Source organism: Frankia sp. Cppng1_Ct_nod (assembly GCF_920656135.1).
Lineage (GTDB): Bacteria > Actinomycetota > Actinomycetes > Frankiales > Frankiaceae > Protofrankia > Protofrankia meridionalis.
In genome coordinates, this window is sequence record NZ_CAKKTK010000016.1 from 1 (window position 1) to 57,671 (window position 57,671).

Annotated in this window: 48 protein-coding genes, 1 tRNA gene and 1 pseudogene (1 of these 50 running past the window's edge); 34 read left to right on the plus strand and 16 right to left on the minus strand. The window is 67.9% G+C overall.

All coding sequences use genetic code 11. From position 1 onward, the window contains the following. The 5 genes from NBW77_RS07125 to NBW77_RS07145 form a co-directional block, all read left to right on the plus strand. Positions 1-1,363: protein kinase domain-containing protein (locus NBW77_RS07125; RefSeq protein WP_502799448.1), on the plus strand; the 1,363-nt coding region annotated here is incomplete at its 5' end. A gap of 224 nt (positions 1,364-1,587) precedes the next feature. Beyond that, a complete protein-coding gene (locus tag NBW77_RS07130) occupies positions 1,588-1,917 on the plus strand; it encodes a hypothetical protein (protein ID WP_131749119.1) in 330 nt (109 codons plus the stop codon). Between the two features lie 77 nt (positions 1,918-1,994). Next, a complete protein-coding gene (locus tag NBW77_RS07135; RefSeq protein WP_242606121.1) occupies positions 1,995-2,522 on the plus strand; it encodes a potassium channel family protein in 528 nt (175 codons plus the stop codon). 46 nt (positions 2,523-2,568) lie between these two features. Beyond that, positions 2,569-3,522: a TQO small subunit DoxD gene (locus NBW77_RS07140; RefSeq protein WP_131749123.1), complete on the plus strand. Its 954-nt coding sequence runs from the start codon at positions 2,569-2,571 to the stop codon at positions 3,520-3,522. Between the two features lie 188 nt (positions 3,523-3,710). Then, on the plus strand, positions 3,711-5,150 hold the full coding sequence (locus NBW77_RS07145; protein WP_207387211.1) for an NERD domain-containing protein: 1,440 nt from the start codon (positions 3,711-3,713) through the stop codon (positions 5,148-5,150). 214 nt (positions 5,151-5,364) lie between these two features. Here the strand turns inward: NBW77_RS07145 and NBW77_RS07150 are convergent, their stop codons facing one another. Further along, positions 5,365-6,195 carry a glycosyltransferase family 2 protein gene (locus NBW77_RS07150; protein ID WP_207387212.1) on the minus strand — a complete coding sequence of 277 codons (831 nt, stop codon included), beginning with the start codon at positions 6,193-6,195 and terminating at the stop codon, positions 5,365-5,367. Here NBW77_RS07150 and NBW77_RS07155 point away from each other — a divergent pair. Then, on the plus strand, positions 6,171-8,126 hold the full coding sequence (locus tag NBW77_RS07155; protein WP_250279473.1) for a helicase-related protein: 1,956 nt from the start codon (positions 6,171-6,173) through the stop codon (positions 8,124-8,126). The two genes, NBW77_RS07150 and NBW77_RS07155, sit on opposite strands and share 25 nt — an antisense overlap. On the opposite strand, the gene NBW77_RS07160 is transcribed toward NBW77_RS07155, so the two are convergent. The 3 genes from NBW77_RS07160 to NBW77_RS07170 form a co-directional block, all read right to left on the minus strand. Then, on the minus strand, positions 8,119-8,442 hold the full coding sequence (locus tag NBW77_RS07160) for a DUF1232 domain-containing protein (RefSeq protein ID WP_131749125.1): 324 nt from the start codon (positions 8,440-8,442) through the stop codon (positions 8,119-8,121). The genes NBW77_RS07155 and NBW77_RS07160 overlap by 8 nt on opposite strands. A 138-nt stretch (positions 8,443-8,580) precedes the next feature. After that, positions 8,581-8,657 (minus strand) — tRNA-Pro (locus NBW77_RS07165). A gap of 149 nt (positions 8,658-8,806) precedes the next feature. Next, on the minus strand, positions 8,807-9,745 hold the full coding sequence (locus NBW77_RS07170; protein WP_502799451.1) for a metallophosphoesterase: 939 nt from the start codon (positions 9,743-9,745) through the stop codon (positions 8,807-8,809). A gap of 159 nt (positions 9,746-9,904) precedes the next feature. On the opposite strand from NBW77_RS07170, the gene NBW77_RS07175 reads away from it, so the two are divergent. Continuing rightward, positions 9,905-10,357, plus strand: a complete 453-nt coding sequence (locus NBW77_RS07175) for a GatB/YqeY domain-containing protein (protein WP_131749127.1) — start codon at positions 9,905-9,907, stop codon at positions 10,355-10,357. On the opposite strand, the gene NBW77_RS07180 is transcribed toward NBW77_RS07175, so the two are convergent. Further along, positions 10,354-12,735, minus strand: a complete 2,382-nt coding sequence (locus NBW77_RS07180; protein ID WP_131749215.1) for a transglycosylase domain-containing protein — start codon at positions 12,733-12,735, stop codon at positions 10,354-10,356. The genes NBW77_RS07175 and NBW77_RS07180 overlap by 4 nt on opposite strands. 449 nt (positions 12,736-13,184) lie before the next feature. Here NBW77_RS07180 and NBW77_RS07185 point away from each other — a divergent pair, with 449 nt between their 5' ends. Next, positions 13,185-13,541: a WhiB family transcriptional regulator gene (locus tag NBW77_RS07185; protein ID WP_131749129.1), complete on the plus strand. Its 357-nt coding sequence runs from the start codon at positions 13,185-13,187 to the stop codon at positions 13,539-13,541. Positions 13,542-13,918: 377 nt separating this feature from the next. Here NBW77_RS07185 and bagB read toward each other — a convergent pair whose 3' ends face one another. Together bagB and bagA are read right to left on the minus strand one after the other, a co-directional pair. After that, positions 13,919-15,130 (minus strand): ArsA family ATPase, encoded by a 1,212-nt coding sequence (gene bagB / locus NBW77_RS07190; protein WP_131749131.1) that lies wholly within the window; start codon positions 15,128-15,130, stop codon positions 13,919-13,921. Next, entirely contained in the window at positions 15,127-16,149 is a 1,023-nt protein-coding gene (bagA, locus tag NBW77_RS07195) for an ATPase BagA (protein ID WP_175324780.1), read from the minus strand. The genes bagB and bagA overlap by 4 nt, the downstream gene beginning before the upstream one ends. Before the next feature lie 157 nt (positions 16,150-16,306). On the opposite strand from bagA, the gene sp36 reads away from it, so the two are divergent. From sp36 to NBW77_RS07220, 5 genes are all read left to right on the plus strand, one after another. Further along, on the plus strand, positions 16,307-16,468 hold the full coding sequence (sp36, locus tag NBW77_RS07200; protein ID WP_131749135.1) for a Sp36 family protein: 162 nt from the start codon (positions 16,307-16,309) through the stop codon (positions 16,466-16,468). A 3-nt stretch (positions 16,469-16,471) separates the two neighbouring features. Beyond that, complete coding sequence (locus NBW77_RS07205) at positions 16,472-17,014, plus strand: RidA family protein (RefSeq protein WP_250279474.1); 543 nt, start codon at positions 16,472-16,474, stop codon at positions 17,012-17,014. Between the two features lie 10 nt (positions 17,015-17,024). Further along, positions 17,025-17,957, plus strand: a complete 933-nt coding sequence (locus NBW77_RS07210; RefSeq protein ID WP_131749137.1) for an NUDIX hydrolase — start codon at positions 17,025-17,027, stop codon at positions 17,955-17,957. Further along, positions 17,954-18,778: an MBL fold metallo-hydrolase gene (locus tag NBW77_RS07215; protein ID WP_131749139.1), complete on the plus strand. Its 825-nt coding sequence runs from the start codon at positions 17,954-17,956 to the stop codon at positions 18,776-18,778. The genes NBW77_RS07210 and NBW77_RS07215 overlap by 4 nt, the downstream gene beginning before the upstream one ends. A gap of 261 nt (positions 18,779-19,039) precedes the next feature. Further along, positions 19,040-22,789 (plus strand): tetratricopeptide repeat protein, encoded by a 3,750-nt coding sequence (locus tag NBW77_RS07220; protein WP_250279475.1) that lies wholly within the window; start codon positions 19,040-19,042, stop codon positions 22,787-22,789. Positions 22,790-22,874: 85 nt separating this feature from the next. Here the strand turns inward: NBW77_RS07220 and NBW77_RS07225 are convergent, their stop codons facing one another. Both NBW77_RS07225 and NBW77_RS07230 read right to left on the minus strand, forming a co-directional pair. Further along, positions 22,875-23,456, minus strand: a complete 582-nt coding sequence (locus NBW77_RS07225) for a Crp/Fnr family transcriptional regulator (RefSeq protein ID WP_284346895.1) — start codon at positions 23,454-23,456, stop codon at positions 22,875-22,877. A gap of 331 nt (positions 23,457-23,787) precedes the next feature. Next, positions 23,788-24,024, minus strand: a complete 237-nt coding sequence (locus NBW77_RS07230) for a hypothetical protein (RefSeq protein WP_131749223.1) — start codon at positions 24,022-24,024, stop codon at positions 23,788-23,790. A gap of 125 nt (positions 24,025-24,149) precedes the next feature. Here NBW77_RS07230 and nth point away from each other — a divergent pair, with 125 nt between their 5' ends. Genes nth through NBW77_RS07250 form a run of 4 tightly spaced genes read left to right on the plus strand, consistent with a single transcriptional unit; the run spans position 24,150 to position 27,398 of the window. Next, positions 24,150-24,881, plus strand: a complete 732-nt coding sequence (nth, locus tag NBW77_RS07235) for an endonuclease III (protein WP_502799449.1) — start codon at positions 24,150-24,152, stop codon at positions 24,879-24,881. Then, positions 24,878-25,672, plus strand: coding sequence for an NUDIX hydrolase (locus tag NBW77_RS07240; RefSeq protein WP_502799450.1), 795 nt, complete (start codon positions 24,878-24,880; stop codon positions 25,670-25,672). The genes nth and NBW77_RS07240 overlap by 4 nt, the downstream gene beginning before the upstream one ends. Then, positions 25,672-26,193: a cupredoxin domain-containing protein gene (locus NBW77_RS07245; protein ID WP_250279476.1), complete on the plus strand. Its 522-nt coding sequence runs from the start codon at positions 25,672-25,674 to the stop codon at positions 26,191-26,193. The genes NBW77_RS07240 and NBW77_RS07245 overlap by 1 nt, the downstream gene beginning before the upstream one ends. 20 nt (positions 26,194-26,213) lie before the next feature. Next, the gene (locus NBW77_RS07250; RefSeq protein WP_131749143.1) at positions 26,214-27,398 is read left to right on the plus strand and encodes a MarP family serine protease; all 1,185 of its coding nucleotides are present in this window, start codon (positions 26,214-26,216) and stop codon (positions 27,396-27,398) included. Positions 27,399-27,423: 25 nt separating this feature from the next. Here NBW77_RS07250 and NBW77_RS07255 read toward each other — a convergent pair whose 3' ends face one another. Both NBW77_RS07255 and NBW77_RS07260 read right to left on the minus strand, forming a co-directional pair. Continuing rightward, positions 27,424-28,338, minus strand: a complete 915-nt coding sequence (locus tag NBW77_RS07255) for an alpha/beta fold hydrolase (protein WP_131749145.1) — start codon at positions 28,336-28,338, stop codon at positions 27,424-27,426. A 104-nt stretch (positions 28,339-28,442) separates the two neighbouring features. Further along, complete coding sequence (locus NBW77_RS07260; RefSeq protein ID WP_131749229.1) at positions 28,443-28,913, minus strand: phage holin family protein; 471 nt, start codon at positions 28,911-28,913, stop codon at positions 28,443-28,445. A gap of 540 nt (positions 28,914-29,453) precedes the next feature. On the opposite strand from NBW77_RS07260, the gene NBW77_RS07265 reads away from it, so the two are divergent. The 8 genes and pseudogenes from NBW77_RS07265 to NBW77_RS22325 all read left to right on the plus strand — a co-directional run. Next, on the plus strand, positions 29,454-30,338 hold the full coding sequence (locus NBW77_RS07265; RefSeq protein WP_131749147.1) for a Fic family protein: 885 nt from the start codon (positions 29,454-29,456) through the stop codon (positions 30,336-30,338). Positions 30,339-30,706: 368 nt separating this feature from the next. Then, positions 30,707-31,825: a septum site-determining protein Ssd gene (gene ssd, locus NBW77_RS07270; RefSeq protein WP_131749149.1), complete on the plus strand. Its 1,119-nt coding sequence runs from the start codon at positions 30,707-30,709 to the stop codon at positions 31,823-31,825. Further along, positions 31,822-33,234, plus strand: a complete 1,413-nt coding sequence (locus NBW77_RS07275; protein WP_242606128.1) for a TadA family conjugal transfer-associated ATPase — start codon at positions 31,822-31,824, stop codon at positions 33,232-33,234. Before ssd ends, NBW77_RS07275 begins: the two co-directional genes overlap by 4 nt. Beyond that, positions 33,228-34,172 carry a type II secretion system F family protein gene (locus tag NBW77_RS07280; protein ID WP_131749151.1) on the plus strand — a complete coding sequence of 315 codons (945 nt, stop codon included), beginning with the start codon at positions 33,228-33,230 and terminating at the stop codon, positions 34,170-34,172. Before NBW77_RS07275 ends, NBW77_RS07280 begins: the two co-directional genes overlap by 7 nt. After that, on the plus strand, positions 34,169-35,206 hold the full coding sequence (locus tag NBW77_RS07285) for a type II secretion system F family protein (RefSeq protein ID WP_131749153.1): 1,038 nt from the start codon (positions 34,169-34,171) through the stop codon (positions 35,204-35,206). Before NBW77_RS07280 ends, NBW77_RS07285 begins: the two co-directional genes overlap by 4 nt. Positions 35,207-35,394: 188 nt before the next feature. Beyond that, positions 35,395-35,673, plus strand: a complete 279-nt coding sequence (locus NBW77_RS22745) for a DUF4244 domain-containing protein (protein WP_131749232.1) — start codon at positions 35,395-35,397, stop codon at positions 35,671-35,673. 44 nt (positions 35,674-35,717) lie between these two features. Further along, positions 35,718-36,125 carry a TadE family type IV pilus minor pilin gene (locus tag NBW77_RS07295; RefSeq protein ID WP_165486333.1) on the plus strand — a complete coding sequence of 136 codons (408 nt, stop codon included), beginning with the start codon at positions 35,718-35,720 and terminating at the stop codon, positions 36,123-36,125. Continuing rightward, positions 36,122-36,487: pseudogene (locus tag NBW77_RS22325) on the plus strand (Rv3654c family TadE-like protein); the annotation flags it as partial. The gene NBW77_RS07295 and the pseudogene NBW77_RS22325, both read left to right, overlap by 4 nt. Before the next feature lie 69 nt (positions 36,488-36,556). On the opposite strand, the gene NBW77_RS07300 reads toward NBW77_RS22325, so the two are convergent. Continuing rightward, positions 36,557-38,899, minus strand: coding sequence for a DEAD/DEAH box helicase (locus NBW77_RS07300; protein WP_207387213.1), 2,343 nt, complete (start codon positions 38,897-38,899; stop codon positions 36,557-36,559). Between the two features lie 310 nt (positions 38,900-39,209). Between NBW77_RS07300 and NBW77_RS07305 the strand changes: the two genes are divergently transcribed. The 7 genes from NBW77_RS07305 to NBW77_RS07335 all read left to right on the plus strand — a co-directional run bounded on the left by NBW77_RS07305 (position 39,210) and on the right by NBW77_RS07335 (position 51,671). Continuing rightward, entirely contained in the window at positions 39,210-39,551 is a 342-nt protein-coding gene (locus tag NBW77_RS07305; protein WP_131749159.1) for an anti-sigma factor antagonist, read from the plus strand. A 37-nt stretch (positions 39,552-39,588) separates the two neighbouring features. After that, positions 39,589-40,101 (plus strand): ATP-binding protein, encoded by a 513-nt coding sequence (locus NBW77_RS07310; RefSeq protein WP_131749161.1) that lies wholly within the window; start codon positions 39,589-39,591, stop codon positions 40,099-40,101. A gap of 485 nt (positions 40,102-40,586) precedes the next feature. Next, positions 40,587-42,947, plus strand: a complete 2,361-nt coding sequence (locus NBW77_RS07315) for a sodium-translocating pyrophosphatase (RefSeq protein ID WP_131749165.1) — start codon at positions 40,587-40,589, stop codon at positions 42,945-42,947. A 642-nt stretch (positions 42,948-43,589) separates the two neighbouring features. Beyond that, the gene (topA, locus tag NBW77_RS07320) at positions 43,590-46,622 is read left to right on the plus strand and encodes a type I DNA topoisomerase (RefSeq protein ID WP_250279477.1); all 3,033 of its coding nucleotides are present in this window, start codon (positions 43,590-43,592) and stop codon (positions 46,620-46,622) included. Positions 46,623-46,635: 13 nt separating this feature from the next. After that, a complete protein-coding gene (gene tmk, locus NBW77_RS07325; RefSeq protein ID WP_131749167.1) occupies positions 46,636-49,083 on the plus strand; it encodes a dTMP kinase in 2,448 nt (815 codons plus the stop codon). Between the two features lie 53 nt (positions 49,084-49,136). Next, positions 49,137-50,372 carry a DNA polymerase III subunit delta' gene (locus tag NBW77_RS07330; RefSeq protein WP_131749169.1) on the plus strand — a complete coding sequence of 412 codons (1,236 nt, stop codon included), beginning with the start codon at positions 49,137-49,139 and terminating at the stop codon, positions 50,370-50,372. Positions 50,373-50,666: 294 nt separating this feature from the next. Next, positions 50,667-51,671 (plus strand): beta-ketoacyl-ACP synthase III, encoded by a 1,005-nt coding sequence (locus NBW77_RS07335; RefSeq protein ID WP_131749171.1) that lies wholly within the window; start codon positions 50,667-50,669, stop codon positions 51,669-51,671. Between the two features lie 71 nt (positions 51,672-51,742). Here the strand turns inward: NBW77_RS07335 and NBW77_RS07340 are convergent, their stop codons facing one another. Then, a complete protein-coding gene (locus NBW77_RS07340; RefSeq protein ID WP_250279478.1) occupies positions 51,743-53,236 on the minus strand; it encodes an MFS transporter in 1,494 nt (497 codons plus the stop codon). A 271-nt stretch (positions 53,237-53,507) separates the two neighbouring features. On the opposite strand from NBW77_RS07340, the gene NBW77_RS07345 reads away from it, so the two are divergent. Continuing rightward, entirely contained in the window at positions 53,508-54,128 is a 621-nt protein-coding gene (locus NBW77_RS07345) for a TetR family transcriptional regulator (RefSeq protein WP_165486334.1), read from the plus strand. Positions 54,129-54,617: 489 nt separating this feature from the next. Then, positions 54,618-55,625, plus strand: coding sequence for a glycoside hydrolase family 26 protein (locus NBW77_RS07350; RefSeq protein ID WP_349816977.1), 1,008 nt, complete (start codon positions 54,618-54,620; stop codon positions 55,623-55,625). A 6-nt stretch (positions 55,626-55,631) separates the two neighbouring features. Here NBW77_RS07350 and NBW77_RS07355 read toward each other — a convergent pair whose 3' ends face one another. From NBW77_RS07355 to NBW77_RS07365, 3 genes are all read right to left on the minus strand, one after another. After that, a complete protein-coding gene (locus NBW77_RS07355; RefSeq protein ID WP_131749175.1) occupies positions 55,632-56,267 on the minus strand; it encodes a TIGR03085 family metal-binding protein in 636 nt (211 codons plus the stop codon). A gap of 152 nt (positions 56,268-56,419) precedes the next feature. After that, positions 56,420-57,286: a hemerythrin domain-containing protein gene (locus tag NBW77_RS07360; protein ID WP_131749177.1), complete on the minus strand. Its 867-nt coding sequence runs from the start codon at positions 57,284-57,286 to the stop codon at positions 56,420-56,422. 168 nt (positions 57,287-57,454) lie between these two features. Next, on the minus strand, positions 57,455-57,671 hold the final stretch of the coding sequence (locus tag NBW77_RS07365; protein ID WP_250279479.1) for a DUF4139 domain-containing protein. It continues 239 nt past the right edge of the window; the window shows 217 of its 456 coding nt (coding positions 240-456); its start codon lies beyond the right edge, outside the window; its stop codon occupies positions 57,455-57,457.

The following is a 57,671-nucleotide window of genomic DNA, read 5'->3' on the forward strand; positions in this document are numbered from 1 at the left end:
TCATGTCCTCGACACAACCGAGCACACCCAGACCGGCCATATCATCGGGACCATCGCCTGGATGGCACCCGAACAGCTCCGCGGCGAGCGGGCCGGACCAGCCGCCGACATCTTCTCCTGGGCGATGTGCGTCGTGTTCGCCGCGACCGGACGCCACCCGTTCGCAGCCGACACCCCGACCGCATCGGCCGTCCGCATGCTGCGGGAAGAACCCGACCTCAGTGAGCTACCGGACGGTCTGGCACCGCTGACCCTGCGGGCCCTCGACCGGGATCCGGGTAGAAGGCCCACCGCGGTCAAACTGGTCACCGGCATCGTCGGCAACTATGTGGACAGCGCTGATCTGGCAGACCAGGTCACCCGGCGCGTGCTGGTCACCTCCCTGCCCCTGCCGACCCCGGCTCCTGCGGCTGTTCACGGAATCAACCTGCCGGCGAACCGTTCCGAAGCCGGTCAGGTGGATGCCGCGACCGGTCCCCCCGGTGCTGTCGGGAATGCGTCCCAGCGCCGGTCCCAACGCCCGTCCCAACGCCGCAGCACCGTACGGCGCTGGCAGCTGGCGCTGGTCACCGTTGTCGCGGGGATCGCGCTCGGCATCACCGCCGGACTGGTCGTCGCCGTCGCCCTGCACATCGCCCCCGCTGACAGCGGGGACCTTCACGACGCCATCTCGACACCGGCCGGCATACCCCTTCCCAGCGGAAGCCGGATAGTCCCGACCGTTGCCGGGTTGTGGACGTCCGGTCCGCCCGCGGATTCAGACGGGCTGGCACTCTCGCAGCCGCAGAGAGTCGTCGACGGGTCGTCAACGAGCGCGTTGCGGCCACCGACGGCCCAGCCGGCTCAACCTCCGCCGGCCGCCACGAACATGGCGCGATCATCACCGATAGGGCCGACGACCTCCACGCAGCCCGAGCCCACCCGCGCGACCGAACCGCCACCCGCCACAAGCCCGGCAGGGGCACCGACCAGACAGCCAACAACTTCGACACAACCACAGCCCACCCGGGTGACGGAAGCACCCACCGGGCCCGCCACCACCCCGGCGAAGCCACCGCCCAGCTCGCCGGCCGCATCGTCGTCCAAGCCAACCGCGGCGCAGACGTCCACCACGCAGTCGGTGGCATCGCCCGCCGGGGTTGCGACCGTCGCGATGTCGTCCAGGCCGAGACCGAGATCATCCGCACGGTCGGGGCCATCCGGGTCATCTGGCTCCGTATCGTCAGGACCAGCCGGGTCGGCCGAATTAGGTGGATCCGCCGTATCCGTCAGCAGTACGCGCCACGGCACCAAGACCGTCCGCTGTTCAGCTCGCGGGCAGGCTCGCACCGGCTGTCGAGACCAGACACCGAAGTGGCTATGATTTTCTGCGCCCGGGTATGTCGAATGTGTCGCTTCACCTGAAACGGGTGATGACCCTGCACCGGGAAATCCGGGACGCTACATGGGGAGTTGCCGACAACCTGCCGGTGGCCCTCCTCTACCAGAGGTAGCCAGGCACACACGCCGGCTCGTCCTTGCCGCTCTGGCCCGGACCCGTCCCCGCTGCTGGCGCGGCCCCACCACCCCCGGACACGGGAGGACCTGGTGACAGAATCCGTCCCTTACCCGGACCCGACCATCGGCGATCGCAAAACGGGCCACCCCCGGATGGATCTTCTCAACCGCCCCGGCTGGAACATCGCCGCTGCTCGAGCCTGCGCGCATCCGCTCCTGGCGCCGCTTGCCCACCGGTGGGCACATTCTCAGGCGAGGGCAGGCCAGGCACGCGCAGTCGCCTACACCGTTCCCCCCGCAGCCCGGGAACTGCGTGTCGTCGCCGCATCGCCACCCACCCCGGGTAAAGCACTGGTCGTTACCGGTACCGCGCCGGGCATGGCGCTCCCCGGGTCGACGGCGGTCCGCCCCCTGCCATGACCTCAACGGGCTCGCGGGGCCTCGCAACCCAAAGGCCGCGCCACGAAGCCCCCCAGCCGCCGCGGCGACGTCGGCTGATGCTGCGGTCCCTGCTGCGCTCGCTACTGACCGCGACAGCACTGGTCGTCCTGTACTACCTGCTTCCACTGGACCGGAAGATCGACCCCGCCACCGGCGTCGCGTTGGCTTTCGGCCTGCTCGCGTTCGTCGGCGTCATCTGCCTGCAGGTCTGGCAGATCACCCGTTCCAGTTACCCACGGCTACGGGCCTTGGAAACCCTGATCGTGTCCCCCCCTCTACTCATACTGATCTTCGCGGTGGCGTACTTCACGCTTGCCCACGGGGATGCCGAGGCCTTCACCCAGCCGTTGACCCGCACCGATGCGCTTTACTTCACGATCACCGTGTTCACCACGGTCGGTTTCGGTGACATCGCGCCCCGGACCGAGACGGCCCGAATCATCGCCATGATTCAGATGATCGGCGACGTCGTCGTCGTCGGCGTGATTGCGCGGATCATCCTCAGTGCGGTCACGGCCGGGCTGCGCCGCAGGTCCACCGAACAGACACCGTCCGACCGAGAGTCCGTTGACGGCGACCAGTGACCTGTTGGCGTACCAGCGCGGGTAACCTACACCGACCGTGAAGAGCATGCACCGCGCCATCGGCCGCAGTTGGCAGGCCCGGCTCGCCGAACCGGGCTGGCTGCTGCTTCCACTGCGGGTGTTCCTCGGAATCACCTTCACCTTCGCCGGACTCCAGAAGCTGGCCGACCCGGCCTACCTCGACCCGGCATCGCCGACCTCGGTCCAGCGCCAGCTCATGGTTTTCGTGCACACCAGCCCGATCAGAACACTGCTCAGCCCGTTCCAGCCGCACCCGGGCATGGTTGGCATCCTGATCGCGCTGGGTGAGATCGCTGTCGGCACCGGGACCCTGCTCGGGCTGTGGGCCCGGCTCGCCGCGGTCGGTGGCGCCCTGCTCTCCCTGACGTTCCTGCTCACCGTCAGTTGGCACACATGGCCGTACTACTACGGCTCCGACATCGTCTTCGTGGTCATGTGGCTGCCGTTCACGGCGGTCGGGTCCGCCGGGGTGCTGTCGCTGGATGCCTGGTTGGACCGCACGCGTGGCCACGACCCGGGCCGGCGCGCGTGGCTGCGGCACGGGGTGACAACCGGGTCCGCGGCTGCCGTCGTGCTCGCCACCGCCGGTCTGACCGCCTGGATCGGACGGGCGGTCGGTCGCCATGCGGTTCCCCGCCAGTCCGCGACCGGGTCCGGCTATTTCGCGGGTGGCGGCGGAACCACCGTCGCCCGGATGGACGAGATCGATCAGGGTTCCGCGAAAAGGTTCACCATCGCGCAGTCCGGGGAGCCGGCCTGGCTGGTCCACCTACCGGCCGGCGGGTTCGCCGCCTTCTCCGCGGTGTGCACGCACGCCGGGTGCGCCGTGGACTTCAGCACCTCCGACCAGGAGTTCAGCTGTCCCTGCCACGGTGCGATCTACTCGGCGGCCAGCGGGGCCGTCCTCGGCGGGCCCGCCCCCGCCCCCCTCACCCGGCTGTCCGTGCGCCTGGACGGGGACACCGTGCGGGTCCTGTAGACGTAGCTGTAGGTGGAAACCAGCACCAGAACGACGGAAACGACCTACTCCTCCTCTCTCATCGGCCGGCGATTTCACCTGTTTGCTTAAATCATGTCGCGAATCATCCACCGTGTCCCGGTATTCGTCCGGGCACAGGGTGCGTACGAGCGCCTCAGGTGTGGCAGGCAGTGGCGGGGGGATCGATCATGCGTGAGGGTCGGTGGACGACGGTCACACCGTCCCAGTTCCAGCATGAACGAGAGGCTCTCAAGCACGTCCAGGACCGGCTGGCGGACGCCGAGCCGTACCGCGCCTGGTCGAACTTCACCTTCACCGCGAGCACCGGCCACGTCCGCGAGGTGGACCTGTTCGTCGTGGCCCAGGGCGGCCTGTACCTGATCGAGATCAAAAGCCTGAACGGTCGCCTGACCGCGAGCGGCTCGAACTGGATCCTGCACGGTCAGCGTGGCGAGCGGGTCTTCGACAACCCGTTACACCTGGCGGACTCCAAGGCAAAGCAGCTGCGGTCACTGCTGACCGCCGAGACAGGGCGCCAGCGACTGAATGTGAAGATCCCCTACGTTCAGGCCGCGGTGTTCCTGTCCGTCCCGAGCCTGCGGGTGGAACTGCCCGAAAACCAGCTCCACCGGGTCTTCGGTCCGCAACCACGGGAGGGCCGGCCGGCCGGGCCGCTGCCGCCGATCTGCTCCGCCCTGCTGGAGGCGCCACCGCGGGAGGATCGGGACCGGGTCCGCCCGGAGCTGTCGAAGGCCCTCCCGAAACTGCTGCACGGGGTCGGTATCGCGCGGAGCAGGCGCCACTTCCAGATCGGTTCATGGGAGCTGACGTTCCCGCCGTTCGACACCGGCCCAACCTGGCAGGACCACCTCGCCCAGCACGCCCAGATCGCCTCCGAGCGGCGCCGGGTCCGCATCTACCTGGTGGAACGGCAGGCGGGTCAGGCCGAGCGGGCGAGCATCGAGCAGGCTGCCCGCCGGGAGATGCTGGCGCTGCACGGCATCAGCCACTCGGGCATCGTCCAGGCGGACGCGATGGAGCAGCATGAGGCCGGGCCGGCCCTGATCTTCCGGCATCGGCCGGACGCCGAGCGGCTCGACCACTACATGGCGCGGTTCGGTGAACGCCTGGACGCAGCCACCCGGGTCGACATGATCCGGCAGCTGGCCGAGGCGATCCGGTACGCGCACGGACGCCACCTGCACCACCGGGCACTGTCCGCGCGCAGCGTCTTCGCCGTGCCCTCGTCCAGGCGCAGAGGCGGCGGCGACGCGGCATGGTTGTCTCCCCGGCTGCAGATCAGCGACTGGCAGGCGGCGACCCGTGGCTCCGGTTCGAGCAGTGCCACCCCCAGCGTGTCGGTGCGGACGGGCGCGGTCAGTCAGGTCGTCCCTCATCTGGAACGCTCCGCCGAGGGCTATCTGGCCCCCGAGCTGTCGGCGCCGGATCCCGACCCGGTCTCGATGGACGTCTTCGGTCTCGGTGCTCTTTCCTACCTGCTGCTCACCGGGAAGGCGCTGATTCGGGATTTTTTTCCCTATCCAGTGATTGCGCGGCGGTGCCCTGCCGGATCATCCGCTGCCAGCGCAGTGGAGTACCGCGTACCGCGGTCACCACGGACTGTATGACCACCAGGTACATGAGCTGCCGGTAGACGAGCATCTGGAAGGGCAACGCCCACAGTGGACGTAGTGGTTCCCGTTCGAGGTGGAACGCAAAGGCGGTGGTGGCGAACTGGATGACGTAGAACACGCCGAGTGTGACATAGACCCGCCAGTCCCCGCTGAACAGCGCGTAGACAGCCAGTAGATCGATGGCGGGTGCGATCACCGGTAGTACGACCTAGAACAGGGCTAACTGGGGAAGTACCAGCCGCCCGAATCGGCCGCCGGGCCCCCTTTCGAGCAGGGCATGCCGGTGTTTCCAGATCGCCTGCATGGTTCCGTAGCACCAGCGGTAGCGCTGCCGCCAGAGCGCGCGGAGCGTGGCGGGGGTCTCGGTCCAGGCCCGGGCATCGTCTACGTAGGCGATGCGCCAACCCGCCCGGCAAAGGGCCATGCTGGCCTCGCTGTCCTCGGCAAGCGTGTCGTCCTTGATACCGCCGACCTCATCGAGGGCCTGTCGGCGCCATGCACCGATAGCGCCGGGGACCGTGGGCATGCAGCCGAGCAGGTGGTACAGCCGGCGGTCAAGGCTGAATCCCTGAACATATTCTATGTGCTGCCAACGACCAAGCAGTCCACTTCGGTTTCCGACTTTCGTATTGCCAGCCACCGCGCCGATACCAGGGTCCGCGAGTGGTTGAACCAGGCGGCGGATGCTTTCTGGTTCGAAGACGGTGTCGGCGTCCACAAGTACGAGCACGTCGGCGCAGGCCACACGAATGCCATGCCGGAGCGCGGCGGGTTTGCCCGCGTTCCGCTGTCGGATGACCCGGACTCCAGGTAGCGCGAGCCGTTCTACGACATCAGCGGTGCCGTCAGTCGAGCCGTCGTCAACGACTATCACCTCAAAGTCCGGATAGTCGCTGGCGACAAGCGACCGGAGCGCATCCGCAATGCCCGCCGACTCGTTGTAGGCCGGTACGATCACACTGACCGGCGGTAGGAAGGCGGAGCCGGTTCGGCCGGCGGCGTGTGCCCGCCGGTATGCCGGATCCTCGTGGAACCTCACTCGTTTACCTGTGTCCACTCAAGGCGCTGCTCAACAATCTGGCGCCACGCCTGACCACCTACACCGGCTGGCTCGGCCGCCAGGCGGCCTTCTGGCACGGTGACGTCACGGACCGCCGACGGAAAGCCATCCTGCGCGGCCGTCCCGACGTTCTCCTGACGACACCGGAGTCGCTGGAGTCGATGCTCGTCAGCGTCAACGTCGACCACCGGGCATTCTTCGCGGACCTGCACGCGGTCGTCGTCGACGAGGTCCACGCGTTCGCCGGTGACGACCGCGGGTGGCATCTGCTCGCCGTCCTCGAACGGCTGCACCGGCTCACCGGGCGGAACATCCAACGGGTCGGCCTGTCCGCCACCGTCGGGAACCCGCTGGAGCTGCTGCACTGGCTGCAGGGATCCGCGGCGGGAAAACGTCCCGCTCGGGTGGTCGCGCCTGATGCGCGGCGGACGCCCACGCCGATGTCGGGATCAGGATCGGTCGAACCTCCTGCCGCCGATATCGAGCTGGACGCTGATATCGAGCTGGACCATGTCGGATCGGTAGGAAACGCCGCAACAGTGCTCGCGGCGCTGCACCGGGGCGAGAAACGTCTGGTCTTCTGCGATTCGAAGAAGCTGGTAGAAGAACTCGGTCAGGCGCTCCGGCAACGCGGCGTCACAACCTTCCTCTCCCACGCGTCCCTGTCCGCGCAGGAACGGCGGCGCTCGGAAGAGGCGTTCACGGAAGCCCGCGACTGTGTGATCATCGCGACGAGCACGTTGGAACTGGGAATCAATGTCGGCGACCTCGACCGGGTCATCCAACTCGATGCGCCCGGCACGGTGGCGTCGTTTCTGCAGCGCCTGGGCCGTACCAGACGCAGACCGGGCACCCTGCGCAACTGCCTTTTCCTGGCGCTGTCCGACGACGCCCTGCTGCAGGCCGCCGGGCTGCTGCTGCTGTGGGGACAGCGCTGGGTCGAACCGGTCGTTCCGCCTCCCGAGCCACGCCACATCGTCGCCCAGCAGATCCTCGCGCTCTGTCTGCAGGAGAACCGGGTCGGGGACCAGCTGTGGAGCCAGGAATGGAACGGCCTCACCCCGTTCGACCGCGGCGGCGAACCCATCCTGCGACACCTGGTCGGGCAGGGATATCTGGACACCGACGCCGGCATGCTCTTCATCGGTCCCGAAGCCGAACGCCGTTTCGGCCACCGGCATTTCTCGACGCTCACCGCCGTCTTCACCGCGGCCCCGGAATTCACCGTCCTTTCCGGCCGCGACGAAATCGGACAGACCGACCCGGTGCTGCTGACCGAACAGGTGGAAGGGTCGCGTCTACTCCTGCTCGCCGGCCGGAGCTGGCGTGTCACCCACGTCGACTGGACCCGTCAGCGCTGCTACGTCGAACCGGCGGAAGGCGGTGGAAAAGCTCGTTGGATCACCTTCGGGATAGGCGGGTTGTCCTACCGGATGACGGGGGCGATGCGGGAGATTCTGCTCGGCGCCCGTCCGCCGGTCGCAATGACAAAACGCGCATCCGGACGCCTTGACGCGATACGCGAGCAGCACCTCGACACCGTTCATCCGGGCGGAACCGTTGTCGTACGAGAGGACAACGGGGATGTGCGATGGTGGACGTGGGCCGGCTACCGGGCCAACCTCACCCTGACCGCCACCCTCGCCGATGTGGCTGATCCGCTCCAACGTGCCGATGAGGCGTTCATCCGGCTCCGCCGCGACCTGACCCCGCAGATGTGGAAGGCGGCAACCGCGGATGCACGTGACCGACTCTGCCTGCCGCACGTCGACGAGGAAGCTCTGGCCGGTCTCAAGTTCAGTGTCGCCCTACCGCCCAGACTCGCCGAGGCCACTCTCGCCGCGCGGCTCGCCGATCTGGACAGCGCCGCCACGGTCCTGCGCGAGCCGGTGCGGTTCTCGCTCAGGTAGGACCAGGTGACTCGGGTGGGGATCCTGGTAGCGGGACGGGTTCTCCCCCTCGAGAACTGACGAGCCGGTGGATGTAAACCAGTGTCGCGATGATGACGGCGGCGTCATCGATGAGACCGATCGGCCCGAGGGGAACCTCCGAGATCGCGTCGACGGGCGAGAGTACGTAGAGGAGGCCGCCGAGAGTGGCAGCGATCCCCCGGGCAGGCAGCCGGTACTTGACGATCACAAAAACGGCACCCGCCGTGAGGACAACACCGATGAGCGCGATCACACTGAGAACGATGAGCAGTCCGATACCGATGTTGTCGCTCATGCGTCCCCTCAACACTGCGCAAACGGGCCATCATACCACCAGTTGGATCAGACAAGGCGGTCCGGGTGAATGGGCAAGGCCGGCATCAGCAGTGAAAAGTAGGCGGTGGCAACGGCCAGCATGACCTGCGAGAACAGCTGGTCGGGGTGGCGGGATTCGAACCCACGACCTCTTCGTCCCGAACGAAGCGCGCTACCAAGCTGCGCCACACCCCGCGACCATCACGAAGTCTACCTGATCCTCCTGTCGGCCAGCGGCACCGAGTACCCGCAAGGCGTCCGTGCGTCCGTGCGTCCGTGCGTCCGGCGGGCCGGCGGGCCGGCGGGCCGGCGGGCCGAGCGCAGGATCAGGACAGGGCCGGACGTCAGCCGGGGGACGTCAGCGTGATCAGGGTCGCCTCCGGCCGGCAAGCGAACCGGATCGGCGCGAACGGCGATGTCCCGAGACCCGCGGACACGTGCAGCCAGGACGTCCGCCCGCCCGCCTCATACCTGGACAGTCCGCGGACCCGGGCACGGTCTATGCCACAGTTCGTGACCAGCGCCCCGAAGAACGGCACGCGGAGTTGGCCACCATGGGTGTGACCCGACAAGGTCAACGCAACACCGTCGGCGGTGTAGGCGTCCAGTACCCGGGGTTCCGGGGTATGCGACAGCCCGATCTGTAGATCAACATGGGTGTCGCATCGGCCGAGCACCGAGGGAAGATGGTCCCGCTTTAGCCCCGCATCGTCCACACCTCGGACGTCGATCCGCTGCCCGGCCACGTCCATCACCGTCCGGGTGTTGGTCAGGTCGAGCCAGCCGCTGTCGGCCGCCAACGCCTTCGCGAATCCGGCCCAGTTCAGCGGGGGCCCCTTCGGCTCAGCCTCGTCGCGCGCCATCAGGTAGCGGTGCGGGCTCTTCAGCGTGGGCACGAAGTAGTCGTTGTTGCCCGGTACGAACACGCCGGGGAATCCGAACAGGGAGGACAGCGCGAGAAGCGTCGGCTCGTCCGCGTCCGGGTGCGACAGGACGTCGCCGGTCAGCGCCACGAGATCGGGCATCAGACGGGCCAGATCCGCGATCCACGCCAGTTTGCCCCGCTGGTTGGGGGTGACGTGCAGGTCGGAGATGTGCAGGATACGCAGCGGCTGTGCATCCTCGGCCAGCACCGGCACCACCAGACGACGCAGCGTGTAGGCGGTCCGCTCGTATCCGGCGGCGTAGGCCAGGAGAATCGCACCTGCCGCGCCGAACCCGGTGGCCGCACGCCCGGCGGTCCGTCCCAGCGTCCGCGAAGGTGACCGTTGCCCGCTCATCATCGGACCAGTGTCGCCCACGTTCTCCCCGATGTGGACGCTCTCCACGCCGCGCCGGGCGCGTTTTCGACCACTTGGCGCAACGTCAGCTTCTCGGTGCGACGTTGACCACACGATGCGACGTTGACCACACGGTGCGGCAGGCGGGCTAGGGTCACCGGTGTGAGCGAACTCAAGGACCGCCTGCGGGCGGATCTCACCACCGCCATGAAGGCTCGGGACCCGCTGCGGACCTCCACACTGCGGATGGCCATGGCCGCGGTGAAGGACGAGGAGGTAGCGGGCAGGAGCGCCCGCGAGCTGTCCGACTCCGACGTGCAGAAGGTGCTCACCCGCGAGGTCCGCAAGCGGCGGGAAGCGGCGGACGCCTTCGCCGCCGCCGGACGCGAGGAGCAGGCCGCCAAGGAACGGGATGAAGGCCTGATCCTGGCCGCCTACCTTCCCCAACAGTTGGACGACGAGGAACTCACGGAAATCATCGACCGTGTGATCGCCGAACAGGGCCTCTCCGGCCCGAAGGCGATGGGCGCCGCCATGAAGGCGGTCCAGTCCCAGGTGGCCGGGCGGGCGGAGGGATCCCGCGTTTCCGCACTGGTCCGCGCCCGGCTGCTCTAGCCTCCGCCGAATCCGTCCAGCAGACCGTTTCCCCGTCTGCGCCCGGGGCCGGTGGTCGCGGGTGGGGTCGGGGTTCCTCCGTCGTCGGAACGGGTTTGCGGGAAGAGACCCGACGAGACCATGAGCACTACTTCCGAACCCTCCGGGACCTCCTGATTCCCGGGTGGGTTCATCGCTACCACCCTGCCGCCCGGATCCGGGCTGTCGACCTGTTGGATCGTCACCTTGAAACCCTGGGATGTCAGTAGCGCCTGCGCGAAAGCCGCATTCTGGCCGACCACATCGGGCAGCATCTTCTTCGACGGGACGGGCTGGGTATTGTCCGGATCGGGCATGGAGGCGACCGGCAGATCGAGCCCGTCGATGGTGCCGCGCATGGTTTTCGCCCACACCTGAGCGGGCAGGCCTCCTCCGTAGACAACGTTGTAACCCAGGACGTTACGCAGCGTATGCGCCGTGGGCCCTCGTGGGTCCGCAACGGTCACCGCGGCGGCTATCTGGGGGATGTAGCCGGCGAACGAGGCGGTGCTGAAGTCCTGAGCGGTACCGGTCTTGCCGGCCGCGGGCCGGCCGATCGCCGCGTTCGGGTAACCGGTCCCGTGGAGAATGACCCCTTCCAGGACGGATGTGACCGTGTCCGCGGTCTCCGCCTTGAGGACCTGCCGACATTGCTGGGGGGCCGTGAAGGCAACCGGTCGGTCAGTACTGCCGACCCGCTGGGTGATTAATTCGAACGGCCGCGGATCGCACCGGACACCGTGGTTCGCAAGCGTGGCGTAGGCGGTCGCGAGGTCCATGGTGGAGATCTCGTTGGAGCCGAGGACAGCCGATCCGTCGGAGGGCCCGATTCCGCCGGAAGGACATCGCTGGCTGAGGCCCGGGGTCTGGTCCAGCACCCGGCAGGAGGTGACACCGAGCCGGCGGGCCATTTCGGCGGTGTTCTGCACCCCGACCTTCTCGGCAAGCTGGATGTAGTAGGTGTTGACCGAGTCCCAGGTCGCGGTGGTCATCGAGTAGAGGCCGGCTTCGTCGTGGTCCGAGTTGGAGAAGCAGTCCGCCGGGCTCTTCCCTCGGCTCCCCTCAGCGGGTGGATTGTTGAGGACATTCGAGTGATAGCACTGCGGTGAGTAGAATGTGGTGTTCAGCGGAATCCCTTTTTCGAGAGCCGCTGCCAGCGTGAAGACCTTGAAGGTGGACCCCGGAGAGAAGGATGTCTCCTCCGTCGGGATGATCTGTTTGGTGTGCAGGAAGTCCGTGGTCTTCTGTGGTGACAGACCATCGGAGGACGGGCCGTATTCCCGGTTTACGGCGAGCGCCAGCACCTTCCCCGTCCCCGGCTCAAGCATCGCGACACCCACCGTGACCCGGTTCCCCGGTGGGATAACGCTGTTCGCTCCGTTCTGCGCGGCGGCCTGGGCAGCCGGGCGCAGCGTGGTACGGATCGTCAGACCGCCCTCGAACAACAGTCGCTCGCGGTCCGCCTCGGTGGCACCGAACCGGTCGTCCGAGAGAAGTGTCCGCCGGACGTAGGCGCAGAAGAACGGGACCGACGACAGCTGGCAGGGATCCTCCGCCTGCGGTGGGCGGTTCAGCATCACCGCGGCCGACCTGGTTTCCCGCAGCTCGGCATCGCCGATGTGACCCAGTTCGTGCATACGGTCGAGAACAATGTCCCGACGGGTTGTCGCCGCCTGCGGGTGCAGCACCGGGTTATAGGCGGTCGGGTTCTTCACCAAACCCGCCAGCACCGCCGCCTGCGGAAGGGTCAGCTGTCGTACATCGACGTTGAAATAGTGTTTCGCCGCGGCCTGGACGCCGTACGCACCGTCCCCGAAGTAAGCGATGTTCAGATATCGTTCGAGAATCTGGTCCTTGCTCATGTTCTTCTCGAGATAGAGTGCGTAACGCGCTTCCCGGAGCTTTCGCCTGACCGTCTGTTCGGTCGCGGCCTGTTTCGATTCCTTGCTGGTCGCCGCCTGCAGCAGGACGTTTTTCACATATTGCTGGGTGAGCGTGGAACCGCCTTGCGTGACCCCGCCGGACTCCTGGTTCGAGACGTAGGCCCGGACGAGCCCCTTGTAGTCGAGGCCGGTGTGCTCGTAGAAGCGGGAGTCCTCGATATCTATGATCGCCTGGCGCATCATCATCGGGACCTGGTCGAGCGGCACGATCTCCCGGTCCTGCTCACCCCGCAGGTACCCGATGACGTTCCCTCCCGAGTCCAGGATGCGGGACGCCTGCGGCAGCGGTGGGACGGTGAGATTCGCCGGCAGATCCAGGAAGGAGTCGGCGCCGCTCTTCGCCATGAGACCGACAAGCGACGCGGCCGGCAACGCGATCAGGGCTACGACGACGCCGGCCAACCCGCTCATGATCATTACTCGTACGACCCGGCCGGCGACGATCCGCGCTCGGGAGTGCGGCGGTTCGGGCTCGCCGGAAGAAAGATCAACCACTCGGTCGACACTCTCGTAGCCCACGGCACGGCTCAGGCCGGCCTGGACCCGGGAGGGTCGGCCGCCTGACCCCGTCGTCGTGATCACGTCCGGGAACCTCCAAACGGCCCCCCACCGCGACCACTCGGCCGCGCAACCGGGTCAAGCCTATGACCCCACCTGACAGACACGTGGATGTCACCCGCAGGACACGATCCGGTGACAGACCGCACCACCCACGCGATCCGGATCAATGGCCCGGACGGGTCATTTGGACAACCACCCGTGTGGGGTCTGTGCCGTCGCAGAGGCGCTCCGTACGGTTTCGGGCGAAGCCACGTCACCACCCGCACGGGCCCCCTGACCCGGTCTCGAGAAGAAAGGCAGGTGGCATGACCAGCAGCCTGGCTACCCGCACCAGTGCCGCACGACGTGCCAGCTCGACCCAGTTGATCGGCTCGACCGTCGACGGCGACTGGACCGCGAACGCGGCCTGTCGCGACCTGGACCCGGACGACCTCTTCGTCCAGGGTGCAGCTCAGAACCGGGTGAAGACCCGGTGCTTCGGATGCATCGTTCGCACCGAGTGCCTCGCTGACGCCCTCGACAATCGAGTCGAGTTCGGGGTGTGGGGCGGCATGACCGAACGGGAGCGCCGGGCACTTCTGCGACGGCGACCGGACGTCCAGTCCTGGCGCAAGCTGCTCGCGGATGCGCGTGCCCAGCATGGCACCGCGTCCGCGGGTTAGATCCCTCGGGGCCTTCGACCGCGCGCAAGGACCCATGATCGCGCAGCCTTTGGTCACCAGGGTCGTCCGCATCTTCGCCACCTGTCGACGATCCTGCCGTCCGACTCGTCATGGATTCCTTTGGCCTCCGGCAGCCAACCAGCATCTCACTATCACATGCCAGCGAGATACCCCGAACGCCGGGGTCGCCAAAAAGACAACATCTTGACGATGAGATAACAACAATCAGGGTTACGGCAGAACGCGGCGACGCAGCCGACAGGCAGGGCCGGTTGACCGTCAGCCGGCCCTGACAGAAAGATCATCTGGCGGATAAAAGTCCTGGCAGACAAAGGTCCCGGGGCAGGACGACCAGGACCGAGGGACCTTCTCGGCCGCTAACCGACGCGGCCGAGAACCCCCTCGCGGACAAGCGCGGCTCCGACGTCCCGAAGTCCGGCAAGATCGTGGACGTCTCCGGCCAGCGCATCGACCTCCGCCACCGGCGTGTCGGGATGAGCGCTGGTGAACCGCTCCCGCAACCGTTCCTCGCGGGCGGAAATCCGCATCCTTTCGGCATGCACCCGAAGCACCGCCGCGACCAACGGATGTTCCTCGTGCTCGGTAAGTGTTTCCGCCGCGGCGAGGCTACGTTCCGCGGTCAGCCCGCGGGCGCCTGCACTCGTCGGGTGAACCCGGTTGATGACGAGCCCGGCAAGCGGCATTCCATCCGCGTCCAGACGGTCCACGAAATAGGATGCCTCCCGTAGCGCTGCCGCCTCCGGCGCGGCTACCACGACGAACGACGTCCCAGGCGCGCCCAGCAGCTGATAAGTCTGCTCAGCCCGCTGCCGAAAACCCCCGAACATGGTTTCCAGAGCTGCCACGAACTGGCTGACATCCGCGAGGAGCTGGGCACCGACAATCTTTGTCAGGACCTTGGCGAACATTCCCAGTCCAACCCCGACGACCTTGAGATACATTTTCCCGCCGGTTTTTGCCGGGGCGAGCAGCAGCCGCAGCAACCGGCCGTCGAGGAAAGCTCCCAGACGGCTGGGAGCGTCCAGGAAGTCCAGAGCCGACCGGGTCGGTGGAGTATCCACGACAATCAGATCCCAGTTCCCCGTCGCGTCCAACTGGCCGAGTTTCTCCATAGCCATGTATTCCTGGGTGCCGGCGAAGGAGGACGACAACGACTGGTAGAACGGGTTGTCGAGCAACTGCTGGGCCCGTTCCGGAGTCGTGTGGGCAAGGACGATCTCGTCGAACGTCCGTTTCATGTCAAGCATCATCGCGTCGAGGCGACCACCGGCCGAACGGTCGACCCCGGCGACCTCCCGCGGGGTGTTGTCCAGTTCGGTCAGGCCCATGGACTGCGCCAGCCGACGAGCCGGGTCGATGGTGAGCACGACCACCTGGCGCCCGCGTTCCGCCGCCCGCAGAGCGAGCGCGGCCGCGATCGTCGTCTTGCCGACACCACCCGACCCGCAACACACAATGATCTTTTCATTGTCGATCATGGCATCGACGTCCATCGTCGGCACCGCCCTCGTGGACGTCCTGAACCCGCTGGACGTCCGGGGCGCGCTGGAACCCTCGGCCTCGCTCACCCGACCATCCGCTGTGTCCGCAGCAACTCCGCGAACTGGTAGACCACACCCAGATCCACGCCGTCCGCAACCAGGGGAAGCTCGTAGACGGGCCGTCCCAGCGCCTCGACCTCACGCCGTTGCACCGTCTCCAACACCACCCTGCGAGCATGCTGGGCGGCCTGCGCCGCAAGGGCGTGAACCAGTTCCGCGCTGGGCCGGAGGCCGGCCCCCTTCACGCCCGCAGCCAGTCCCTCCAGATCCAGTTGGCCCGTGCTCGCCAGCTGGAGATCGCCCGCATCCAGCAGCGGCGTCCGCACCATGTTCACGATGACACCGCCAACCGGCAGGCCTGCGGCCCGAAGTTCACAGACACCGTCCACGGTCTCCTGGATCGGCATCTCCTCCAGCAGCGTGACGAGATGGACCGCGGTGCTACCGGAATGCATCACAGCCATCACGTTGTCAGCCTGGGCGCGGATCGGTCCCATCTTCGCCAAGCCCGCGACCTCGGCCGTCACGTTGAGAAACCGGGCGATCCGACCGGTCGGCGGCGCGTCAAGCACCACCGCGTCGTACGCCCGCCCACCGGCCCGGGTCGCGTCCGGGCGGTTCACCGCCTCCTTCACCTTGCCTGTGAGCAGGACATCTCGAACACCCGGCGCGATCGTGGTGGCGAAGTCGATGGCGCCGATCCTGCCCAGCGCCTTGCCGGCACGGCGCAGGTTGTAGAACATTTCCAGGTACTCCAGCAACGCTTCCTCCGCGTCGATGGCGAGTGCGAAGACCTCTCCGCCGCCCGGCGCACTGGCCACCTTGCGCTCGGCGTAAGGCAGCGGCGGGGTGTCGAACAACTGTGCGATCTGCTGGCGGCCCTCGACCTCGGTGAGCAGCACACGCCGACCGCCGGTGGCCAGCGCCACCGCGAGCGCGCCGGCAACCGTCGTCTTACCGGTACCGCCCTTGCCGGTGATCACGTGAAGGCGGCACGACCAAGGCCCCTGCGGAGCATCCTGCGGTGGAGTCTCCTGCGGCGTCACACCGACGACCGTACCCGGCCTGGTCCCGGCCTTCCCGGCGGATGAACAGGCGTCCGACCAACTTCCGGCGGCGGCCACCGCACCCCGTCCTCGGGGCCTACCGCCACCCGAAAAGCACCATGATCGCGCACCCTTCGGCCTGCTAGGGTCACGGGTCATGCAGAAGTGGGAGTACGCGACAGCACCAGTGCTGATCCACGCAACCAAGCAGATCCTTGACAACTGGGGATCAGACGGTTGGGAGCTCGTCCAGATCGTCCCCGGGCCCAACCCGGAGAGCCTGGTCGCCTACTTCAAACGGCCCACGAACGGATCCTGAAGATTGGCCGCGAACCCTGACCCGAACCCTGACCCGAGGCTCGGACAGGCCGACGCGACCACCCCGTCGCGTCGCCTCGCCGCACTCGGCCTGACGCTACCCGCGGTGCCCACTCCGGCCGGCGCGTACGTGCCCGCCCGCCGCCATGGAGATCTGGTGTGGACCGCCGGGCAACTGCCCCTGCTGGACGGCACCCTCGCGGCGGTCGGTCCGGTCGGCACGCCCGCCGACGGTGGTTCGGTTACCCCTGAACACGCCGCGGAACTGGCCCGGATCTGCGCGTTGAACGCCCTTGCCGCCGCAGCCGCGGTTGCCGGCGGTCTCGACGCCATCACGGGGATCGTCAAGCTTGTCGGGTTCGTCGCGAGCGTGCCCGCGTTCACCGGCCAGCCCACAGTGGTCAACGGCGCGAGCGAACTACTCGCCGCGGTCTTCGGGGATGCCGGCCGGCATGCCCGGTCCGCGGTGGGCGTGGCCGTCCTGCCCCTGGGCGCCCCCGTCGAGGTGGAGTTGGTCGCGACTGTCGGTCAGGCCAAAAACAACTAACATCTACCGAATGGCTGATCTGACAGGTAACGCGGCCGGCGACCTGCTGGCCCGCCTACGGCAGCGGGTACCGCCGGACCTCGCCGAACGGGCGCGCGCCTTCCGACCGGATCACGACACGCCGACCCCACCCCGTGACGCTGCCACCGTCGTGTTGCTGCGTGACGCCCGGAGCGAGAACAGCGCGAGCGGCATCGAGGTGTGCCTGCTGCGCCGGGCATCCACGATGGCCTTTGCCGCCGGGATGTACGTGTTCCCGGGTGGCAAGGTGGACCCGGCCGACATCGGTGCCGAACTGCGGTGGTTCGCCACCCCCGAGGCAGGGGTGGCGCACCTGCTCGGAGCCGAGCCGGCGCTGGCTCGGGCGCTGGTCTGCGCGGCGGTTCGGGAGACGTTCGAGGAGTGCGGGGTGCTGCTCGCCGGAGCGGACGCGGACACTGTCGCCGACGTCAGCGACCCCGGTTGGGAGTCGGACCGCCTCGCGCTGGAAGGCCGGCAGGCAAGCCTTGCCGCCGTGCTGACTCGCCGCGGCCTCGGCCTGCGAGGCGACCTGTTGCGTCCATGGGCACGCTGGGTCACCCCTGAGATCGAACCCCGCCGGTACGACACCCGGTTCTTCGTTGCCGCGATGCCGGCCGGGCAACGTACCCGCCGCATCCCCGGCGAGTCGGACCGGACGCTGTGGACGTCACCCTCGATAGCTCTCCAGGAGCATCTGGCGGGGCGGCTGGGCATGCTGCCGCCGACCGCACTCACCCTCGCCGAGCTGGCCGAATACGACAGTGTCGACGCCGTTCTGACGGCATCCGGGGCCAGGAACACCCGGCCGATCCTGCCGAGGATCGTCATCGCCGGTGGCGAGGCTCGACTCCTGCTTCCGCACGACGTCGGCTATGGCCCGGTACACGACGGCGACGGCGACGGCGACGGACGGGACGTATGAGACATCCGAGTCCGACAGGCGAACGGGCCGTTCCCCGGGAGGTGACCGCGCTTGCGTCGGTGCTCCTCGCACCCAACCCCGGCCCGATGACCCTGGACGGAACCAACACCTGGATCCTTCGTGCCCCGGGCGCCACCGGCTGTGTCGTGGTCGACCCCGGACCGCCCGAACGCGGCCACCTTGGGGCGATCGCGGCGGCTGGCCCGGTTGATGTCATCCTGCTCACCCACGGTCATATCGACCACAGCGAGGGCGCCGGCCCCCTTCATGACATGACGTCCGCTCCCGTCCGCGCCCTTGACATCACGCACCGCCTGGGCGAGGAAGGCCTCACCGAAGGTGATGTGATCTCGGCCGCCGGTGTGGAGATCCGGGTCCTCGCAACCCCGGGGCACACCAGCGACTCACTGTCGTTCATGCTCGTCGGCGATCAGGTTGCCGTCCTCACCGGCGACACGATCCTCGGCAGGGGCAGCACCGTGGTAGCGCATCCCGACGGGCGACTGGGCGACTATCTGACCAGCCTGCGTCGGTTGCGGGACCTGGGCGACGTCACGGTCCTGCCCGGCCACGGACCCGAGCTGCCGGCCGCAGGCCGTGCCGCCGACGCCTACCTCGCACACCGGCAGGCGCGCCTCGACCAGGTGCAGGCTGCTCTCACGGCCGGTGACACCACGGCGTCCGAGATCGTGCAACGGGTCTATGCGGACGTCGACCCCGCACTGTGGCCTGCGGCGGAGCTATCGGTCCGCGCCCAGATCGACTACCTGCGTGAGCGGTGGCACCACCTGGCTGCGCTTCCAGAATCTCACCATGCGTAAGTATGAAAGGACTTGTTCCGGACACCCCGGGTGGCTCTTTTTCCCGCCCGGAAACCATTAAGATCAGCACGACCAGAAGATCTCGTACGGTTGGCTTATGCTCGCGGCCGGGAGGCGACTACCCGTGCGTAACGCTCCGCATTTGTCCGACCGCTTCAGAAGGTCTCGGCCCTGGACGCGATACCGGCAACCCCGATATATCGGGCAAGCTGGCCAGACGTCGTGGCCGGACCCCTGCTTCAGCCGGATCCGGGCGTCATAATGATCACATCGCCTCTTGCTGGAACGCTGCGCTGTCCCAGATGCGGCACTCCCGCCGTCCCCGGTGGGCGGTTCTGTTTCCACTGCGGGCTGCCGTTACAGACGGAGAACGGCCCGAACGCCGACGAGGGCGCCGAACGCCGGGTGGTCACCGTCTTGTTCGGTGACCTCTCGGACTTCACCGCCTGGGCCGAGGACCTCGACCCCGAACGCGTCGGGGAGGTCACCGACCGGGTACTCGCCGCACTCGCCCGGGACGTCGCCGAAGTCGGTGGACGGGTCGACAACCTGACCGGGGACGGCATCATGGCGGTCTTCGGTGCGCCGACCGCGCACGAGGACGACCCCGAGCGGGCTGTGCGTGCGGCAGCCGCGATGCAGGAGACCGTCCGCAGACTGGTCACCGACGAAGCCGGCGGCGGACGCCATCTCGGCCTGCGGGTCGGGATCAACACCGGCGAGGTCCTGGCCGGCGTCCAGGCGTCGCTGACCTATACGGTGATCGGTGACACGGTCAACACCGCCGCTCGGCTGTCCGACGCCGCCGCCGTGGGCGCGGTATACGCGGGACACCGGACGGTGGTGGCCACGACCTCGGTGGCGACCTGGCGACCGCTGCCGGCGCTGAAGCTCAAAGGCAAGCGTGAACCGGTACCCGCCTACGAGCTGGTCAGCTTGCGGCCGTCGAACGTCGCCCGGCCGGGGCACGGCGACGACGCGCCGTTCACCGGCCGCGATCCGGACTTCGCGGTGCTCCTGTCCGCTTTCCGCGACGTTGTCGCGCAGAGCCGGCCACGGACCATCGTCATCACCGGCGAGGCGGGGATCGGCAAGACCCGCATTGCCGTGGAACTCGCCCGCCAGGCGGGAGCGCAGCCGGACGCGAGGGTGCTGTGGGGCCGCACCGTCCGCCACGGTGACGGCCGTGACCTCGCGCCGCTGATGGACGTGGTACGCACGGCCTGCGGGGTCGGGGAGGGCGACAGCCCCGACCGGGTCGCCGAACGGGTACGGCGTACCGTCAGCCGGCTCGAGCATCCGGCGGCGCGCACCCGGATCCCCGGTGGCGTTGCGGACAAGCTGCTCGCCCTGTTGGGCGTTCCGCCCAGAGGCCGTTCGACGGTGACATCGGACACCCCACCAGGGGACCCGGCGGGTCGTGAGGGTCATCCTGACGGTCCCGGGGTCCGGGCCGTCGATGCGATCGTCGACGACGTGGCCGTGTTGCTCGGAGGACTGGCCAACGACGGCCCACTTGTGATCATCTTGGATGACCTGGAATGGGCGACAACCGCGCTGTGGCAGGGCCTGCGACGCTTCGCGAGCAGGCTGCGCGGGCCTGTCCTGCTCCTCCTGCTCGACCGCGAGGCCCCGACGCTGACCGACCTTCCGGACCCGGAGCTGCTCGTGCTGGCACCGCTACCGGAAACCGCCGCGGCCAGGCTGCTGCGGGACTACCTGGGCGGCGCCGAACTGGACGAGGCCGCCCGCACCGCGCTGCTCGGCCGAGTGCACGGAAACCCGTTCTTCCTCACCGAGCTGCTGAACCTGCTGGTCGACCGAGGAGTACTCCACCGGGGTCCCGAGTCCGACAACCTGGCCATCGGGTCTGCCGACGCGTTCACCGCGCCGGAGCCGCGGCGCCGCCCGCGGGCCAAGGCGGATTCATCCGCCCCGGGGCCGGCCGCCTGGGTGCTCGAAGGATCGCTGCCGGAGACCACTCTGCCGGCCGGAGTGCAGTCGGTACTGGCCGCCCGTATCGACGACCTCGATCCGATCGCGAAGGCCGTCCTCCGATCGGCGTCGGTGCTCGGCAGTCGGTTCCCCGCGGGGGCACTGCCCGCGCTCGAGGACCGCCGAGGAGACCAGGTTCACCGGGCGCTCGAGACCCTCACCGAACGTCAACTCCTGAGGCCGCCGCATCCCGGTGATCCCATGTGGACGTTCGTCCACCCGATGGCCCGGGACGTGGCCTACGCCGGTCTGCCCAAGGTCGAACGTGCGCGCCGGCACGCCGCCGCGGCCCTGTGGGGTGTGGAGTCCCTGAGCGGCTCGGAGGGGGATGTCGCGGCCTTTGTCGGGCACCATGCCGAGCGTGCCCACGACCTGGCGGCGTCCATGGCGCTTCCCCCGTCCGACCCGGCGTGGTCGGCCCGCCAAGCCGGCTTTCACGCCCTGGTACGGGTCGCCCGCTCGGCGCTGGCCCGCGACGACCACCGCAGCGCGATCGATCTGATCATCAGTGCCCGTCGGCTCGGCCGCGGAATCGTCGGTGAGCTCGACGATCTCGCAGCGGTGGTGCTGCACGCCGAGGCACTGGCGTCGCTGCGCCGTCTTGACGAGGCCGAACGCACCCTACGGCCGGCCCTGCGAGTGACCACACCCGAACTTCGGGCCGCCGCGTACGGCATCCTCGGCGATCTCCGTCACAAACAGGGGCGGGACGATGAGGCAGCGACCGCGCTGGTCACCGCCCTGCAGGAAGCCCAGCGCGCCGGCAGCGACCGGCTGGTCGCCGCGACGCTGCGCCAGCTCGGCCTGCTGGAGTACGCCGCTGGTCGGGTCCGCCACGCCGAGAAGCGGTTCACCGACGCACTGACCCTGGCCCGTCGGGTCGGTGACCCCAGAGGGGTCGGCTGGGCCTTCCAGCATCTTGCCTGGAGCGCGACGACCCGAGGGGACTACCCGAACGCCGAGAAGTACCTGCGGGATGCCTCGGAGGTCTTCAGGCGGCTCGATGACACCGGTGGTCTGGGCTGGTGCGCGGGAACCGAGGCACTGGTCTGGCTGCTGTCCGGTCAGCTCAGCCGCGCCCGCCAAGTCGCGCGGGAACTGGCCGAGATGGCCGAGTCGCTGGGCGAGCGGTGGGGTCTGGCCGTGTGCCTGACCATCGACGCGGTCGCCGCCGCCGAGCTCGGGGACATTGCCGAGGCGGAAGCCGGCGCCGAGCGGGCGGCGGAGTTGTTCCAGGCCACCGGCGACACGTGGGGAGCCGCGTTCACTCTCGTGGCCAAGGGTCTTGCCGCCCGCGGCGCCGGCGATCCGGAGCGGGGCGCGGCGCACCTGCAGAACGCCCATGCGGCCGCCGACGTGGGCGGCCACGCGGTGGTCGGGGCCTTCGCCCTGGTGCTGCTCGGGCTCACCCGGCTCGATGCCGGCCTGCTCGACTCCGCCGAGCAGGCCGCGACCCTGGCTCTGGAAACGCTCGACGGCCTTGAACTGCAACCCCATGCCCAGCTCGGAGCCAAGGTCCTGGCCGCCCAGGTCGCGCGGGCCCGTGGACGCCTCCAGGAGTCGATCCTCCTGCTGGAGGAGGCGTTGGCCGCGGGAGAACCGGCAACCCTGCTGTTCCCGCGCCGTCAGGCGTATGCGCATCTGGCCGGCACCCTCCTCGACGCGGGCAGGCCCGCCGAGGCGCTGGCTGTGGCCCGGCGTGCGGTCGAGGTGGAAGCGGAGGACATCCGCGCCCAGGTACTGGCCTGGCGGGCGCTGGGCAACGTCCTGGTCGCCAGCGGCAAGCCGGCCGAGGGCCGGGCCGCCTATGAGAAGGCACTGGCCGCGGCGACGGCGACGGGCGCGGTGAGTGAGGTTCCGCAGACCCGCAGGCTTCTCGCCACGCTACTGAACGAGTCGAAGATCCCGACCGTCCCGGATGCCGGGGCGACCAACTCCGCGACGAACCGGTCAATGCCGCAGACCCTGCCGCCGGCAGTGCCGACGCTGGCCGCGGAGCCGACAGCCCAGGCATGAGGCAGGTCCTGGACAGCGCGCCGGTCGCGCTGTCCAGGACCTGCCGGTGGGTAGTCGGACCGGCCTGTGCCCCCTCAGGCCGGACCTAACGAGCGCGGCGGGCGAGCCGTTCCCGGTCGAGCAGCACGACCGCGCGGGAGTCCAGCCGCAGCCAGCCACGGGTCGCGAAGTCCGCGAGCGCCTTGTTGACCGTCTCGCGGGAAGCCCCGACCAGTTGGGCAAGCTCCTCCTGGGTGAGGCCGTGCTCGACACGGACCCCGGCCGCCTCGTTGCCCGGCTGGGCCGGCTCACCGAACCGTTCGGCGAGATCGAGAAGGTTTTTGGCCACCCGGCCGGGCACATCGGTGAAGACCATGTCAGCCATGGAGTCGTTGGTTCGACGCAGGCGCTGGGCCAGTACCCGCAGCAGCCCTGAGGCTGCTTCGGGACGGGTGGCCAGCCACGGCCGCAACGCGGTGTGCTCCAGCGAGACCAACGACGCGTCCGTTACCGCGGTCGCGGTCGCGGTCCGGGGTCCAGGGTCGAACAGCGACATTTCACCGAACATGTCGCCGGGACCCATCACGATCAGGAGGTTCTCGCGTCCGTCGGACGCGGTCCGCCCGATCTTGACCTTCCCGGCAAGGATGACGAAGACACGGTCTCCGGTTTCACCTTCACGAAACAATACGTCACCTCGAGCGACACTCTGTCGTTCAAGATGATCATTTAGGGCCTGCCGATCCTGTTCGGAAAGGCCGGCAAACATGGGAACACGGGCAAGCAGATCGTCCACGGCGTCCGAGCATGCCAGGAGTGGAGCCAAAGGGCACGACCTGGAAGCCCCGAGAGGCTGTCGGGTCCTGAACAGTTGGGTCCAATCCGGGTATTTACGACCCACCGAGCTCGATGGGTGACCGCATCAACCACACGGCTGCATACACACCGACAGATTTGATAACTATCAGTAACAAAAAGTGTGATCGGCAATGGTCGGGCCGGGACCTGCGGTCCGGCCGTCAGGCTGCCCGGTGTTTACCCGGCGCGGACCGACGCAAACGTCGGCGGTAGCGCTCCAGAGCGGCCGGCAGCCCCTGGGAGACAAAGGTGTTCACCTCGTCCGGACGGGCGTTGTCGAGGAAACGCTCCAGACCCTGCCCCGAGTCGGCGGCGCGCAGAGGACGTTCCACTCGCTCCATGGCAAGCAGCAGGGCGAGCAGCACGAGCGGGAAGGAGATCGCGGCAATCAGAAACATGGCGGGCACCATGGTGAAGGACGACGGTGTGTAACCGGCAACCGGGGTCCCGGTGTGTCCTGCGACTTTGGACACACCGGGGTCGAGGACCGACCGCATCAATGATCCATCCGCCGGATATCCTGGTGCGCGTGACCGCCCTCGCCGACACCGCGACCGAGAGCCCGCTCGCGCGGACACGGCGGGCCCGAAAGATCGTTCGTATTCTCGGTGAACTCCACCCGGACGCCCGGATCGCCCTGAACTTCAGCAACCCGCTCGAACTCCTCGTCGCGACCGTCCTGTCCGCGCAGTGCACCGACAAGAAGGTCAACGAGGTCACCCCCGCGGTATTCGCGCGATACCGCACGGCCGCCGACTACGCCGCGGCCGATCGCGCGGAGCTCGAGGCCCTCCTACGACCGACCGGATTCTTCCGGGCCAAGGCAAACTCGATCATCGGCATCGGCGCGGCCCTCGTCGAACGCTTCTCCGGCACGGTACCCGGACGCCTGGACGACCTCGTGACGCTGCCCGGCGTGGGCCGCAAGACCGCCAACGTCGTACTCGGACATGTTTTCGACATCCCGGGCATCACCGTCGACACCCATGTCGGACGCCTGTCCCGCAGGTTCGGACTCACCGGCAGCACCGATCCGGTCAAGGTCGAAAGCGACCTCGCCGAACTGCTTGAGCGGCGCGACTACACGACCGCCTCAGATCGAATGATCTTTCATGGCCGGCGGATCTGTCACTCCCGGCGTCCTGCCTGCGGCGCGTGCGGCCTCGCCCGGCTGTGTCCGTCGTTCGGGCTCGGCCCGACCACGCCGGAAGAGGCCCGCCGGCTGGTACGCGCAGATACCGAAGCGGTCGGGTGAACACGGCCCCGCGTCCGGACAGCACCGGAGCCCACCAGCCCTCCCTGCGTGCCCAGGGCGTCCAGGCGCGGGCCGCGCCGGGGTCCGCTGACGGCCCGGCCGGACCCGACTGGCTCGCCGATCTCGCCAAGGCCCTGCACACATCCCGTCCGGACCAGCTTTCCCGCTCCCGGCCGCCGGTCATGAGACGTTCCGGCGCACGTCCCGCGGCCGTGCTCATGTTGATCGGCGACAGCCCGGACGGGCCGGACATCCTGCTCATCGAACGCGCGCCCGACCTGCGCAGCCACGCCGGCCAGCCGGCCTTCCCCGGCGGAGCCACCGACCTCGGGGACGCCTCCCCGGTCGCCACCGCACTTCGGGAGGCGCAGGAGGAGGTCGGGCTCGACCCGGCGGGTGTCCAGGTGCTGGCCGCCGGACCCGCCCTCTACCTGCCACCCAGTCACTTCCTGGTAACACCGGTCCTGGCCTGGTGGCACACGCCGTGCCCCGTGGCACCGGTGGACACGAGCGAGACGTCGGCGGTGGCGCGGGTGCCCGTCGCGGAGCTCGCGGATCCGGCGAACCGGGTGCTGGTCCACCACGCACGGACCGGACATGTCGGCCCGGCCTTCCGCACCCGCGGAATGTTCATCTGGGGCTTCACCGGTGGGCTGCTCGACGCGCTGCTGCGGATGGGCGGCTGGGAGCGCCCATGGCTGCCCGCCGAACAGGTCAAGGCCCCGACACCGACCGCGACCGGGACCACCGAGGGAAGCCGGGCGTCGGAGCTGGGAGGCGACTCCGAATAATGAGTGCGCATGCGGGCGATACGGTCAGCCCGGTCGGCAACGGACCGGAGGCAACCATGAACGCGATGACCTGCCCGGGCACTACCCGGCGCCTCCGGGCCGGCGGTGACCGGCCGCGGCGTCACGGTAAGGCAATCATCGCCGCGCTCGCCGTCATCTTTGCCGTGCTCGGCCTTGCGGGCTGTGGGAGCAGTGCACCGACCAGTTCGTCCACGGTCGTCACCAGCGCCACACCAAAGATCGAAAACGGCGTCCAGGTGTTCAACGTGGTCGGGACGGCCGCTCTGAAGTTCTCGCCATCGACACTGATCGCCGGACCTGGGAAGATCACCGTAAACCTGACGGTCGAGTCCGGCTCTCCTCCGCACAACCTCGTGGTCGAATCGATTTCTGGCGCCCGAACCGACTTCGCCTCGGTCGACCGGCCGCGGTCGGTCACGTTCACCGTGGACAAGCCTGGAAACTACCGGTTCGTCTGCACGATCCACCCGAGCATGCAGGGCACACTGACGATCAGCTAACGGATACCGGGTCGCCAAACATGTTCGACATTCTCGACGTCATCCTGCTCCTCGCCATGATTATTTTTGGCGTCTCCGGCTACCGGCAGGGTTTCGTCGTCGGCGCGCTGTCCTTCGTCGGCTTCCTCGGCGGCGGCGTCCTCGGCGCGAACATCGCCGCACCGTTCGCACGGCTCATCGGCGCCGAGGCGGACGGCGCCGTCGTCGGCATCCTGGTCGTCCTCGGACTCGCCCTGATCGGACAGGTCGCAGCCACCGCCATCGGCGCGGGGGTGCGCAACCGGCTCACCTGGCGTCCAGGCCAGACCGTCGACTCCGTGGCGGGTGCGGCCCTGTCCGCGATCTCGGTGCTGCTCGTGGCATGGCTGCTGGCAACCGCTGTCGACCGCTCCCCCTTCAACACCCTCGCCGAGCATGTCCGCAGGTCCGAGGTACTGAAAACCGTCGACGCGGTCATGCCGGACACCGTCCGCGGCGCCTTCGCCGACCTGCGCCAACTCGTCGACCAGAACGGCTTTCCCGAGGTCTTCTCCAGCCTCGGCGGGGAACGGATCGTGCCCGTTGAGGCACCGGACGCGGGGGCGGCCGACACCCAGGCGGTCAGAACGGCGTCGGCCAGCATTCTGAAGATCCGCGGCGTGGCGCCGTCATGCTCCAAACAGGTCGAGGGCAGCGGCTTCGTCTATGCCACGGAGCGAGTCATGACAAACGCCCACGTCGTCGCTGGTGTCCCTCGGCCGCAGGTCGAGGTGGGCAACACCGCGATGCCGGCACGGGTGGTGCTGTTCGATCCGAATACCGACATCGCGGTTCTGTACGTACCCGGGTTGCACCGGACACCACTGGCCTTCCAGGCTGATCCACCGGGCCGGGCCGGGGACGACGCGGTTGTCGCCGGATATCCGCAGGACGGCTCATACACGACCGCGGTGGCGCGTATCCGCAACCGCCAGACGGCCAGGGCGCCGAACATCTACTCGCAGGGCACTGTGCTGCGCGACATCTACGCCGTCCGCGGCCAGGTGTTGCCGGGAAACTCCGGGGGGCCGTTGCTGTCCGAGGAGGGCACCGTCTACGGCGTCGTGTTCGCGGCCGCGACAAACGACTCGAACACCGGGTACGCGCTGACCACCACCGAGGTGAACGACTCAGCCGCTGTCGGCCGGGTCGCGACCACTGCTGTCAGCACCCAGGGCTGCGACTGAGAAGGCTGCCCGGACGCGCTGATGATCAACGGGCGAGCCAGGAAAGGATCTCCTTGGTGACGGTTTCCGGGGCCTCCTCGGGAAGGAAGTGGCCCACCCCGTCCAGCAGCTTCCAGGTGTAGGGACCGCTCACGTAACGTCCCGAGCCCTGGGCGGTGGACGCAAGCATGCACTGGTCCGCGGAACCGTGCAGATGCAGGGTCGGAGCCGTCACCGAACGGCGCAACGCCGCCGCGAACCGCGCCCCGTCCGGCCGGAACAGCGAACGGAAAACCCACCGGTGGTATTCAAGTGAGCTGTGCGCGACACCCGGGATGCGGATCGCCTCACGGTAGCGACGCTCCGCCTCGACGTCCGGGTAGCCCGGCCCGCCCCACAGGCGCAACACCCGACCGACAAAGGCCGCGTCATCGGCAACCAGCAGTCGCTCCGGACGCCACGGAAGCTGGAAGGCGATCAGGTGTCGACCGGTAACCCCCTGCCCGCGCGGACTGGCCACCATCTCATGCCGCAGTCGCAACGGATGTGGCGTTGAGATCACCACCAGGCTGCGCACAAGCTGCGGGCACAGCGCCGCCGTCGTCCAGCCCGCCAGGCCACCCCAGTCGTGCCCGACAATCACCGCGTCGGATTCGCCGAGCGCCCGGACGAGCCCGGCAACATCGTCGGACAGGGTGAACGCGTCATACCCGCGAGGGGGCTTGTCGCTGGCGCCGTAGCCACGCAGATCCGCGGCCACCACCCGGTAACCAGCGGCCGCGATGCCGGTGAGCTGATGCCGCCAAGCCCACCAGAACTGCGGGAAGCCGTGCAGCAACAGCACGAGCGGGCCCTCTCCGAGCTCGACCACGTGCAAGCGGGTGCCGTTGGTAGAGACGTCACGGTGTCGCCACGGTCCGTCCACAAGGACGGCGCTGACCTCTGGAACGGCGGACTCCATCACACGTCACAATGACAGACACTCGAGCTCGACCTGCCTGGACCGACCTGCCTGGACCGACCTGCCGGTCGACACCTGGCGTCCCGCAGGCAGGTGTCGACCGTTCAGTGAACGGACGCCCCGTTTCTCGAGTAGCTTCCCGACCGTCCATCGGAGTGGTTTCCTCCGGACTCCACGATCGCCGTCGGGTTCTTCAGCCACGCTATGTCGTCCTTGACCGTCTGCAGCGTGCGCTCCGGTGGCGAAAGCTTCTTCAACCGGTTCGCCGCGAACAGACTCAGCAGACCGGCGACGACCAGGTAGAGCAGGGCGGTCAGGAAGTACGACCAGAACCGTTCGACTCCCGCCCAGGTGAACAACTCACCGAGCCCGATCGTCACCGCGAGCAGAGCACCCAGGCCAAGCCCGGCAGCGGCCCCGAGAAACCCGGCGCCGATCGCGGCGGACATCGCCTGCTGCGACAGTTCCGCCTTCGCGAGATTGATCTCCTGCCGGACGAGCAGCGACATGTCCCTCGTCGCGACAGCCACAAGTTCGCCGAGTGTCGCGTCTCGGCCGGTGGAGCGGTCCTGCATGGGGGTCGACACCGTTGATCCTCCTTCTGGGCACGGGCTGTCCTCCGCGGACGCGGGCTGCCGCATCGAGCTGGCAGCGGCACCGCGTGACGCCCGATACCGTCCAGGTCACCAGATGGTGCCCGGTCGGCAACGGTTCAACACATCCGCCACGCTCGTCCGTGGTCGTTCAACGGGGATGGACCACGTCCGAGATGGCCGGCAGCTCCCCCGCGTCCGAACTGATGGCGGATCCCGCATCACTGCCGCTTCCTGTTCCTGCCGCGGGACCCTTCTGTGCGCAGTCTGCCGCGTTCGGAGCCTTACCGTTGCCCGGACGCGCTGTGATACGCACACCTGGCCGGATCGGGCCATCCCGCCCGGACTTTCGGGTGCACGTGGCCCGGCGGACGAACCATGGGATCCATCCCGTTCGCCGCTTGCAACAAGATCAATGGAAAGTCCGAGTACGGACGGGTTATCCGGCGGCATCGCACGGATACGATCGGACGGGCGCCCAACAACTCATCCCCGCGGCGCACAGACGGTAGCGTACGGACAATGACCGCTGTTGCCGCCGAGTCGGACCCTCTCGCGCGCCTCGCGGCTCTGCCGGGCGTGACCGACTCGGTCACCGCTGCCCGAACATCCGTCGACACCCTGCTACGTCACCGGGTCATGCGTCGCGACAGCGCCAAGGTGACCGCCGAGGCGTCGCTGCGGACCGCGCGGGCGTCAGCGGCACTGGAAGGTTACGACATCGGGTTGGACGGCCTGCGCACACACCTCGCCCGAGATCCATCCACGCCGACCGCCGACGCCGGAGAATCCATCAAGGTCACGCTAGGCGCGGTCCGGCTCTACGCGGAGCTCGGAACACTTCACAGCGCCTGGGAACGAGCGCCGCGTCAGGCACTCGCCCGGATGCACATGCTCGTCGCGCGCGGCCTCATCGCGGACGCCGATCTCGGCCGGCCCCGTGCCGCGGATCGGTCCGGACCGGAGGCCCTCGACACCACGCACCCGGCGGATCCCCTCGGCCTGGGCCCGGCGCCGGCGCCCGGCGAGACCGCCGCACGCCTCGGCGGGCTGACCGAACTACTCCTGGCCAGGACCACCGCACCGGCAATCATCGTTGCCGCGATCGTGGAAGGCGAACTGCTGGCCGTCCGCCCGTTCGGCAGGTTCGACGGCATCGTCGCCCGGGCTGCGGGGCGGCTGGTGCTCATCAGCCGGGGCCTCGATCCCAAGGCCGTGACCGCGACGGACGTCGGACACGTCGAAGCGGCGCAGGCATCCGCCGACGACTACGCCGGCGCGGCACGCGCCTACACCGCGGCAGGGGCCGACGGCGTCGGCCGTTGGATCATCCACTACGCCCGTGCCCTGGAGCTGGGCGCCCGCGAATCCCTCGCCGTCTGCGAGGCCATCGCCCGGACGAACTGAACGATCCCGCTCGAGTCGTTCTTCTCAATCATCCTGGTCGGCGGTTTCACCGATGTCCCGCCGGGTAGGCACGTGGCTGCGAGACGAGTCCCGCAGCCTTGCCCAAGTTCCGCATCCTCGTCCGGCATTCGTGGGATCTCGACAAGGTCCCACCGGACGGCTCCCGCGACGCCCCCGAACGGGAGCCGTCCACCAGCCTGGTGCCTGATCGCGCAGAGCCTCACGGTTACGCCGATAGTGATTCCCGATTCGGGACAGAAACCTTTATTACAGCATATCGAGGGCCTGTGGAGGAGGAATCCTCCACAGGCCCTCGATGCGTCATGGTGAACGCCCGTCCCCACCCCTGACGACGGAAGGGCCCTGCCATGACATCCGCACCGCCCGTTCTGACTCTCACCGAATCCGAGCCCGAACCGAGCACCCGCCCGCTGGTGGTCACCGACGAGCCACAACTGCTTGACGACTTGCTACGCCTTGCAGCCGCGGCCGGCGTCACCGTGGACGCGGTCGCCGATGCGCAGCTCGCCCGCAGGTACTGGAACAACGCCCCGCTGGTCGTCGTCGGCACCGACCGGGTAACCGCATGCGTCGCTGCCGGGCTGCCACGACGCCGTGGCGTCGTCCTCATCAGCTCCGACCTTGACGACGGCGGTGTGTGGGAAGCTGCGGTCCGCATCGGCGCTGAACACGTGGCTTTTCTGCCCGATGCCGAGGCCTGGATGCTCGACCTGTTCGTCGACGCCGCCGAGTCGGACCAGCGCCGTGCCCTCGTGGTCGGCGTGATCGGCGGTCGTGGTGGCGCTGGAGCCACCAGTCTGGCGATCGCCCTGGCACTCGCCTCCCTCCGCCGCGATCTCAACACGGTGCTGGTGGACGCCGACCCCCTTGGCGGAGGCATCGACCTCGCACTCGGAATCGAGGACCGGCCCGGCCTGCGGTGGCCAGACCTGACCTCCGCCCGCGGACGGATGCCACGCCGGATACCGACCGAGGCCCTTCCGTCCCTCGGGGACCTCGCAGTGCTGTCCTGGGACCGGATCAGCCCGACCGCGATCCCACCTTCCGTGATGACCTCGATGCTGACCGGCGCCAGGCGCGGCAAGGATCTCCTTGTTGTCGACCTTCCCCGGTTTCCCGACCAGGCCGCCGCGATCGCGATGCAGATGGCAGAAATCATCCTTGTCGTCGTGCCGGCCGAGGTCCGCGCGATCGCCGCTGCCGCTCGGATCTGCGACACGGCCAACCGGCACTGCGCGGACGTTCGTGTTGTCGTGCGGCTTCCAGGTCCGGCCCGGTTGAACGCCGTCACCGTCTCCGACGCGCTCGCACTACCGGTCGCCGGGGTGCTCCGGCACGACCATGGCCTGGCAACCGGACTGGAACGGGGAGAACCGCCGGGCAGCCGCCGCCGCAGCTCACTGGCCCGGGTCGGGATGCGGATCCTCAGCGACCTGGGGCTGACGCACTCGGACGTAGCGGCGTGAGCGCGTATCCGACCGACAGACCGGCCGCCGTGCCCCTGCCCCGCCGGCCATCTGATCCCATCGCGGTCGAACGGACCGGACCGGACCGTTCCAGACCCACTCCACTCTCGGCAGCTTCCTCCGGAGTCGCAAGCGGCCCGCAACCCGACGAAACCCTGCTCGCAGGCATCCGTCGCCGGCTGGCCGACGCGGACGGAGCCCTGACCTCCTCAAGGATCGCCGTGGCCGTTCGAGAGGAGACCGGCCCCGCCGACAGCGACTCCCTCGCACTACACCGGCTGCTGCAGTCGGAGCTTGTCGGCGCCGGCCCGCTCGAACCGCTGCTGGCCGACCCATCCGTCACCGACATCCTCGTCAACGGACCCGGTGAGGTCTGGGTTGACCGCGGCACCGGGATCGAGCGATGCGACATCACCTTCGCCGACGACGATGCGGTACGCCGCCTCGCGGTCCGGCTGGCCGCCGCGACCGGGCGACGTCTCGACGCGGCGACTCCGTTCGCTGACGCGAGACTCGGCGACGGCACCCGCCTGCACGCGGTACTCGCCCCGGTCGCGGTGACAGGGACCTGTCTGTCGCTGCGGGTACCCAGACGGCGACCATTCACACTGGACAGCCTCGTCTCAACCGGAACGATCCCGTCCGTCATGGCCGACGTGCTGGACGCGGTGGTCCAGGCCCGCCTGGCGACCCTGGTAACGGGCGGCACAGGTTCAGGCAAGACGACAATGCTGGGCGCACTGTTGGGACAGGTGGACCCGGGCGAGCGGGTCGTAGTCGTGGAGGACACCACCGAACTCGTCGCGGAGCTGGCTCATGTCGTCCGTCTGGAGTCCCGCCCGCCCAACATCGAGGGTGCCGGCGGGATCAACCTACGCGATCTGGTGCGCCAGGCACTGCGGATGCGGCCCGATCGGATAGTGGTCGGCGAGGTCCGCGGCGCCGAAGTCGTGGACCTTCTCGTGGCGCTCAACACAGGCCACGAAGGAGGCTTCAGCACCGTGCATGCCAATACGGCGGCCGATGTCCCGGCCCGCCTCGAGGCCCTCGCCTCGCTCGCGGGGCTCGACCGTGCAGCCCTGCACAGCCAACTTGCCTCGGCAGTGCAGGCCGTCGTCCACATCAGCCGAAACCGTGATGGCATCCGCCGACTCACCGAGATCGGCGTACTGCATCGCGACGAGGACGGTCTGGTGCGCGTGCTGGACGCCGTGCGGGTGCGCTACCACGCACCATCGGGGGATCGCATACAACCAGGGAACCACGTTCCGCCGGAAGCCACGATCAACCCGAGCACAGCCGGAATCGTCATGGCCGGTCCGGGCGCGCACATCCTCGACAGGCTGCTCGGGACACGCGGGGTCCCGCGCATGCTCGGCGACACAACGGCTGGGAGCCGGCTGTGCTGACGACGGCGTTCGCCGCCAGCTGCTGCGCCGGCGCCGCCGCACTCGCCGTGGGGCCGATCGGACGGCGTCCCCCGGCGGTCCGGTCAACGGGGACGCAGCAGAACGCCAGCAGGCCGGCCGACGAGCCGACCAGACGGCTACGCCTGCCGGTTACCGGCTCCTGGATGCCACCAACGCTTCTGGCGATCGCGACGGTTGTAATCGGCGCGGGTCTCGGTCCGGTGGCTGCCTACACCGGCATCGTTGGCTTCTGGGCGACCCGACGGGCTCTACACCGGACCTCGGTCCGGCGTCGGCGCAACACGCAACGCGCGCACGCCGAAGAAGTACTGTCCGCCCTTGCCACCGAACTCGAAGCGGGTCTCAGCCCGACCGAGGCGCTGCGCTCAGCCGTCCACGATGTCGCTGACGCAACTGGCCAGACACGGGTCCGCCAGACCGGTCGGCGCAACGACACCCCGATCGACGAGCCCCTGACCCTGGATGCCGAACTCGCCCACGGGGCAGACCCGGCGGTGGTTCTGGCTCGCTTTGAGACGCCAACGTTACGCCAGCTCGCAGCGGCATGGCGAGTCAGTCAGAACGCCGGTATCCCGTTGGCCCCCCTGGCCAACAGGCTTGCCATCGTGGTTCGCGCCGAGCGCGAGCAGGACGGCGAGATCACCGCGGCGCTCGCCGGACCGCGGGCATCGGGGCGACTGGTCGCATCCCTGCCCGTTGTCGGTATTGCGCTCGGGGCCTTACTGGGTGCTTCCCCGCTCGAGATCCTGCTCGGTACCCCGGCCGGAACCGCCTGTCTTGCGGTCGGCGTGACACTTGACCTCGCCGGGCTCGCATGGATCAACCGACTCACCGACGCTGCCCAAAGACGCAGCCCGACTGGCAATGATCGCGTCAGTACGACTGACCCATCGTCGACGGCGGGGGTGTCACGGTGACTGCCCGAGCTGCGCCGGCCACGGTGGTCATCAGCGGATCAGCAGCCAGGATCATGGCGTTCCACCTGCTTGCCGCCGGGAAACAGCTGTCGCCGACCACGCACCACCAACGGGAGGTGCTGCTCACCGTCGCTGCCATCTGCATGGCGTCAGCGGCCTGGCTGATCGGGACGACGACCCTCGGTGATCGCGCCCGGCTCCGCGCGCTCACGCTCCGCCCACCGGCCGGAGCGGACGCCGTATCGGACCGGCTGCTGCCGAACGAGCACCTGCCCAACAGCGGGGTATCAGGCCCCGACCCGGCCAGCAGCCAGCTGATCGGTCCGTCGCGACCAGCGGTGAGCTGGTCGGCGATCCGGAGAGTCGGGGTCGGTGTCGCGGCTGGGCTCGGTCCCGTCGTCCTGTTTCCCGGCCCCGTCGGCTTACTCACCGGGACCGCCGTCGGGGTGGTCGCGGTTCGCGTGCTGGCCTACAGGCCAGCACGCGACGAGCAGCGTCAACGCGAACTCCTCGCCGCCGATCTTCCGTTGGCCCTCGACCTCATCGCAGCCTGTCTGACGGCCGGTGCGCCCATCGTGACCGCTCTGGATATCGTGGCTGAGGCGGTTGCCGGTCCGCTCGGGGCGGAACTGGGCATCGTCAGTCGTGGTCTGCGCCTCGGCGCGTCTCCGGCGGAAGCCTGTCGTCGGCTACTCGATCCCGGCCGGCGGACTCGACCCGGCCCGAGCCGGTGGGCAGGAGCCGGCCCAGCCATGCTTGCATCGGGTTCCAGACCCGCACCGGGCTCGAACGAGATAGCCGCATTCGCACGGGCGTTGCACCGCACCGAGGACTCAGGGGCAAGGCTGGCCATGACCCTGGAACGGCTCGCGGACCAGACCCGGGTACGCCAACAGGAACATGCACTGGCCGCGGCACGCCGGGCAGGGGTCGCCGCGGTCGCACCGCTGGGACTGTGCTTTCTGCCCGCATTCATCTCGCTGGGGGTCGTGCCGGTCGTCATCGGGGCGGGCTCGGGCCTGGCAATCCTCTGACAGCTTGTGGACAACGAGCCGCTTATCCACACAGCGGTCATTGCTCTCGCCACGACCGGCTTCCCGCGGCATTCTTGTCACACGGACCAAGTGCATATATGTCAAGCCTGAAATTTCCGTAAAATGCTGGGCCGGCGAACCGGAGGTCACCCGTCATGCCCACACCACCATCACGCGGGACTCTGCTCATGACTCGATGGAAGGAGCTGCTTGCGAAGATATTCGTGGGCGCTCTGCCATACCTGACAGGCGACCCTTCACACCGCCACCGAGCCAACCGGTGGACGATCCCGGCCGCAGACTTTCCAAGACGCCGTGGCGACGCGGGGATGTCAACCGCGGAATACGCGGTGGGCACAGTTGCCGCGGTCGGCTTCGCCACCGTCCTCTATGGTGTGATCCACAGTTCTGCGACGCGGTCCCTGCTGACCGGTCTGGTCAACCGAGCGCTGTCGGTCACCTTCTGACGCGGGTGGCCCCGATGCGCAGGCGTCATGCTCCCGGTCGTGGAATGGGCAACACCCCAGGAGGCCAGACTCCGGACAGCGGCCAGGCAACAGCCGAGCTGGCCGTTGCCATACCGTCGCTGATACTCGTCCTACTGATCGCAATATGGCTTGTCGGTGCCGTTTCAATTCAGGCGCAGTGCGCGGAGGCCGCTCGTATCGGAGCCCGTGCTGCCGCTCGCGGAGAAACCGACGAAATAGTCCGTGGATGGTCCACCAGAGCGGCTCCGCCAGGATCCGAGATATCCATCAGACGCGGCGATGACGTCATCGTGGTAGAAGTCAGATTCAGCACCCACGCAATCGGCATACTCGCCGATATCGCTCCTGATATCAACATCACAATGTCCTCCACGGCACCGAGGGAGATATCGGAAAAAATCCGATACACCTCCATTCCCGATAATTCATGAAAATCACCGGGAGGTGGACGGTGACAACGCGGCTGCCATGTTCGGACGACACAGGATCGGCGACCATCCTCACGCTCTCGGCAATTCTGGTCCTGGGGACGATCACAAGCGTCGTCCTCACGGTTTCGATGATTGCCGTCTGCCGCCAGCGGGCAGCCAACGCGGCCGACATGGCGGCGCTCGCTGCCGCGAGCATCCCATCCGGCGATCCGGCATCGATGTGTGTCCGTGCCCGCGGCATCGGGCTCGCAAATCACGGCCGTGTTCTGTCCTGTGTGGTATCGGGGGACACCGTCGAAATCACCGCGGGAATCGATCTTCCTGGAGCGCTCGCCGGCCTCGGCCCGCTGGTCGCCCATGCCCGTGCGGGCCCGATAAGCACTACAGGCCCGATAAGCACTACAGGCCCGATAAGCGTCACGCCCGGCGCCCTACAGGCAGTCCGGTCCGGTGGGATCGAGCCGCCGCAGAACCGCCTCCAGGAGCCGGCGTGCGGCTGGCTTGTCCAGCGGCTCGTTGCCGTTGCCGCACTTCGGCGACTGCACACACGACGGGCATCCGACAGCGCACTCACAGGCCGCAATCACATCTCGGGTTGCACGCAACCACTGTCGGCCGCGCAGAAAGCCCCGCTCGGCAAAACCAGCTCCACCCGGATGGCCGTCGTAGACGAACACCGTGGTCCGGGCCGTGTCCGGATGCAGCGCGGTCGACACTCCCCCGATGTCCCACCGGTCGCATGTCGCGAACAGCGGGAGGATACCGATCGCGGCGTGTTCGGCGGCGTGGACCGCGCCGGGGATATCATCCTCGTCGATCCCCGCCTCGGCCAACAGTCCCTCGGTCACCGTGTACCAGACTGCCCGAGTGCGCAGGTGCCGCTGGGGAAGATCGAGCGGGTCCTCCCCAACCACCTGCCCGGTACCGATCAGGCGTCGCTGAAAGGCCACCACCTGTCTGCCGACCTCGACAGTTCCCAGGTGCAGCTCGACGTCGCCGGCGATCCGGGAGCGGATCGACTCCACCACCCGGATCTCGGTGATCTCCCGGGCCGAAGTCGTCCAGTCGGGCGTGTCCGCCTCCACGAACGCAACCGCCTCATCAAGGTCAAATTCGATGACGATGTAGGAACTGCCCTGATGGAGGTACACCGCGCCACGGTGGACCGTCGAGTGCGACGTCGCGGCGTCCACCGTTCCGAGCAGACGTCCGGTCGATGCCTCGACAATCCTCACGGGCGGGCCACCAACCCCACGAATATCAACATCAGGCCGATGGCGATGCGTCCAGTACCAGCCCGCCGGCCGTCGGCGGAGTCGACCGCGCTGGACGAGGTCGTCGACTGCCAGGCGTGCCGCCGGCCCGAACAAGCCAAGATCTGCTTCGATCAGCGGCAGTTCCGCTGCCGCACACTCCAGATGCGGGCCCAGGACGTATGGGTTGTCGGGGTCCAGCACGGTTGCCTCGACCGGCCGGCCGAACACGGCCTCGTGATGGTGGACGAGATAGGTGTCAAGGGGATCATCCCTGGCGACCAGGACCGCGACGGCTCCCTCGCCGTTGCGGCCGGCGCGGCCTGCCTGCTGCCACAGCGACGCAAGCGTGCCCGGATAACCCGTGATGACAGCGGCATCCAGCCCGGTGACATCCACGCCCAGTTCGAGAGCATTCGTCGCGGCGACACCGAGCAGCCGGCCCGAACGCAGGTCGGCCTCCAGCATCCGGCGTTCCTCCGGCAGGTAGCCCGCGCGATAGGCCGCAATCCGGTCCGCGAGATCCACCGACACTTCCGACAGCGCACGGCGGGCCGACTGCGCGATCGCCTCCGCCGCCCTGCGCGACCGCACGAAGACAAGCGTACGGACGCCGTCGGCCACGAGGTCCGCGAGCAGATCCGAGGCTTCAGCGGTCGCGGAACGCCGGACCGTCGTGCTTCTTTCACCATGAAACGGGGGTTTGTAAAGCGGAGGTTCATACAGTACGAACCTCTTCGCCCCCCGCGGAGAGGCGTCATCATCGACGACCTCGACGTCAAGTCCGGTCAGCTGCCCGGCGGAACGCCCCGGGTCCGACACCGTCGCCGAGGCCAGAACGAACACGGGCGTGGACCCGTAGCGCGCGGCCACGCGTCGCAGCCGCCGCAGGACATGCGCCACATGGGAACCGAAGACCCCTCGGTACCCGTGGCACTCGTCGACCACCACGTACCGAAGACCCCTCATGAACGCGGCCCACCGCCGATGGGACGGCAGCACACCGCGGTGCAGCATGTCCGGATTGGACAGTACGAACGTCGCGTGGGCACGGACCCAGTCGCGTTCGGACGCCGGGGTGTCGGCGTCATAGGTGGCAGCACGTACCGCCGTGAGGGTGAGCGCCCGAACCGCGCGGAGCTGGTCGTTTGCCAACGCTTTGGTGGGTGCGAGGTAGAGTGCGCGGGCAGACGGGTCGGCGAGCAGGCTGCTGAGCACCGGCATGAGGTATGCCAGCGACTTTCCCGATGCCGTACCCGTAGCCAGCACCACGCTGCGCCCGGCATGAGCATGCTCGGCGGCATGCGCCTGATGCGTCCACGGTCCGTCGATCCCAGCAGCGCGCAGCCGGGAGACCAGTACAGGATCAACCCACTCCGGCCAGGGCACCCGCGTTCCGACCCGGGCCGGAACGTGCTCGACATGCGTGACACACCCACTCCGGCGGACGTCCGCAAAAAGTCGATCAAGAATGACTGCGCCACGATCCGACGCTCCGCCAGGCACCACGGTTCCGCCCACGGTCGCCCAGGGTAGGCGAGGATGCCCGGTACATGCCCGAGCATGCACCGGGCCCCTGCGGTAAACCGACGGCGGGTGGAGCTGTATGGCCGGCGGGCGTGACCAAAAAGGTACGCGATCACGGTCTTTTTGCGCGTACAGAGGCCTCGGGGAGTCTGGTGGACGCGGCCACACCATGCAATCCGGCTCCAACGGGTCCGCGGGACGACTGTGTCGCGGTGAGCCGGATTGATCCGGGCGTGGGAGGGTAGTGCCGCCGTGATATCCGCCGTCCAACCGGGCGGCTGTGGAGCACATGCAAGGAGGAGCCGTGGACCTGTCCCTCACGACCCGTACGGAAGGGGACTTCACGATCGTCGTCGTGGGCGGCGAGATTGACGTCTACACCGCGCCGAAACTGCGGGAACAGCTCATCGATCTCGTGTCAGGCGGGTCGTACCATCTCCTCGTCGACATGGAGGGCGTCGAGTTCCTCGACTCGACCGGCCTCGGCGTACTCGTCGGGGGCCTCAAGCGGGTCCGGGCGCATGAGGGGTCGCTGCGACTCGTCTGCACCCAGGAACGGATCCTGAAGATCTTCAGGATCACCGGTCTTACGAAGGTCTTCCCGATCCATGCCTCCGTCGAGGAAGCACTCGCCGCAAAAGACTAAGATCAATAATTTCCATCGAAAGGCAGGTCTTCGACGCATGCCCACCGTCGAGTTGCGCTTCGCAGCCCTGCCTGGACACGTCCGAACGGCCAGGATGATCGTAGCCGCGATCAGTCGCCGTTCGGGCGTGCCCGACGAGATCCTGGACGAGATCAAACTCGCGGTCGGCGAGGCGTGCGCCCGAGCTGTCACCGTCAACCGCCAGTTCGACCCGATGGCGCCCGTGGTCGTCCGGGTCAGCAACGATGACTCATTCGCGGTGTCCGTGGTCGACTGCGGACCGGCGGGACAGTACCTTGGACGCGCCTACGACGGCGGTCGGGGCAGCCCGTCCGACCTGTTGCCCGACCTCGGCTCCATCCAGTCGAGCGCTCTCAAGCCCCGCGACGACGACACGTCACCACCATTGCCCGCCGGGCTCGGCCTGGCCCTGATCGAGGGCTTGGTCGACGACTTCGACATCACCGCGCAGCCTGACTCCGCCGGGACGGTCGTCACGATGCGCTGGTCTGTCAAGGAGAAGGTGGACAGTCCGATCGTGGCGGTCTGACGCTACGCAGGTATCGGGTCGGACCGCCACGCAACGACACACACGCAACGACACACACGCAACGACATCTCCAGCCCATCGCACCGCAACATTGGCGGGCCAGGGTCGGCCAAAGAACGAGCGCGTGTTACAGCCGTGTGGATAGACTGCGGCGCATCTCACACTCGGTCGGATCAGGCCACGTGTGATGCCGTGAGTGCTCCCCGTGGTACCGGATGGAGGATCGGGGGAACGTGGGCCAACGCGCTGGTTGCCGTACGGCGGTGCGACGGCGGGACGGGTAACCACCCGGATCCGGTCAAGCCGGCGGTGGCGTCGGCGCCGCACCCCGTGGGCTGGCATGCGCAGGCCCGGTATCCCACCGTGACCGGAAGGTGACCTCGAGGACGTCGTCAGGTGCGACGTCGGGCTGTGCTCGCCCATCACGGCGCCAGAAACGGCGCCGGGCGGACGCGGAGGGTGCACAGACCTGACCGGGAGGTCCCATGGACCGGATCCAAGCCGCGGCGGGTACGAGCCCCGGAGGCACCGCCATAGAACTTAGCGGAGGCCAGCTCGGGTTGGTCGCGGGTGTGGCGGCTGTCGCAGCGCTCGCATTGGTGGTAGCCGGCTATCTGGTCCGCGAGGTACTCGCGGCAAGCCAGGGCAGCCCGCGCATGATCGAGGTCGGTCGCGCCGTCCAGGAGGGCGCCGCGGCATACCTGCGACGGCAGTTCACCACACTGGCGGGTTTCGTCGTCGTGATCCCCTTCGTGCTGCTGCTTCTACCCGCGGACACGACCGGATCCCGGGTTGGACGGTCGCTCTTCTTCGTCCTCGGGACCGTGTTCTCCGCACTCGTCGGCTTCGTCGGAATGTCGCTGGCCACCCGGGCGAACACCCGGACAGCCGCCGCGGCCATCCACGACGGGGAACGTGCCGCCATGCGGATCGCCTTCCGCACCGGCGGTGTCGTGGGGATGTTCACCGTCGGTCTCGGCCTGCTCGGAGCGGCGGTGGTCGTGCTCGTCTTCCGCGACACGGCTCCACAGGTCCTGGAGGGGTTCGGCTTCGGCGCCGCATTGATCGCGATGTTCATGCGGGTCGGCGGTGGCATCTTCACCAAGGCCGCGGACGTCGGAGCGGACCTCGTCGGCAAGGTCGAGCAGGGTATTCCCGAGGACGATCCACGCAACGCGGCCACGATCGCCGACAACGTGGGCGACAATGTCGGCGACTGTGCCGGTATGGCCGCGGACCTGTTCGAGTCGTACGCGGTGACGCTCGTGGCCGCCCTCATCCTCGGGGTGAAGGCCTTCGGAGAGAAGGGACTGGTCTTCCCACTCCTGATCCCGGCCGTCGGTGTGCTCACCGCGATCATCGGTATCTTCTCGGTAGCCCCACGTGCCGGCGACCGCAACGGCATGGCCGCGATCAATCGAGGCTTCTTCATCTCCGCTGTGGTCTCCGCCGTCGGCGTCGTCATCGTCTCGCTCGTCTACCTCCCGAGCCGCTTCTCCGGGTTCCCCGGCCTCGAGGGCAGCAGCCAGACCGGTGACCCGCGAGTCATCGCGATCATCGCCGTCCTGATCGGTATCACGCTGGCCGCGGCGATCCAACTGCTCACCGGCTATTTCACCGAGACGAACCGCAAGCCGGTCCAGGACATCGCGAAGGCGTCGACCACCGGCCCCGCGACCAACATCCTCTCAGGCATCGGAGTCGGGTTGGAGTCGGCCGTCTATTCGGCGCTGCTCATCAGCGCGGCGGTCTTCGGCGCATACCTGCTCGGGTCCGGCAGTGTCACGATCGCACTGTTCGCCGTCGCGCTGGCCGGCACCGGCCTGCTGACGACGGTCGGTGTGATCATCTCGATGGACACCTTCGGACCGGTCAGCGACAACGCCCAGGGCATTGCCGAGATGTCCGGTGAGGCCGGTGGCAGCGGACTCGATGGTCCGGACAATGCGGGCGCGGCCATCCTCACGTCCCTCGATGCGGTTGGCAACACCACCAAGGCCATCACGAAGGGCATAGCCATCGCTACTGCGGTCCTGGCCGCCACAGCCCTGTTCGGGTCGTTCACCGACACGGTCAACGAAGCACTCATCGATGCCGGCCGCGCCGTCAAGTCATCGCGCACCCTCGACATCGCCTACCCGGACGCCCTGGTCGGTCTGATCATCGGCGCGGCGGTCGTGTTCCTGTTCTCCGGGCTCGCGATCAATGCGGTCGGACGTGCCGCCGGACGTGTCGTGGTCGAGGTGCGCAACCAGTTCCGCACGAAGCCGGGCATCATGGACGGGACCGAGAAACCCGACTACAGCGCGGTCGTGGACATCTGCACCCGCGATTCCCTACGCGAGCTGATCGCCCCGGGCACGCTGGCGGTTCTCGCGCCGATCGCGGTCGGCTTCGGACTCGGCTACCCGCCGCTGGGTGCCTACCTTGCCGGGGCGATCGCCGGTGGCGTCCTCATGGCTGTCTTCCTCGCCAACTCCGGTGGGGCCTGGGACAACGCAAAGAAGCTCGTCGAGGACGGCAACTTCGGAGGCAAAGGCTCCGACGTACATGCGGCAACCGTCATCGGGGACACCGTCGGTGACCCCTTCAAGGACACCGCCGGGCCTGCAATCAACCCCCTGATCAAGGTAATGAACCTGGTCAGTCTGTTGATCGCGCCTTCGGTGGTGAAGTACTCGGTCGGCGATGACGAGAACAAGCCACTGCGGATCGCGATCGCGCTGGGGGCCGTCGCAGCGATCGTCGCGGTAATCGTCTACTCGAAGCGGCGCAATACCGCACTCGCTGTCGCACCCTCGGTGACGGAGCAGCGTTCGGCAGCCGATACAGAGGCAACGGTGTAACGCTCTCTTCGCCGGCATCGAGCCCACGGGCAAGCGCAAATCCCCATACAGCCGGTATTTCGAGGAGGCGCGAAGGACGATGGGGATGCCTCGGTGGTAGCGACCCACGGTGGCGACCACCGAGGCCGGCGGTTCGCTCTACGGTTTCGGGGTTACCGTATCGACGTCAGCTCGGGTATCGGCCGTGTGCGTCGGTCGCAGGCATCGGCCGCGGCGAGCCGACCCGTGCGTGGGAGGGGGTCCAGTGCGGCTCGGATGGGCGTCGGTGTGTCCGACGCACCGGAAGGAGGAGTGACCACCGGTCATGGCCACGTGAACAGCAACGTCCGGCATATACGGCACAGTGCACCCATCGGGTGTCCGTAGGGCTTGCGGTGGTCCTGTTTTGGCCAACGTAGACGGACTCGCCGGCACGATCCGGCGTACGGTCTGCACGGCGTCCGTAACTGGACGCCGGGCGGGCGGTCGCGCCCCCGGCTGACATGTCGGTGTGCATCGACCTACTGTCGGGCACGAGGACAGCTGTCCGAGGCACCAGAACCAGCCCCGGGCAGGTTTCCACCGGCGGTTTGCCCGTTCGTACCGCCGAGACGCCCCACGAGCCGAGCCGAAACCGAATTGCCCCCTGCAACGAGGAGAGAAGTGCCCCCGCGCACGAAGTCGACAAACAGCGGGACGCGCCGGTCGAGCGCCGGGCCTTCGACGCCGGTCGTCGAACCCACCGCCATCGAAGCCGCCGCCAAGCCCGAAACGGACCCAGCCGCGTCCGGAAACGGTGCCGTCTCCCGTGGTCGCACCACGAGGACGACCCGTGGTAGCCGGGCCGGGACCTTGCCGCCGGCCACGACCACCGCCGGCACCCGACTTGTGATCGTCGAGTCCCCGGCGAAGGCGAAGACCATCGCGGGCTATCTGGGGCCCGGCTGGCAGGTCGAGTCCAGCATCGGGCACATCCGGGACCTGCCGCGAAGCGCCGCCGACGTCCCCGACGCGCACAAGGGCAAACCGTGGGCCCGGCTCGGGGTGGACGTCGACAACGGCTTCGAGCCGCTCTACGTCGTCACTCCCGACAAGAAGCCTCAGGTCAGCAAGCTCAAGGCGCTGGTGAAGGAAGCCAGTGAGCTCTACCTCGCGACAGACGAGGACCGTGAGGGCGAGGCCATCGCCTGGCATCTGCTTCAGACCCTGAAGCCGACGGTGCCGGTGAAACGGATGGTCTTCCATGAGATCACCCCGCAGGCGATCCAGCGAGCGGTGGACAATCCGCGCGAGATCAACGAGAACCTCGTCAACGCGCAGGAGACCCGACGCATCCTCGACCGCCTGTATGGCTACGAGGTCAGCCCGGTGCTGTGGAAGAAGGTCATGCCGAAGCTGTCGGCGGGCCGGGTCCAGAGCGTGGCAACCCGCATCCTGGTCGAACGCGAGCGTGCCCGGATGCGTTTCTCCTCGGCCGAGTACTGGAACATCGAAGGCGTCTTCGGCGCGCCGACCGGAGGCAACGCCGGAACCGGCCGGACAGCACCCGACGCCACCCCGCTGCCGGCGACCCTGGTCGGGCTCGACGGCCGGCGGCTGGCCACCGGGCGCGATTTCGACTCCGCCGGGCAGCTCACCTCCGCCGAGGTCGTCCGGCTTGACCAGGACGCGGCACGCGCCCTGGCACAGCGGCTCGCCGACACCGCGTTCACTGTGCGGGCGGTGGAGACCAAGCCGTACCGTCGCTCCCCTTACCCACCGTTCATGACGTCCACCCTGCAGCAGGAGGCCGGCCGCAAGCTGCGCTTCTCCAGCCAGCGGACGATGCAGGTGGCGCAGAAGCTGTACGAGAACGGCTATATTACCTATATGCGGACGGACTCGACGAACCTGTCCGAAACCGCACTTGCCGCCGCCCGTGAGCAGGCACGCACCCTCTACGGGCCGGAGTATGTCCCGCAACGTCCCCGCACCTACACGAAGAAGGTCAAGAACGCCCAGGAGGCGCACGAGGCCATCCGACCGGCCGGGGACCACTTCCGGACGCCGGCCGAGGTGCGCGGCGAGCTGGACGTGGACGGTCACCGACTCTACGAACTGATCTGGCAGCGGACGGTGGCGAGCCAGATGGCGGACGCTCTCGGCACGTCCGCGACGATCAGGATCGGCGGGGTGTCCAGCGCCGGGGAGGACGCCGAGTTCTCGGCATCCGGGAAGGTCATCACGTTCCCTGGTTTCCTGCGTGCTTACGTCGAGGGCGCCGACGATCCCGACGCCGAGCTGGAGGACCGCGAACGGCGACTGCCCGACGTCCACCAGGGGGACCCGCTGGTCACTCGAGAGCTCAACCCCCGCGGGCACACCACCAGCCCGCCACCACGCTTCACCGAGGCCAGCCTGGTCAAGACGTTGGAGGAACTCGGTATCGGGCGCCCGTCCACCTACGCGTCGATCATCGCGACGATCCAGGACCGTGGCTACGTGTGGAAGAAGGGCAGCGCCCTGATCCCCAGTTTTGTCGCGTTCGCCGTGGTCGCCCTGTTGGAGGACCACTTCGGACGGCTGGTCGACTACCGGTTCACCGCATCGATGGAGGATGACCTCGACGACATCGCCGCCGGCACGGCCGCGTCGATCGACTGGCTCACCCGCTTCTACTTCGGTTCGGACTCGGGCCATGAGGGTGGTGTCGCGCGGTCCGGCGGGCTCAAGCACCTGGTCGGCGAACGACTCGGGGAGATCGACGCCCGTGAGGTGAACTCGATCCCGCTGGGCATGGCCGAGGACAGCGAACCGGTCGTGATCCGGGTCGGCCGGTACGGCCCGTACGTCCAGCACGGCGACCGGCGGGCAAGCGTCCCCGACGACGTTGCGCCGGACGAGCTCAGCGTGGCCAGGGCGATGGAACTGCTCGGTGCGCCGAGCGGGGACCGGTCGCTCGGCGCCGATCCGGACACCGGTACGACGATCACTCTCAAGATAGGTCGTTACGGGCCGTACGTGACCACCGATGACAGCCCGCCGCGCACAGCGAGTCTGCTGCGCACGATGTCACCGGAAACCGTGACCTTCACCGAGGCGCTGAAACTGCTCACCCTGCCCCGGTCACTGGGAGTTGCCCAGGACGGCGAAGAGGTAACAGCTCAGAATGGCCGGTACGGGCCCTACGTCAAGAAGGGCCCGGAAAGCCGGTCGTTGGAGTCGGAGGAGCAGCTCTTCACAGTGACGTTGGAGGAGGCGCTGGCGCTGATCGCACAGCCGAAGCCCCGGGGCCGGCGGCGGGCCGCCGAGACTCCGCCGCTGCGTGAACTCGGGCCCGATCCGGCGACAGGTACCGCGATGGTGCTGCGGGAAGGCCGGTTCGGCCCGTATGTCACTGACGGCGAAACCAACGCCAGCCTCCGCAAGGACGACGAGGTCGCGTCGATCACCGTGGAGCGAGCGGCCGAACTGCTTGCGGACAGGCGGGCCCGTGGACCGGCGACATCGGGCCGGCGGACGGCCCGCGCGGCCGGATCGAAATCGTCCACGCAGTCGACCGCCAACAAGACGGCGACCGCCAAAACAACATCCAGGACGGCGACCAAGAAGGCCCCTGCCAGGAAGGCGGCTTCGAAGTCACCGACGGCGGGCCCACCGGGGGCGGGCGAGGACGCCCAGGGTTCTTCGTCGCCCGGTCCACGGCTGACGGACTGAGGCGGACGGCTTGATGGGCATTCCGGTGGACGGCGAGCCCGACCCGGCACGCTCACCGACGACGCCGGAGGCATCATCAGGCCGAAGCCTGTCGTCTACCGATAACGACTCGTCCAGCGATAACGACTCGTCCAGCGATAACGACTCGTCCAGCGATAACGACTCGTTGCAACCGGGTGATGGATCCACGCCGGCCCGCCGACGGGTGTGGTCCTACCGGCCCTCGGGACGACCGCCGGTAGCGACGATCCCGTCACCACCCTCCGGGCCGGATGATCCACACCGGTACGCCGACGGGGACGTCCGCGCGGTGCTGCGGATCCCGCAGTTCCGCCGACTGTGGCTGGCGCTCACGCTGTCCAGTCTCGGCGACTGGATGGGCCTGCTCGCCACCACCGCCCTGGCGAGCTCGTTGCGGGCAAGCTTTTCCGACAAGGCGTTTGCCATCGGCTCCGTGCTGATCGTCCGGCTGCTGCCCGCGCTGATCTTCGGACCGCTGGCCGGTGTCGTGGCGGACCGCCTCGACCGCCGGTTGACAATGGTCGTCGCGGACCTCCTGCGGTTCGGTCTGTTCATCACGATTCCGCTGGTCGGGACGCTGGAATGGCTGCTTGTCGCATCACTTCTGATCGAATGTGTGAGCCTGTTCTGGAACCCCGCCAAGGACGCGAGCGTGCCGAACCTGGTACCCCCGCAACGGCTCGCCGCGGCGAACACCCTCAGCCTGATCACCACGTACGGGTCGGCGCCGCTCGGCGCGGCCATTTTCTCCCTGCTGGCGACCCTGTCGCGGGCACTCGCCTCCAGCGTGTCGTTCTTCGAGACGTCCCCGCTGGACCTCGCGCTCTACTTCAACGCGGTGACGTTCCTGGTGTCGGCGCTGGTCATCTTCCGGTTGCGTGGAATCGGCCGGGCTGAACACCACGACACCGATCCCCACCTGGGTTTCTGGTCGTCGATCACAGAAGGTTGGCGGTTCGTCGGCCACAACCGACTGGTCCGCGGCCTGGTGATCGGCATCCTCGGCGGGTTCGCCGGCGCGGGGTGTGTGGTGGCACTCGGGCGGCTCTACGTTCAGATCCTCGGCGGTGGTGACTCCGCGTACGGAGTCCTGTTCGGTGCTGTGTTCGTCGGTCTGGCTGTCGGGATGGCGCTGGGCCCGCGGCTGCTCGGCGACTACAGCCGATCACGGCTGTTCGGTCTCAACGTCACCGCCGCCGGCGTCGCCATGCTGCTGGTCGCGGTCGCGCCGAACCTCGTCCTCGCCTGCGTCCTCGTCGTGTTCGTCGGGGGCTTCGCCGGTATCGCGTGGGTCACCGGCTACACCCTGTTGCAGGCCGAGGTGAGCGACGAGCTGCGCGGACGGACGTTCGCACTCGTCCAGTCCCTGGTCCGCATCGACCTGTTGCTGGTGCTGGCAGCCGCCCCCGCGCTGGTCGGCCTCATCGGCTCGCACCACGTCACGCTGTGGGGAAGCGTCCGCCTCCGTACCGACGGGGTCACGATCATCCTGCTGGCCGGTGGCCTGCTCGCGGTCGCCGTCGGCCTGTTCGCCTATCGGCAGATGGACGAACGCACCGGCGTCGCGGTCCTGCCCGAACTGTGGAACGCCTTGTTGGGACGCCGGACCACGCCACAACGTCCGCGCCACGCCGGTCTGTTCGTAGCCCTCGAAGGCGGTGAGGGCTCCGGTAAGTCGACCCAGGCCGAACGGTTACGATCATGGCTGGCGTCGTCCGGGCGCGAGGTCGTCATCACCCGTGAGCCAGGGGGGACGTCCGTCGGCACGAATCTGCGGACGCTGCTGCTGGATCCCGCTGTGCGGTTGCACCCCCGTACCGAGGCGCTGCTGTACGCCGCCGACCGGGCTGAACACGTCACGCGGGTGATCGAACCGGCGCTGGCCCGTGGTGCCATCGTCGTCACCGACCGCTTCGTCGATTCCTCGATCGCCTACCAGGGCGCCGGACGCAGGCTCGGGGCGGACGAGGTCGCCGTGCTGTCCCGGTGGGCCACCCACGCCCTGGTTCCGGATGTCACGATTCTGCTCGATCTTCCACCGGAGGTCGGCCTCGACCGAGCACGGGCCCGGACCAGCATGAACGGTTCCGGTTCCACCGTCGGCGTGGACCGGATCGAGGCGGAACAGCTCGCGTTCCACGAACGGGTCCGTGACGGGTTCCGCCGGCTGGCGGAGCGGGCGCCAGGCCGGTACCTCGTGCTGGATGCGAGCCGTCCGGCGGAGGCGTTGCACAACGAGATCCGAGAGGCTGTGAGCGAGCATCTGCGGCTCGACGTCGAGCCCGTCACCCCGCATCCGTATGTGCCGCCCGCACCGGGGAGGCCGTCATCGTCGATGCCCGCGGTTGACCCGGAACCCGCGGTTGACCCGGAACCCGCGGTTGAAGCAGCGTCCACCGTCGATCCCACCCCGGCGCGGAAGGCCCGGTCCGTCCGGTAGATCCACCGGACAGTGCCTGGGAGTGCCCGACCGCCAGGGCGGACAATGGGCCGGTGAGCGTGTGGGACGTCCTGGTCGGCCAGGCATCGATCGTCGAAACCCTCTCGGGCGCGGCGGCGGCGGCCGACGTCGTCCCGGACGCCACTCGTGCCGCGGTCCGCTCCGGCATGACTCATTCCTGGCTGTTCACCGGCCCTGCAGGCTCAGGTCGTTCGATGGCGGCGCGCGCGTTCGCTGCCGCGTTGAACTGCGAGAACGTCCCACCCGGATGCGGTGGGTGCAATGGCTGCCACACGGTGCTGACCGACACCGCCGCCGACCTGCGCACGATCCGCCCGGAGGGTCTGTCCCTCGGTGTCAAGGACGTCCGGGAGCTGGTCCGGGACGCGGCCACGGCCCCGACCTCTGGCCGCTGGCGGGTGCTGCTGCTGGAAGACGCCGACCGGTTGACCGACCAGGCCGCGAATGCCCTGCTCAAGGCGCTGGAGGAGCCTGCGGAGCGGTCGGTGTTCCTGTTGTGCGCGCCATCGGTGGATGACGTGCTGCCGACCATCCGGTCCCGCTGCCGGGTGGTCGCGCTGCGTCTGCCCCTTCCGGCGGACGTCGCCGCCGTCCTGGAGCGGGACGGTATCTCACCGGATGTCGCACGGCTTGCCGCCCGGGCGGCCCAGGGGCATCTTCGCCGGGCACGTCTCCTGGCCGCCGACGAGCAGGCCCGCGCCCGACGCGCCGAGGTGCTGCGTATCCCCACCCGGCTGCGCCGGACGGGTGACTGCCTTGCCGCCGCCGCGGATCTGGTCGCTGCGGCGAATGGCGACGCGGACGCGGCGAACACGGCCCGGGACGAGGCCGAGGCCGAGGCGCTGAAGACCGCGTTGGGTGTCGGCGCGACGTCGAGCGGTACGGCGGCAAAGCGTGCCCGGGCTCCGAAAGCGGGGGCGAAGGGCCGGGCCATGACTGTCCGGGGTGCCGCTGGAGCGCTCAAGGAGCTGGAGAAGACGCAGAAGAGCCGTGGTCGACGGACTGTGCTGGACTCCCTCGACCAGGCGCTCGTCGACCTGGCCGGCTGGTACCGGGATGTGCTTGTCCTGCAGTTGGGTGCGCCCGTGGACGCCGTTCACCCCGACCATGGGGAGGGCGCGCTACGGCTCGCCCGGTCCTCCGCTCCGGAACAGACACTGCGTCGGCTGGAGGCCGTCCTGCGGTCTCGCCGCTCCCTCGCCGAGAACCCCGGGCTCGTTCCGCTACTCACGGTGGAAGCCCTCACCCTCGCACTTCGGGCCGGCTGACGCCGCCGGCCAGGCACCGGCCACCCGGAGCTGTGATCCTTCCCTCATCCTGACGTTGCCCTGAATTGGGGTATCTGTCAGCTGATTGCGATCCCACGCGACCGGCACCCACGGTACAATTCGTTCGCAACCCATCACAGAATGCCTTAGACCGGCAACAGTCCGACAGGTCCGACCATCGAGGCACACCGGCCTCGCCGTTCCCGGGGGGGAAAGCTGGATGAAAGGCGCGGCGCGGAACACGCGGATCGTCGGAAAAACTGCTTCGCCTCGGACTGAACGGAAAAACCGGCAATGAGCGGAAGAATCAAAACCCTGAACCGCCCGGCCGGGAGTCGCATTCTTGGCGTCGGCGCCTACCGTCCCATGAGGGTCGTCTCCAATTCCGAGATCTGTGAACAGATTGAATCCACACCCGAGTGGATCGAGTCACGGTCGGGAATTCAGAGCCGCCGGTTCGCCGCCGCCGAGGAATCCCTCGGGGCAATGGCCGCGACAGCCGGCGGCAAGGCACTGGCAAGCGCGGGCGTCGAGATCGCGGATGTCGGTTGCATCCTGGTGGCCACGATGTCCCATGTCACCCAGTCACCGTCGGTTGCCACAGACGTGGCCGGCAGACTCGGTGCGGAGAACAGCGCCGCCTTCGACATCGCCGCCGCGTGTGCGGGTTTCTGCCACGCGCTCGCGGTGGCCAGTGACATGGTGCTCGCCGGCAGCGCCAGGTACGTGCTGGTGATCGGGGCCGAGCGAATGTCGGACATCATCGACCCGCATGACCGCGGCACCGCCTTCGTGTTCGGGGACGGCGCCGGAGCGATAGTGGTAGGGCCGTCGGAAACCGCGGCCATCGGGCCGGTGGTCTGGGGTTCGGATCCCTCGGGGAGAGACGCGATAGCGCATGACCATTCCTACCTGGACTGGCGTGACAATCCAAGGCTGCCCTGGCCGACAATGCGGATGGCGGGCCAACGCGTGTACCGCTGGGCATCCTGGCAGATGGCACCGGTCGCGCGCCGGGCACTGGAAGTGGCCGGTATCACGGCGAACGACCTCGCCGCCTTCATCCCGCACCAGGCCAACGTCCGCATCATCAACATGATCTGCAAGGTCCTGGACCTCCCGGAGACGGTCGTCGTCGCCCGAGACATCGCGACGGACGGTAACACCTCCGGCGCGTCCATCCCGATGGCGATGGATCGGGTCCTGGCCAGCGGTGAGGTACCGTCCGGCGGTCTCGCGCTACTCATCGGCTTCGGCGCGGGCCTCGTCTACGCCGCCCAGGTCGTCCAGCTCCCCTGACGTTCCAGACCTCGCGTCGGTAAGAACGGACCATCCTTTCCTCGGTCACCAAGAGGTGACCCAGGGATAGCTCAGACCTGCGTGTGTGCCGGTCCGGGTACGTGGCTGCCTCGAGGCAGTGGTACCGACTCGGCGCAGGCAAGCCCCTCCTCGACGGCATCGATCGTCCGGACGCCCAGAACCGGCCTGGTCTTCGGGAGGGAAGCCGCGGCGACCGCTGCGACCAGGAACCCGATGAACATGAGAAGGAACGCGTGCGTGTAGCCATTTTCATGCGGCAGCGTTCCCGCGGCAACCCCAGCGGTGATCATGCTTGCGATGATGGTGGTGCCCAGCGACCCACCGATGGTCCGGATGTTGGCGTTCATGCCGGACGCGATCCCGGTCTGGTCGGGGCGAACAGCCGAGACCACCAGGTGCGACATGGACGCGAACCCGAGGCCGATACCGATACCGACCAGCGATGTCGCAATATAGATCATGTAGCTCTCGCTGTGAACGAAGGCAAGAACGCCCATCCCGGACGCGGCGACAAGAGCACCCAGGACCAGCGGGAGCTTCGGACCGAAGAGCACTCCGAGACGACCGGCGGCCACACCCGCGACCAGCATGAAGATGCTGGAGGGCACCAGGTACAGCCCGGCCTGGGCGACGCTCGCGCCGAACCCGTATCCCGCTGACGACGGCGTCTCCACGAACTCCGGCACGAAGACCATCACCGAGTACATGGTGAAGCCGAACAGCATGCCGGTGATGTTCGTCCGGTAAACCGTGGGGATCCGCATCATCCGCATGTCGACAAGCGGCTGGGCACTGCGCGTCTCCGTGGCGACCCAGACGACGATCCCGACCGCGGCCACGGCGAACAGACCGAGGACCGAACCGGAGGTCCATCCCCACCGGGGACCCTGACTGATCCCGAGAAGCAGGGCGACCAGCCACACGGAGAGCAGCAGCGCGCCCCTGACCGGCACCTTCCCCTTCACCCGGACGAGCGACTCGGGAACATAAACCATGGTCGCCACGAGCGCGATCACAATGGCGATCAGGGGGATCCAGAACAACCAGTGGTAGCTTAGATGGCCGGTGATCGGCCCGGCGAGGACCGTTCCGACTCCGGAACCTACACCGAGGACCGCGGACACGACGCCGATCGCACCACCGACCTTCTCCGGCGGGAACTCGTCCCGGATGATGCCGAAGGACAGCGGGAAGACGGCGCCGCCAACCCCCTGGATGATCCTGCCGGCGAGCATCATCGGCAGCGACGTCGCGAGTGCGTCGACCAGGGTGCCGAGACCAAGCCCGACAAGCATGATCACCAGCATCCGCTTCTTGCCGTAGATGTCACCGAACCGCCCGAAGATCGGCGTCGCCACGGATGCACTGAGCAGGTAAATTGTCATGATCCATGCGACACCGGCCTGGCTCGCGCCGAGGTCCACCCGGATCTCCGGCAATGCGGGCGCCACCATCGTCTGCAACAACGAGAAGGTCAGCGCCGACAGGCTGAGGGTCACAAAGGTGACCGACGACGAACGTTTTGCATCCAGTGCATCTGTCATCCCGGGAGCAGTCCTCTCGCTGAGCCAGGCCGGAGCCCATCCCGCGACAACCCGACCAGCCCGACCAGCGGTACCCGGCGGTACACGGCAGACACTCAGCGAGATGAAACTCAGTTTCATTGACGGTACCAAGTATCTCTTGATCGAAAAACTCCTCGCCGATGTGTCCTACACTGCATCCCTACAGATCAGCTTGACTGCGCCAGTCATCGGTCCGGCACGCACAACGAGCGGACGCACCCGAAACCCACGACGATTCAGGTGGCCTCAGATGAGCAACCCGACCGGGCTGACCCCCCTACGGGAACGGCTGCGGACAACGGTCCGCAGCGACCTGGCCCGTGTCGCCGTCGAGATGTTTCTTGAACATGGTTTCGACACCACCACGGTGGATGCCATCGCCGCGGCGGCCGGCGTGTCGCGCAGCACCTTCTTCCGCTATTTCCCCACGAAGGAGGACGCCGTCCTGGCCCAGATCGAAGCCCGCGGGGAACAGTTCCGGGAAGCCGCCCTGGTCCGAGCGGCAGACGAGCCCCCGCTGCTGGCGGCACGCAACGCCCTCACCCCTCTGATCGAGGACATGGGCCGCAACCGTGAACGGTCCATCGCGGTGATCCGGCTGATCGAGCAAACACCGTCACTGCGCGCACGCAGGATCGACAAGCAGCATGTCCTGCGGGCCATGCTCACCGAGGTGATGGCAAGCCGCATGGCGACGGATCCCGCGAACGACCTCCGGCCGGCCCTCATCGCGGGCGTCACCCTGAGCATGTTCGACACCGCCCAGACGGCCTGGCTCAAGGCCGGCGGTGAGGCCAGCCTGTCCGACCTCGTCGACGAGGCGTTCGCCACGATCGGCAGGGAGTTCGCTGCGGTCAACGCCCAGGCCTGAGCCCTGGCGTACGGCCTGGCCATACGGCCTGGCCATACGGCCACACCCGACACCGGCGCCAAATGCGACCAGGCATTGGTGATGCCACCGCCGTGCGGCGTGCCATCGGTGGGCTCATGGACACGGACTCATCGTTATTTTTTCTCAAAAAAGAACAACAAAATATCTCTATCAAGACAACAAAATATCACTAACTGACCGTCAGCAGTAATGTCATCTCGCGGTCGAAATTTGATCAAAAAGTCTGCGACCTGCAAAGATACCCGCTGGGGTACACAGACCGGAGTCCGTGTACCCTCGTCAACCGATGACGACTTTGTTGCCATATGCCCAAGTCAGAACCGCCCGAGCCCATCACTCCGGCGGCTACCCCATCCGTGAATCTCCGATGTCACAACATGACACGGCTTTCACGCGCAGTGTGAATCCTCTGTGAGGCAACACAGGCACACTATTCGAACTCTGCGATCACAGCATCGGTCATCCCCTGTGCGGGGGACCCGAAACGCGATCCCGAAGGGGATCGATACCAACTGTGCGCGAACATGGCTCGCCGGTATCGGTGTTCTTGCGATCATCGCTACGGGCCTCGGCTGTCGCGTGAATCCCGGTTACGGCAACGACGGGGGAACAACACCACTGAGCGGGATCACGGCAGGCGGCCTGACGCAGACGAACGCGTGGGCCGCCTTCCGCGGGCGACCGGTCGACGTGGTTGTCACCTTCGCGGACCGGTCGAGCTGGGAGACCATGACCCACCCATGGCTCGGTTCGAACACGGAGAAGTTCGCCGGGTTCGCCGGTACCTGGGTGATCAGCCAGCCTTTCTTCCCCACCTCCGGTGGGGATGTACGTTCCTGCGCCACCGGCGCCTACAACGCTCGCTGGGCGGAGTTCGGTCGATGGCTGACCGCCCAGGGCCGCGGCGCCAGCATCGTCCGGCTTGCCTGGGAGTTCAACGGCAACTGGTTCCCCTGGTCGACATCGAACAACCCGGAGCCGTGGGTCGGCTGCTTCCAGAAAGTGGTCACCGCCATCCGCCAGACCGACCCGCAGATCCGGATCGACTGGGCCATGAACGCCCATACCGACGGGGCGTTCAACTTCTACCCAGGTGACTCGTACGTCGACATCGTCGGCATCGACACCTTCGACCAGTGGCCCGCAAGCACGGATGAGAATTCATGGAACACCCAGTGCGACGACACTGAAGGGCTGTGTTCAGTCATCCGTTTCGCCCGCGCGCACGGCAAGAAGTTCTCGGTGCCGGAATGGGGACTGGTCGGCAGGTCCGACACGGGGGCCGGACGGGCCGGGCAGGCTGGCGGTGACAATCCGTTCTACGTCCGCAAGATGCACGAAACCTTCGTCGCCAACTCCGACCTCCTGTCGTACGAGTCGTACTTCAACGACTCGGATGCGGGCAACGTCCACTCGTCGCTGATCAATCCTGCGGAACAGCCCAACGCCGCCCAGGCCTACGCCTCGCTCTGGTGATGTAGATCATAGACCGACCCCGCCCTCCTTGAACGCCGCGACCGCGCCCTCGTCACCATGGATGTCGACCACGGAGTGGTCGCGGCGGCCAAAGGCGAACAGGACCAGTTCACCCGGGTCACCGACGAGCGTCACCTCGCCGACACCGCGACGCAGCACCGTCCGCCCCGGCCCGTCGGCCCGCTCGGCGATCACTCCGACGGCGGACCGCCAGTAGGCGGCTCGGCCGATCATCCCCAGTGACTTCCACAGCGCACCCTGTGTCCCGGTGTCGAGCACAGGCCGTTCCCATCCCGGCCGGACCCGCCGCACATCCTCGTGGTGAACGAAGAACTCGACGAGATTCGTGGCATCGTCCAGCAGACCGAAGCGGGTTGGATGCCACCACGGCGGACCATCCCGAAACATCTCGACCAGGGCCGGGAAGGTATGGGAGCGCATCGTTGACCGCTCCGCCGCTTCCGTTACCCCATGCAACCGTTTAATCACAAGACCTGGCGCGGCGTAAGGGACACGGTCCCGGGTCACAAGATGGGCAACAAGATCATGAGCTGTCCAGCCTTCACAGAGCGTGGGTTGGGCGGGACCAACCTCGCCGAGGAGATCAGCAAGGGCTACACGCTGTGCGCGGGCATATCCCATACCTGAATGGTAGTCCAGTGATCACATCCAGGGTCCTCGCCGCGACGATTCGGCGCCAGTGAACTCACCGTCAGTAGCCTTAGAGCGCCCGAGGATAGAACTGTCCGGCTCCCGATCCATCCACCCGGATCGCCGCTCCCTGATCGAACGCCCTACCCTCGGACGCTCTTATTCGGCAGGGCACCCGAATCGCCGCCCTCGACCTTGTCGGTATCGTCGGCGTTGTCTGAGTTATCGGCGTTGTCTGAGTTATCGGTGTTGTCGGCGCGCGGCAACGAGGTCGACCGGCCGAGCAGGTACCAGCCCCACAGGCCCGGGGGTGCCGGTGCCCGAACCGGGCCACCCGCCGCTACCCGGGCGTCCATCGTGTCGAGAAGGTGATCCCAGCTTCCGGCGAAGCGGAGCACAAGGCCCCCGACCACGGCGGTATGGGGTACATGCGGATGCGGACGAGTCGGGGCCCGCCGCATCGCCCGCCTGAACGAGGTCACGACCCGACGCCGTTCCTCGTCCGACAGCATCTCCTCGAGGTCTGCCACCAGAGAATCCTCGGCGGCTTCATGCTGCTCCTCCAGTTCGGCGAGACGAGCCCGCAGCATCCCCATCGACTCGTCCGGCCGATGTACGTCACCCTGGATGTGCTGGGAGATACCCCGCATCACGGACGCGGTTTCATGCGCCCCCGCGTAAAGCCCGGCCACCCGGGCCCTACCGTCCGGGAGGTGGCGGCGTGCCATCGGGTAGACGGACGTCTGCACCGCGTACATATGCGCGCTGATTGCCGCGACCGCCGTGTCCGCGGCCCGAAGCGCGCGTCGAGGGTCGGCGGAGGTTCCCGACTCGGTGAAGGTCAGGGCAACGAGACGGGTCGCGTCGGCATGCGCCATCCTGATCAGATCGAGAATGGACACCGAGTCCGCTTGGTCCCGCTCGCCGGCCCTGGTCTCCTGCGCAAGCCCCGTACCGGTCGGCCCCGGACCGGTCGGCTCTGTCGTGGTCGGCCCCGTCGTGATCGACATCGCCACCCCCAAGCCTGGTAGATCTTCCCGCCAGCCCATCCACGAGCTAAAGGAACAAAATCTACTTGGACGGTACGCCGAATGCGCCGGTTTCGCGATCCACCAACAATCGCAAAAGACCGCTGTCCGGCAATCCGGATACCGACCGAAAGGCCGGAATCAGTCCGTTCAACCCAAAAGATCAACACCTCGCGGGCAGTCCAGCCGAAACGAGAAGTCGATGTTTCTCGACGACCCGGGACCCAGTTCGATCTTCCAGGTCAGCACACCCAGATCGGTCCGTCCGTCCGGCGTCAGGGACGCCTGCTCATCGCGGATCGTAATGTCCTCGCGACGACGCAACGGATGCTGGTCCTGCACGCTCACCATGGCCACCCGCGGCGCG

Excerpts from the sequence above, each read along its gene's own strand:
- NBW77_RS07135 (WP_242606121.1), top strand. The coding sequence starts at position 1,995 with ATGCTGCGGTCCCTGCTGCGCTCGCTACTGACCGCGACAGCACTGGTC.
- NBW77_RS07140 (WP_131749123.1), top strand. The coding sequence starts at position 2,569 with ATGCACCGCGCCATCGGCCGCAGTTGGCAGGCCCGGCTCGCCGAACCG.
- NBW77_RS07145 (WP_207387211.1), top strand. The coding sequence starts at position 3,711 with ATGCGTGAGGGTCGGTGGACGACGGTCACACCGTCCCAGTTCCAGCAT.
- NBW77_RS07155 (WP_250279473.1), top strand. The coding sequence starts at position 6,171 with ATGCCGGATCCTCGTGGAACCTCACTCGTTTACCTGTGTCCACTCAAG.
- NBW77_RS07160 (WP_131749125.1), bottom strand. The coding sequence starts at position 8,442 with ATGAGCGACAACATCGGTATCGGACTGCTCATCGTTCTCAGTGTGATC.
- NBW77_RS07170 (WP_502799451.1), bottom strand. The coding sequence starts at position 9,745 with ATGATGAGCGGGCAACGGTCACCTTCGCGGACGCTGGGACGGACCGCC.
- NBW77_RS07180 (WP_131749215.1), bottom strand. The coding sequence starts at position 12,735 with ATGATCATGAGCGGGTTGGCCGGCGTCGTCGTAGCCCTGATCGCGTTG.
- NBW77_RS07185 (WP_131749129.1), top strand. The coding sequence starts at position 13,185 with ATGACCAGCAGCCTGGCTACCCGCACCAGTGCCGCACGACGTGCCAGC.
- sp36 (WP_131749135.1), top strand. The coding sequence starts at position 16,307 with ATGCAGAAGTGGGAGTACGCGACAGCACCAGTGCTGATCCACGCAACC.
- NBW77_RS07210 (WP_131749137.1), top strand. The coding sequence starts at position 17,025 with ATGGCTGATCTGACAGGTAACGCGGCCGGCGACCTGCTGGCCCGCCTA.
- NBW77_RS07215 (WP_131749139.1), top strand. The coding sequence starts at position 17,954 with ATGAGACATCCGAGTCCGACAGGCGAACGGGCCGTTCCCCGGGAGGTG.
- NBW77_RS07220 (WP_250279475.1), top strand. The coding sequence starts at position 19,040 with ATGATCACATCGCCTCTTGCTGGAACGCTGCGCTGTCCCAGATGCGGC.
- NBW77_RS07230 (WP_131749223.1), bottom strand. The coding sequence starts at position 24,024 with ATGTTTCTGATTGCCGCGATCTCCTTCCCGCTCGTGCTGCTCGCCCTG.
- NBW77_RS07245 (WP_250279476.1), top strand. The coding sequence starts at position 25,672 with ATGAGTGCGCATGCGGGCGATACGGTCAGCCCGGTCGGCAACGGACCG.
- NBW77_RS07250 (WP_131749143.1), top strand. The coding sequence starts at position 26,214 with ATGTTCGACATTCTCGACGTCATCCTGCTCCTCGCCATGATTATTTTT.
- NBW77_RS07255 (WP_131749145.1), bottom strand. The coding sequence starts at position 28,338 with ATGGAGTCCGCCGTTCCAGAGGTCAGCGCCGTCCTTGTGGACGGACCG.
- NBW77_RS07260 (WP_131749229.1), bottom strand. The coding sequence starts at position 28,913 with ATGCAGGACCGCTCCACCGGCCGAGACGCGACACTCGGCGAACTTGTG.
- NBW77_RS07265 (WP_131749147.1), top strand. The coding sequence starts at position 29,454 with ATGACCGCTGTTGCCGCCGAGTCGGACCCTCTCGCGCGCCTCGCGGCT.
- ssd (WP_131749149.1), top strand. The coding sequence starts at position 30,707 with ATGACATCCGCACCGCCCGTTCTGACTCTCACCGAATCCGAGCCCGAA.
- NBW77_RS22745 (WP_131749232.1), top strand. The coding sequence starts at position 35,395 with ATGACTCGATGGAAGGAGCTGCTTGCGAAGATATTCGTGGGCGCTCTG.
- NBW77_RS07295 (WP_165486333.1), top strand. The coding sequence starts at position 35,718 with ATGGGCAACACCCCAGGAGGCCAGACTCCGGACAGCGGCCAGGCAACA.
- NBW77_RS07310 (WP_131749161.1), top strand. The coding sequence starts at position 39,589 with ATGCCCACCGTCGAGTTGCGCTTCGCAGCCCTGCCTGGACACGTCCGA.
- NBW77_RS07315 (WP_131749165.1), top strand. The coding sequence starts at position 40,587 with ATGGACCGGATCCAAGCCGCGGCGGGTACGAGCCCCGGAGGCACCGCC.
- tmk (WP_131749167.1), top strand. The coding sequence starts at position 46,636 with ATGGGCATTCCGGTGGACGGCGAGCCCGACCCGGCACGCTCACCGACG.
- NBW77_RS07335 (WP_131749171.1), top strand. The coding sequence starts at position 50,667 with ATGAGCGGAAGAATCAAAACCCTGAACCGCCCGGCCGGGAGTCGCATT.
- NBW77_RS07340 (WP_250279478.1), bottom strand. The coding sequence starts at position 53,236 with ATGACAGATGCACTGGATGCAAAACGTTCGTCGTCGGTCACCTTTGTG.
- NBW77_RS07345 (WP_165486334.1), top strand. The coding sequence starts at position 53,508 with ATGAGCAACCCGACCGGGCTGACCCCCCTACGGGAACGGCTGCGGACA.
- NBW77_RS07355 (WP_131749175.1), bottom strand. The coding sequence starts at position 56,267 with ATGGGATATGCCCGCGCACAGCGTGTAGCCCTTGCTGATCTCCTCGGC.
- NBW77_RS07360 (WP_131749177.1), bottom strand. The coding sequence starts at position 57,286 with ATGTCGATCACGACGGGGCCGACCACGACAGAGCCGACCGGTCCGGGG.